General features: G+C 72.5%; 52 protein-coding genes and 1 riboswitch (1 of these 53 cut by a window edge). Of the genes, 33 read left to right on the top strand and 19 right to left on the bottom strand.

The genetic code is table 11. The features are described 5' to 3' along the window. Positions 1-508, top strand: partial view of an ROK family glucokinase gene (locus OHS33_RS09905; RefSeq protein WP_330330013.1) — the 3' portion only. The gene continues 434 nt to the left of window position 1, outside the view; only the last 508 of its 942 coding nucleotides appear in the window; its start codon lies off the left edge, out of view; it ends in the stop codon at positions 506-508. A 72-nt stretch (positions 509-580) separates the two neighbouring features. Beyond that, entirely contained in the window at positions 581-1,333 is a 753-nt protein-coding gene (locus tag OHS33_RS09900; RefSeq protein WP_330330012.1) for an endonuclease/exonuclease/phosphatase family protein, read from the top strand. 741 nt (positions 1,334-2,074) lie between these two features. Here the strand turns inward: OHS33_RS09900 and OHS33_RS09895 are convergent. Beyond that, a complete protein-coding gene (locus OHS33_RS09895) occupies positions 2,075-2,644 on the bottom strand; it encodes a hypothetical protein (RefSeq protein ID WP_330330011.1) in 570 nt (189 codons plus the stop codon). Beyond that, on the bottom strand, positions 2,637-3,416 hold the full coding sequence (locus tag OHS33_RS09890) for an alpha/beta hydrolase (protein ID WP_330330010.1): 780 nt from the start codon (positions 3,414-3,416) through the stop codon (positions 2,637-2,639). Before OHS33_RS09890 ends, OHS33_RS09895 begins: the two co-directional genes overlap by 8 nt. Positions 3,417-3,581: 165 nt before the next feature. Here OHS33_RS09890 and OHS33_RS09885 point away from each other — a divergent pair, with 165 nt between their 5' ends. From OHS33_RS09885 to OHS33_RS09865, 5 genes are all read left to right on the top strand, one after another. Next, positions 3,582-4,325, top strand: coding sequence for a lysophospholipid acyltransferase family protein (locus OHS33_RS09885; protein WP_330334981.1), 744 nt, complete (start codon positions 3,582-3,584; stop codon positions 4,323-4,325). A 77-nt stretch (positions 4,326-4,402) separates the two neighbouring features. After that, positions 4,403-5,617 (top strand): MacS family sensor histidine kinase, encoded by a 1,215-nt coding sequence (gene macS / locus OHS33_RS09880; protein WP_330330009.1) that lies wholly within the window; start codon positions 4,403-4,405, stop codon positions 5,615-5,617. Beyond that, a complete protein-coding gene (locus OHS33_RS09875) occupies positions 5,617-6,300 on the top strand; it encodes a response regulator transcription factor (protein ID WP_330330008.1) in 684 nt (227 codons plus the stop codon). Before macS ends, OHS33_RS09875 begins: the two co-directional genes overlap by 1 nt. Positions 6,301-6,487: 187 nt before the next feature. Beyond that, positions 6,488-7,516, top strand: a complete 1,029-nt coding sequence (locus tag OHS33_RS09870; protein ID WP_330330007.1) for a 6-phosphofructokinase — start codon at positions 6,488-6,490, stop codon at positions 7,514-7,516. Positions 7,517-7,604: 88 nt separating this feature from the next. After that, positions 7,605-8,600: a 2-hydroxyacid dehydrogenase gene (locus OHS33_RS09865; RefSeq protein ID WP_330330006.1), complete on the top strand. Its 996-nt coding sequence runs from the start codon at positions 7,605-7,607 to the stop codon at positions 8,598-8,600. 54 nt (positions 8,601-8,654) lie between these two features. Here OHS33_RS09865 and OHS33_RS09860 read toward each other — a convergent pair whose 3' ends face one another. Continuing rightward, positions 8,655-10,610 (bottom strand): chorismate-binding protein, encoded by a 1,956-nt coding sequence (locus tag OHS33_RS09860; RefSeq protein WP_330330005.1) that lies wholly within the window; start codon positions 10,608-10,610, stop codon positions 8,655-8,657. 262 nt (positions 10,611-10,872) lie between these two features. On the opposite strand from OHS33_RS09860, the gene OHS33_RS09855 reads away from it, so the two are divergent. Both OHS33_RS09855 and OHS33_RS09850 read left to right on the top strand, forming a co-directional pair. Further along, on the top strand, positions 10,873-12,228 hold the full coding sequence (locus OHS33_RS09855) for a class II 3-deoxy-7-phosphoheptulonate synthase (protein WP_330330004.1): 1,356 nt from the start codon (positions 10,873-10,875) through the stop codon (positions 12,226-12,228). A gap of 153 nt (positions 12,229-12,381) precedes the next feature. Then, positions 12,382-12,654 (top strand): (2Fe-2S)-binding protein, encoded by a 273-nt coding sequence (locus OHS33_RS09850; protein ID WP_330330003.1) that lies wholly within the window; start codon positions 12,382-12,384, stop codon positions 12,652-12,654. Positions 12,655-12,676: 22 nt separating this feature from the next. Here OHS33_RS09850 and bfr read toward each other — a convergent pair whose 3' ends face one another. Continuing rightward, positions 12,677-13,156 (bottom strand): bacterioferritin, encoded by a 480-nt coding sequence (gene bfr, locus OHS33_RS09845; protein WP_330330002.1) that lies wholly within the window; start codon positions 13,154-13,156, stop codon positions 12,677-12,679. A 166-nt stretch (positions 13,157-13,322) separates the two neighbouring features. Here bfr and OHS33_RS09840 point away from each other — a divergent pair, with 166 nt between their 5' ends. Next, positions 13,323-13,955, top strand: coding sequence for a sulfite oxidase-like oxidoreductase (locus tag OHS33_RS09840; RefSeq protein WP_330330001.1), 633 nt, complete (start codon positions 13,323-13,325; stop codon positions 13,953-13,955). A 28-nt stretch (positions 13,956-13,983) separates the two neighbouring features. On the opposite strand, the gene OHS33_RS09835 is transcribed toward OHS33_RS09840, so the two are convergent. The 3 genes from OHS33_RS09835 to OHS33_RS09825 form a co-directional block, all read right to left on the bottom strand. Then, positions 13,984-14,892: a deoxyribonuclease IV gene (locus OHS33_RS09835; protein ID WP_330330000.1), complete on the bottom strand. Its 909-nt coding sequence runs from the start codon at positions 14,890-14,892 to the stop codon at positions 13,984-13,986. Then, a complete protein-coding gene (pknB, locus tag OHS33_RS09830) occupies positions 14,892-16,817 on the bottom strand; it encodes a Stk1 family PASTA domain-containing Ser/Thr kinase (protein ID WP_330329999.1) in 1,926 nt (641 codons plus the stop codon). The genes OHS33_RS09835 and pknB overlap by 1 nt, the downstream gene beginning before the upstream one ends. A 463-nt stretch (positions 16,818-17,280) precedes the next feature. After that, on the bottom strand, positions 17,281-17,502 hold the full coding sequence (locus OHS33_RS09825) for a hypothetical protein (RefSeq protein ID WP_330329998.1): 222 nt from the start codon (positions 17,500-17,502) through the stop codon (positions 17,281-17,283). A gap of 323 nt (positions 17,503-17,825) precedes the next feature. Between OHS33_RS09825 and OHS33_RS09820 the strand changes: the two genes are divergently transcribed. Together OHS33_RS09820 and OHS33_RS09815 are read left to right on the top strand one after the other, a co-directional pair. Then, on the top strand, positions 17,826-18,146 hold the full coding sequence (locus tag OHS33_RS09820) for a putative quinol monooxygenase (protein WP_330329997.1): 321 nt from the start codon (positions 17,826-17,828) through the stop codon (positions 18,144-18,146). Next, on the top strand, positions 18,143-19,381 hold the full coding sequence (locus OHS33_RS09815) for a helix-turn-helix domain-containing protein (RefSeq protein ID WP_330329996.1): 1,239 nt from the start codon (positions 18,143-18,145) through the stop codon (positions 19,379-19,381). Before OHS33_RS09820 ends, OHS33_RS09815 begins: the two co-directional genes overlap by 4 nt. A gap of 568 nt (positions 19,382-19,949) precedes the next feature. Here the strand turns inward: OHS33_RS09815 and OHS33_RS09810 are convergent. The 3 genes from OHS33_RS09810 to thiO form a co-directional block, all read right to left on the bottom strand. Beyond that, on the bottom strand, positions 19,950-20,753 hold the full coding sequence (locus tag OHS33_RS09810) for a thiazole synthase (protein WP_330329995.1): 804 nt from the start codon (positions 20,751-20,753) through the stop codon (positions 19,950-19,952). 4 nt (positions 20,754-20,757) lie between these two features. Next, positions 20,758-20,985: a sulfur carrier protein ThiS gene (thiS, locus tag OHS33_RS09805; RefSeq protein WP_330329994.1), complete on the bottom strand. Its 228-nt coding sequence runs from the start codon at positions 20,983-20,985 to the stop codon at positions 20,758-20,760. Further along, positions 20,982-22,160 (bottom strand): glycine oxidase ThiO, encoded by a 1,179-nt coding sequence (gene thiO / locus OHS33_RS09800; protein WP_330329993.1) that lies wholly within the window; start codon positions 22,158-22,160, stop codon positions 20,982-20,984. The genes thiS and thiO overlap by 4 nt, the downstream gene beginning before the upstream one ends. Next, a riboswitch (TPP riboswitch) is annotated at positions 22,158-22,269 on the bottom strand. It overlaps the preceding gene by 3 nt. A 93-nt stretch (positions 22,270-22,362) precedes the next feature. Between thiO and OHS33_RS09795 the strand changes: the two genes are divergently transcribed. The 5 genes from OHS33_RS09795 (at position 22,363) to OHS33_RS09775 (ending at position 26,869) form a co-directional block, all read left to right on the top strand. Next, the gene (locus OHS33_RS09795) at positions 22,363-23,658 is read left to right on the top strand and encodes an NAD(P)/FAD-dependent oxidoreductase (protein ID WP_443065277.1); all 1,296 of its coding nucleotides are present in this window, start codon (positions 22,363-22,365) and stop codon (positions 23,656-23,658) included. Between the two features lie 80 nt (positions 23,659-23,738). Further along, positions 23,739-24,104: an Rv2175c family DNA-binding protein gene (locus tag OHS33_RS09790; protein ID WP_330329992.1), complete on the top strand. Its 366-nt coding sequence runs from the start codon at positions 23,739-23,741 to the stop codon at positions 24,102-24,104. Between the two features lie 71 nt (positions 24,105-24,175). Then, entirely contained in the window at positions 24,176-24,832 is a 657-nt protein-coding gene (gene thiE / locus OHS33_RS09785; protein ID WP_330329991.1) for a thiamine phosphate synthase, read from the top strand. A 139-nt stretch (positions 24,833-24,971) separates the two neighbouring features. Further along, positions 24,972-25,886, top strand: coding sequence for a methylenetetrahydrofolate reductase [NAD(P)H] (metF, locus tag OHS33_RS09780; protein WP_330329990.1), 915 nt, complete (start codon positions 24,972-24,974; stop codon positions 25,884-25,886). Positions 25,887-25,927: 41 nt separating this feature from the next. Next, positions 25,928-26,869, top strand: a complete 942-nt coding sequence (locus tag OHS33_RS09775; RefSeq protein WP_330329989.1) for a hypothetical protein — start codon at positions 25,928-25,930, stop codon at positions 26,867-26,869. A gap of 19 nt (positions 26,870-26,888) precedes the next feature. Here the strand turns inward: OHS33_RS09775 and OHS33_RS09770 are convergent, their stop codons facing one another. The 5 genes from OHS33_RS09770 to OHS33_RS09750 form a co-directional block, all read right to left on the bottom strand. Next, positions 26,889-28,313 carry a phytoene desaturase family protein gene (locus OHS33_RS09770; RefSeq protein ID WP_330329988.1) on the bottom strand — a complete coding sequence of 475 codons (1,425 nt, stop codon included), beginning with the start codon at positions 28,311-28,313 and terminating at the stop codon, positions 26,889-26,891. Positions 28,314-28,331: 18 nt separating this feature from the next. Next, positions 28,332-28,949: a DUF4126 domain-containing protein gene (locus tag OHS33_RS09765; RefSeq protein WP_330329987.1), complete on the bottom strand. Its 618-nt coding sequence runs from the start codon at positions 28,947-28,949 to the stop codon at positions 28,332-28,334. 151 nt (positions 28,950-29,100) lie between these two features. After that, complete coding sequence (locus OHS33_RS09760; protein WP_330329986.1) at positions 29,101-29,502, bottom strand: DUF3040 domain-containing protein; 402 nt, start codon at positions 29,500-29,502, stop codon at positions 29,101-29,103. A 251-nt stretch (positions 29,503-29,753) separates the two neighbouring features. Then, positions 29,754-30,512 (bottom strand): class I SAM-dependent methyltransferase, encoded by a 759-nt coding sequence (locus tag OHS33_RS09755; RefSeq protein WP_330329985.1) that lies wholly within the window; start codon positions 30,510-30,512, stop codon positions 29,754-29,756. Positions 30,513-30,623: 111 nt separating this feature from the next. Continuing rightward, positions 30,624-31,088 (bottom strand): SAV_6107 family HEPN domain-containing protein, encoded by a 465-nt coding sequence (locus OHS33_RS09750; protein ID WP_330329984.1) that lies wholly within the window; start codon positions 31,086-31,088, stop codon positions 30,624-30,626. A gap of 228 nt (positions 31,089-31,316) precedes the next feature. On the opposite strand from OHS33_RS09750, the gene OHS33_RS09745 reads away from it, so the two are divergent. The 3 genes from OHS33_RS09745 to OHS33_RS09735 are packed head-to-tail and all read left to right on the top strand — an operon-like array spanning position 31,317 to position 34,922. Beyond that, positions 31,317-32,210, top strand: coding sequence for an ATP-binding cassette domain-containing protein (locus OHS33_RS09745; RefSeq protein ID WP_330329983.1), 894 nt, complete (start codon positions 31,317-31,319; stop codon positions 32,208-32,210). Then, positions 32,182-34,266, top strand: a complete 2,085-nt coding sequence (locus OHS33_RS09740; RefSeq protein WP_330329982.1) for a YhgE/Pip domain-containing protein — start codon at positions 32,182-32,184, stop codon at positions 34,264-34,266. Before OHS33_RS09745 ends, OHS33_RS09740 begins: the two co-directional genes overlap by 29 nt. 29 nt (positions 34,267-34,295) lie before the next feature. After that, positions 34,296-34,922, top strand: coding sequence for a TetR/AcrR family transcriptional regulator (locus tag OHS33_RS09735; RefSeq protein WP_330329981.1), 627 nt, complete (start codon positions 34,296-34,298; stop codon positions 34,920-34,922). A 588-nt stretch (positions 34,923-35,510) separates the two neighbouring features. Here the strand turns inward: OHS33_RS09735 and OHS33_RS09730 are convergent. From OHS33_RS09730 to OHS33_RS09715, 4 genes are all read right to left on the bottom strand, one after another. Further along, positions 35,511-37,904, bottom strand: coding sequence for a transglutaminase family protein (locus tag OHS33_RS09730; RefSeq protein WP_330329980.1), 2,394 nt, complete (start codon positions 37,902-37,904; stop codon positions 35,511-35,513). After that, entirely contained in the window at positions 37,901-39,253 is a 1,353-nt protein-coding gene (locus tag OHS33_RS09725; protein ID WP_330329979.1) for a DUF58 domain-containing protein, read from the bottom strand. The genes OHS33_RS09730 and OHS33_RS09725 overlap by 4 nt, the downstream gene beginning before the upstream one ends. Beyond that, entirely contained in the window at positions 39,253-40,263 is a 1,011-nt protein-coding gene (locus tag OHS33_RS09720) for an AAA family ATPase (protein ID WP_330329978.1), read from the bottom strand. The genes OHS33_RS09725 and OHS33_RS09720 overlap by 1 nt, the downstream gene beginning before the upstream one ends. A 98-nt stretch (positions 40,264-40,361) precedes the next feature. Further along, a complete protein-coding gene (locus OHS33_RS09715) occupies positions 40,362-40,913 on the bottom strand; it encodes a beta-class carbonic anhydrase (RefSeq protein WP_330329977.1) in 552 nt (183 codons plus the stop codon). Between the two features lie 385 nt (positions 40,914-41,298). Between OHS33_RS09715 and rsmH the strand changes: the two genes are divergently transcribed. The 13 genes from rsmH (at position 41,299) to OHS33_RS09650 (ending at position 56,819) form a co-directional block, all read left to right on the top strand. Then, positions 41,299-42,228 carry a 16S rRNA (cytosine(1402)-N(4))-methyltransferase RsmH gene (rsmH, locus tag OHS33_RS09710; protein WP_443065428.1) on the top strand — a complete coding sequence of 310 codons (930 nt, stop codon included), beginning with the start codon at positions 41,299-41,301 and terminating at the stop codon, positions 42,226-42,228. Positions 42,229-42,295: 67 nt separating this feature from the next. Then, complete coding sequence (locus OHS33_RS09705) at positions 42,296-42,784, top strand: FtsB family cell division protein (RefSeq protein WP_330329975.1); 489 nt, start codon at positions 42,296-42,298, stop codon at positions 42,782-42,784. 4 nt (positions 42,785-42,788) lie between these two features. Further along, positions 42,789-44,753, top strand: a complete 1,965-nt coding sequence (locus OHS33_RS09700) for a peptidoglycan D,D-transpeptidase FtsI family protein (protein WP_330329974.1) — start codon at positions 42,789-42,791, stop codon at positions 44,751-44,753. Between the two features lie 37 nt (positions 44,754-44,790). Beyond that, positions 44,791-46,566 carry a UDP-N-acetylmuramoyl-L-alanyl-D-glutamate--2,6-diaminopimelate ligase gene (locus OHS33_RS09695; RefSeq protein ID WP_330329973.1) on the top strand — a complete coding sequence of 592 codons (1,776 nt, stop codon included), beginning with the start codon at positions 44,791-44,793 and terminating at the stop codon, positions 46,564-46,566. Continuing rightward, a complete protein-coding gene (locus tag OHS33_RS09690; protein WP_330329972.1) occupies positions 46,563-47,987 on the top strand; it encodes a UDP-N-acetylmuramoyl-tripeptide--D-alanyl-D-alanine ligase in 1,425 nt (474 codons plus the stop codon). The genes OHS33_RS09695 and OHS33_RS09690 overlap by 4 nt, the downstream gene beginning before the upstream one ends. Then, a complete protein-coding gene (gene mraY / locus OHS33_RS09685; RefSeq protein WP_330329971.1) occupies positions 47,984-49,054 on the top strand; it encodes a phospho-N-acetylmuramoyl-pentapeptide-transferase in 1,071 nt (356 codons plus the stop codon). The genes OHS33_RS09690 and mraY overlap by 4 nt, the downstream gene beginning before the upstream one ends. Then, complete coding sequence (murD, locus tag OHS33_RS09680) at positions 49,036-50,463, top strand: UDP-N-acetylmuramoyl-L-alanine--D-glutamate ligase (RefSeq protein ID WP_330329970.1); 1,428 nt, start codon at positions 49,036-49,038, stop codon at positions 50,461-50,463. Before mraY ends, murD begins: the two co-directional genes overlap by 19 nt. A 60-nt stretch (positions 50,464-50,523) precedes the next feature. Next, positions 50,524-51,891: a putative lipid II flippase FtsW gene (gene ftsW / locus OHS33_RS09675; RefSeq protein ID WP_330329969.1), complete on the top strand. Its 1,368-nt coding sequence runs from the start codon at positions 50,524-50,526 to the stop codon at positions 51,889-51,891. A gap of 6 nt (positions 51,892-51,897) precedes the next feature. Continuing rightward, positions 51,898-52,992 carry an undecaprenyldiphospho-muramoylpentapeptide beta-N-acetylglucosaminyltransferase gene (murG, locus tag OHS33_RS09670; RefSeq protein WP_330329968.1) on the top strand — a complete coding sequence of 365 codons (1,095 nt, stop codon included), beginning with the start codon at positions 51,898-51,900 and terminating at the stop codon, positions 52,990-52,992. A gap of 32 nt (positions 52,993-53,024) precedes the next feature. Next, positions 53,025-53,885: a cell division protein FtsQ/DivIB gene (locus OHS33_RS09665; protein WP_443065276.1), complete on the top strand. Its 861-nt coding sequence runs from the start codon at positions 53,025-53,027 to the stop codon at positions 53,883-53,885. Positions 53,886-54,162: 277 nt separating this feature from the next. Beyond that, positions 54,163-55,368: a cell division protein FtsZ gene (gene ftsZ, locus OHS33_RS09660; RefSeq protein WP_330329967.1), complete on the top strand. Its 1,206-nt coding sequence runs from the start codon at positions 54,163-54,165 to the stop codon at positions 55,366-55,368. Positions 55,369-55,385: 17 nt separating this feature from the next. Then, the gene (gene pgeF, locus OHS33_RS09655) at positions 55,386-56,096 is read left to right on the top strand and encodes a peptidoglycan editing factor PgeF (protein WP_443065427.1); all 711 of its coding nucleotides are present in this window, start codon (positions 55,386-55,388) and stop codon (positions 56,094-56,096) included. A 3-nt stretch (positions 56,097-56,099) separates the two neighbouring features. After that, positions 56,100-56,819 (top strand): YggS family pyridoxal phosphate-dependent enzyme, encoded by a 720-nt coding sequence (locus OHS33_RS09650; protein WP_330329965.1) that lies wholly within the window; start codon positions 56,100-56,102, stop codon positions 56,817-56,819. Positions 56,820-56,976: the final 157 nt, after the last annotated feature.

The following is a 56,976-nucleotide window of genomic DNA, read 5'->3' as shown; positions in this document are numbered from 1 at the left end:
CCGCGGACGCTTCGGCGTCGCCGCCGAATTCGGGCACATCCGGGTCGTCCCCGACGGCCTGCTGTGCGGCTGCGGCAGCCAGGGCTGCTGGGAGCAGTACGCCTCCGGGCGCGCGCTCGTCCGGTACGCCCGGCAGCGGGCCAACGCCACCCCCGAGAACGCGGTGACCCTGCTCGCGCTCGGCGACGGCACCCCCGAGGGCATCGAGGGCAAGCACATCAGCGAGGCCGCGCGCGCGGGCGACCTGGTGGCCATCGACTCCTTCCGCGAACTGGCCCGCTGGGCCGGTGCGGGCCTGGCCGACCTGGCCTCGCTCTTCGACCCGTCGGCGTTCATCGTCGGCGGCGGGGTCTCCGACGAGGGCGACCTCGTCCTCGACCCGATCCGCAAGTCCTTCAAGCGCTGGCTGATCGGCGGCGCGTGGCGGCCGCACGCGCAGGTCCTCGCCGCGCAGCTCGGCGGCAAGGCCGGGCTCGTCGGCGCGGCCGACCTGGCCCGCCAGGGCTGAGTCCGCGCCCTCTCGCACCCTGCCCGTCGCGCCCCTTGGGGGAGCGGCGGGCGGCTGCGTAGGTTGGCCCGTATGGACCTGCCACCGCTGCCGCCCTCGCTCACCGAGCCCGATGGTTCCGCCGTGATCCGGGTGCTGAGCTACAACGTGCGCTCCCTGCGCGACGACGAGGAAGCCCTGGTCCGGGTCATCCGGGCCTGCGCCCCCGACCTGGTGTTCATCCAGGAAGCCCCGCGGTTCTTCCGCTGGCGCAAACACGCGGCGCGGCTCGCGTCGAAGACGGACCTCGTGGTGCTGAGCGGCGGTGCGACGGCCGCCGGGCCGCTGCTGCTGTGCTCGCTGCGGGCCTTCGTGGAACGCACCGAGGACGTGCTGCTGCCGCTGACCCCCGGGGAGCACCGGCGGGGCTTCGCGACGGCGGTGGTCCGGATCGGCGGGGTCCGGCTCGGGGTGCTCAGCGCGCACCTGTCGCTGCGGGCGGCGGAGCGGTACGAGCAGGCGGGCATGCTGCTGGAACGGCTGGCCGGGATGGACGTCCCGTACGTGGTGGCCGCCGGTGACATCAACGAACGGCCCGAGGGGCCCGCGTTCCGGCGGCTTGCGGCCGAGCTGCAGGACGGCTGGGCGGTGGCGCCGTGGGGGGCCGAGCACACCTCGGAACACACGGATCCCGCGCAGCGGATCGATGCCGTGTTCGCTTCTCGGGGGGTGGAGGTGCTGGCCTGCGGGGTCCCCGTGGGACTTCCGGGGGTCTCCGCGGCCGACCTCCGCGCGGCGACCGACCACTACCCGGTCCTGGCCGCCCTCCGCCTTCCGCTCCCGTAGGGGCCGGGCTTGACGGTGCCGGGCCGGGGTAGCCGGGATAGCCGGGGTGCCGTGTCCGTCCGCGGGCCGGTGGCGCCTCCGGCGGGCCCTCAAACGCCGGGCGGGCTGGAAGTGCCCCCTGGCGGGGGCTGGCCCTGCGGGCAGAGTGCGCCTCTCGGCGGGGCTGGCCCTGGGGCCGGTGCGAGGGGTGCGGCCGCGGGCCGGTGGTGCCTCCGGCGGGCCCTCAATCGCCGGGCGGGCTGGGAGTGCCCCCTGGAGGGGGCTGGCCCTGCGGGCAGAGTGCGCCTCTCGGCGGGGCTGGCCCTGGGGCCGGTGCGAGGGGTGCGCCCGCGGGCCGGTGGTGCCTCCGGCGGGCCCTCAATCGCCGGGCGGGCTGGGAGTGCCCCCTGGAGGGGCTGGCCTTGGGTGGTACGGGTGGGCCGGTGGGGGCCGATTTAGCCTCGCCGGCGTTTGAGGCGCCCCCGGAGGGTCGAGCCGCGCGGCGCTTGAGCGGGCGCCGGGGCAGGGCCGGGGTGCCGGAGGTCCGGGCGCCGACGGGGCCGCGGCGGCTTCCAGCCCGCCCGGCGTTTGAGGGCCCGCCGGAGGCGAAGGGGGCGGGGGCGGACGACCGCGCCGCGGCCCGGGTCAGGCGAAGGGGGCCGGGCCGGAGGTCAGGAGGAGATGGCCGGGCTGCGGCCCGGGGGCCGGGCCGGTTCAGCCCGCCCGGCGTTTGAGGGGCCGCCGGGGGCTAAAGGGGGCGGGTCAGACGACCGCGCCGCGGCCCGGGTGGTCGTCTTCGTCGTCGTCGCCACGCGTCATACGGGCCACCAGCGTCGCGAACCCGCCCAGGAAGCCGCCGATGCCCAGCGTCGTCAGCCACCAGGTCATCTCCCACTGGAGCAGCACCGCCACCAGCAGCAGCAGCGGCCCGCCCACCACCGCCAGCCAGGCGAAGCGCGACGTGACGTCGCCGGAGGGGAGCGGCGGGGGCTCCGGCGGGACGAAGTGTCCTTCGTCCGAGGAGTCCCCGGAGTTGGCGGGGTCCGAAGACGGGTCCGCCGGCGCGTGGTCGCGCGGGCCGACGCCGACGCCCGGGGCGAAGACCACCGAGCTGCCCAGGACCGGCGGCCCGGCCGGCCCCGCCTTCTCCGGCGGCACGCCCGGCTCCGGCTGGACGTCCTCCTCCGGCAGCATCAGGTTCTCGATGGGTCTGAAGGGCCGCGCACCCGGCGGGTCCGCCGGCTCCTGCCCGTACCCGGCGACGATCGCCGCCCACGCCGCTTCCTCGTCCAGCGGCGGTACGCCTCCTGACGACTCCTCGTGCTCAGCCACCGCTGGCCGCCCCCTCCCTGCCGATGCTCTCCGCGAGCCGCCCGATGAACGCATAGCTGTCCGCGAAGATCCGCTCCGCGTCATGGTCCAACGTCGCGACGTGGTAGCTCTGTTCCAGCAGGGTCTCGGTGACATCGGTGGACGACACCCGGGCGAGCACCCGCGCCGAGTCCACGGGCGGGACGACGTGGTCCTGCGGGCTGTGCAGGAGCAGCAGCGGCTGGGTCACCTGGGGCAGCTCGGTGTCCACGATCCGCAGGAACTGGCGCAGCGAGTGCGCGGCCCGGGTCGGGACCCGGTCGTACCCGACCTCCGCCGAGCCGCCCTTGGCGATGTCGCTGGCGATGCCCGGGGTGGAGCGGATGAAGTGCCGGGCGACGGGCAGGGCGAAGGCCAGCGGGTCGTGCACCTTGTTGGCCGGGTTGACGAGGACCACACCGCTGATCGCGTCCCCGTGCTTGGCGGCGAGGCGCAGCGTGAGCGCACCGCCCATCGACAGCCCGAACACGAAGACCTGTTCGCACCGCTCCAGCAGCTCCCGCAGCGCCCGGTCGACCTCGGCGTACCAGTCCTGCCAGCCGGTGAGCTGCATGTCCTGCCACCGCGTCCCGTGCCCGGGGAGCAGCGGCAGCGACACCGTCAGCCCGCGCTCGGCCAGATAGTCGGCCCAGGGGCGCATCGACTGCGGGGAACCGGTGAAGCCGTGGCAGAGAAGGACACCGACCTCTCCGCCCTCGTGGCGGAACGGCTCGGCTCCAGGGAGGACGGGCACCTGAGTCTCCTTGATCATCACGTTCTGGGGGCGGGTGCGCTGTGTGACTTCACCGTACGCGACCGGGCTGACACCGACCAGGGTCGTCGGGCCGTCACGGGGCCGGTCACGGGTTAAGGTCTGTTCGACAGACAAAGGAAGGCTTTCGAGTTGATCTACGGCGCAATGAAGTTCTCGATCGGCGGTTCCCTGAAGCTCGCCTTCAGGCCGTGGGTGGAGGGCCTCGAAAACATTCCCGCCGAGGGGCCGGCGATCCTCGCGAGCAACCATTTGTCCTTCTCCGATTCCTTCTTCCTGCCCGCGGTGCTGGACCGGAAGGTCACCTTCATCGCCAAGGCGGAGTACTTCACTTCGCCCGGCGTCAAGGGCAAGCTGACGGCCGCCTTCTTCAAGGGCGTCGGCCAGCTCCCGGTGGACCGCTCCGGCGCGCGCGGCGCGGGCGAGGCCGCGATCAAGAGCGGCATCGATGTCATCGAACGCGGGGAGCTGTTCGGTATTTACCCCGAGGGGACGCGTTCACCCGACGGCCGTCTGTACCGGGGCAAGCCCGGCGGGCTGGCCCGGGTCGCGCTGGCCACCGGCGCCCCGGTGATCCCCGTCGCGATGATCGACACGGAGAAGATCCAGCCGCCCGGCAAGGTCATGCCGAAGCTGATGCGCCCGGGCATCCGGATCGGCAAGCCGCTGGACTTCAGCCGCTACCACGGCATGGACGGCGACCGCTTCATCCTGCGCTCGGTGACCGACGAGGTCATGTACGAGATCATGAAGCTCTCCGGCCAGGAGTACGTCGACATCTACGCGACCGCCGCCAAGCGGCAGATCGCCGACGCCGAGAAGGCCGCCAAGGCGGACCTCGCGGCGGAGGCCAAGGCGGACGCCAAGGAAACGGACGCCGAGCCGAAGTAGGGCTCCGGGCGGGGCGGGGCGGGGCACGAGCGGGCGGGCGGATCAGGCGTGGCCGCCGCCCGTAGGGGGTGGGGGAGATGGCGAAGCGCGAACGCGTCGTACGCATGTCGGTCGAGCAGCCGCTGTGGCGGGCGCTGACCGCCTACCGGCTGCTCACCGCCGTCTACGCGGTGCTGCTCTTCGCCTTCGCGCACCGCGAGTTCGACCGCCCGTGGGTGGCCGCCTGCTACCTCGGCTTCCTCGTGCTGTGGACCCTGGTCACCTTCTCCAGGGTGGCGACCGCGGCGAGTTGTACGAAGCCCTTCCTCTGCGCCGACCTCACCGTCGCGGTCGTCGGGATCCTGCTGACCCCGCTCGCCGACACCCAGGCGCGGATCGCCGCGGGCGGTCCGACCCTCCCGTCGATATGGAGCGCGGGCGCGGTCCTCGCCTTCGCCATCAAGGGCGGCTGGCGCTGGGCGGGTTTCGCCTCCTCCTTCGTGGCCGTCGCCAACATCGTGATCCAGCGCGGCGAGCCGACCCGGGACACCTTCCACAACGTGCTGCTGGTGTGGGTCGCCTCCATCGCCATCGGGTACGTCGTCGAGGTCGCCCGGGCCAGTGAGGCGACGCTCGCCCGCGCCCTGGAGATCGAGGCGGCGACCCGCGAACGCGAGCGCCTCGCCCGGGACATCCACGACGGGGTCCTCCAGGTCCTCGCCATGGTCCAGCGGCGGGGCGCGGAAGTCGGCGGCGAGGCCGCCGAGCTGGGCCGGATGGCGGGCGAGCAGGAGGTGGCGCTGCGCACCCTGGTCTCCAGCGGTCTCGTGCCGCCCTCCCGGATCTCCCGCGACGAGTCGCGGGGCGCGTTCGTGGACAGCGTGGACGTGGAGGAACCCGGCGCCGACGACGGGGAGCTGGACCTGCGTTCCCTGCTCGCCCCGCACGCCGGATCGCTGGTGAGCTTCGCGGAACCGGGCGCCCCGGTCCCGCTCCCGGCGCCCGCCGCGCGGGAACTGGCGGCCGCCGTCGGCGCCGCCCTCGACAACGTGCGCAAGCACGCGGGGGAGAAGGCCCGGGCCTGGATCCTGGTGGAGGACTGGGGCGACGAGGTGATCGTCACGGTCCGGGACGACGGGCCGGGCATCGCGGCGGGCCGGCTCGACCAGGCCGCGGGCGAGGGCCGGCTGGGCGTGGCCCAGTCGATCCGGGGGCGGCTGCGGGACCTGGGCGGCACGGCCGAGCTGGTCTCCGTACCGGGGCAGGGCACCGAAGTGGAACTGAAAGTACCGAGGGGGAGGACGGGTTCGTGATGAACACCGAACGCACTGGAGCGGCTGACATCAAGGTGATGGTCGTCGACGACCACCCGATGTGGCGGGACGCGGTCGCCCGCGACCTCGCCGCCGCGGGCTTCGACGTGGTCGCCACGGCGGGCGACGGCCCCGAGGCGGTCCGCCGGGCCCGCGCCGCCGCGCCCCACGTCCTGGTCCTCGACCTCAACCTGCCGGGCATGCCCGGCGTGCAGGTCTGCAAGGAACTGGTCGGCGCCGATCCCGCCCTGCGGGTGCTGGTCCTGTCGGCCAGCGGGGAGCACGCCGACGTGCTGGAGGCGGTCAAGTCCGGCGCCACCGGCTACCTGCTGAAGTCCGCGGGCGCCGGTGAACTCATCGACGCCGTGCACCGCACCGCGGTCGGCGACCCGGTCTTCACCCCGGGCCTGGCCGGTCTGGTCCTCGGCGAGTACCGCCGCCTCGCCGGTGACTCCGCCCCGGCCGCCGCCCACGAACCGAAGGCGCCGCAGCTGACCGACCGGGAGACCGAGGTGCTGCGCCTGGTGGCCAAGGGGCTGTCGTACAAACAGATCGCGGAACGCCTGGTCATCTCGCACCGCACGGTGCAGAACCACGTCCAGAACACCCTGGGCAAGCTCCAGTTGCACAACCGGGTGGAGCTGGTCCGGTACGCGATCGAGCGCGGCCTCGACGACGCCTAGGGCCGCGTGCCCGGCGCGCTCCCGGCCGCGTGTAGATCGTACGAATTCCCGTACGAGTGAACGGGAGTGCGCAACCACCCTTGAATTCACCGGAATTGACCCTTCAGGCGCGGGGCGGGTGACCTGCGTCACCACTAGCGTGGCCGCCGTGCGGGCTCAGCGGGCCCCTTGGCGAAGGGAAGATTCCATGAAGGTCGGAGTGCTGACCGGCGGCGGCGACTGCCCCGGGCTCAACGCGGTGATCCGCGCGGCGGTGCGCAAGGGCGTCCAGGAGTACGCGTACGACTTCATCGGGTTCAAGGACGGCTGGCGCGGCGCGGTCGAGGGCGACACCGTACCGCTCGGCATCCGTGAGGTCCGCGGGATCCTCCCCCGCGGCGGCACGATCCTCGGCTCCTCGCGCACCAACCCCTTCAAGGTGGAGCACGGGGTGCGCCGGATCAAGGAGAACCTCGCCAAGTACGAGGTCGACGCGCTGATCGCGATCGGCGGCGAGGACACCCTCGGGGTCGCGGCGAAGCTGTACGAGGAGTTCGGCATCCCCTGCGTCGGCGTCCCGAAGACCATCGACAACGACCTGTCGGCGACCGACTACACCTTCGGCTTCGACACCGCCGTCGGCATCGCCACCGAGGCCATCGACCGGCTGCACACCACCGCCGAATCGCACATGCGGGTGCTGGTCGTCGAGGTCATGGGACGGCACGCGGGCTGGATCGCCCTGCACTCGGGGCTGGCCGGCGGCGCCAACGTCATCCTCATCCCGGAGCAGCGCTTCGACGTGGACCAGGTCTGCGCGTGGGTGACCTCCCGGTTCAAGGCGAGCTACGCGCCGATCGTGGTCATCGCCGAGGGCGCCATGCCCAAGGACGGCGAGATGGTGCTCAAGGACGCCACGAAGGACTCCTTCGGACACGTCCGGCTGTCGGGCGTCGGCGAGTGGCTCGGGCGGGAGATCGAGGCGCGGACCGGCAAGGAGGCCCGTACGACGGTACTGGGCCACGTGCAGCGCGGCGGCACGCCGAGCGCCTTCGACCGCTGGCTCGCCACCCGCTTCGGGCTGCACGCGATCGACGCGGTGCGGGAGCGGGACTTCGGGAAGATGGTCGCGCTCCAGGGGACGGACATCGTCCGGGTGCCGATCGCCGAGGCCACGGCGAAGCTGAAGACGGTGGACCCGGCGCTGTACGCGGAGGCCGGGGTCTTCTTCGGCTGAGCCGACGGGCGTGGCCCCACCATGGGCCGTATCGTGACGAACGGTGCGCATACGGCCCATGGCCCATGGTCTACGGACGGGAGCAGGCGTGGAGATCCTGGCATTCGGTGTGACGGCCGACGAGAAGCCGCTCCTGGAGCGGGCCTTCGCGGGACAGCACGAGGTCCGCTGTCTGGACGTCTTCCTGAGCGAGGACACCGCGCCGATCGCGGCGGGCTACGAGATCGTGTCCTCCAGCGTGAACGCCGATCTGAACGGGCGGGTGCTGCGGACCCTGGCCGCGGGCGGGACGAAGATGATCGCCCAGCGCTCCACCGGCTTCAACAACATCGACCTGGAGATCGCGGGCCAACTGGGCCTCACCGTCGGCCGCGTCTCCTACTACTCGCCGTACTCGGTGGCCGAATTCGCCTGGACCCTGGCGATGGCGGTCAACCGGCGGATCGTGCGGGCCTCCAACCGCACCCGCGACTTCGACTTCCGGCTGAACGGCCTGATGGGCCGGGACCTGCGGGGCCGCACGGCGGGCGTGCTGGGCACCGGGAAGATCGGCGAGGCGTTCACCCGGATCGCCCACGGGTTCGGCATGAACCTGCTGGGCTGGGACGTCGCGCAGAACCCGGCGTGCGTGGACCTGGGCATGAAGTACGTCGAGAAGGAGGAGCTGTTCGCGGCGGCGGACCTGATCAGCCTGCACGTGCCGCTGCTGGACTCGACGCACCACATCATCGACTCGGCGGCGCTGCGGACGATGAAGGACGACGCGATGCTCGTGAACACCAGCCGGGGCGGGCTGGTGGACACCGACGCCCTCGTCAGCGAGCTGCGGGCCGGGCGGTTCTCGGGCGTGGGGCTGGACGTGTACGAGGCGGAGGCCGGGGTGTTCTTCCTGGACAAGTCGCTGGACGCGGTCGAGGACGACACGCTGGCGCGGCTGGTGACCTTCCCGCACGTGGTGGTGACCTCGCACCAGGCGTACTACACGCGGGACGCGGTGGAGCAGATCATCGCCACGACCGTCTCCAACGTGACGGACTATCTGGCGGGCCGCCGCTCGGAGAACACCCTGGTCCCGCCCGCCTGACCGGGCCGGCCCCCGGGGAAGGTGTGTCCCCGGGGGCCGGATCCGGCCGTACGGTCAGTGCCCGGGCCCGGTCGGCACCGGCCGCATGCTCGCCAGCAGGCCGCGGACCAGGTCCGCGCCCCGCAGGGTCAGCACCGACTCCGGGTGGAACTGGACCCCCGCGAACCCGCCGGTGCTGCCGGTCGTGCCGGTCGCGCCCGCCGTCGAGCGCAGCGCGTGCACCTCGTACGTCGCCGGGTCCCGGGAGACCTCGACGCCCGCCGCGGCCAGCCGGGCCGCCGCCGCGTCGTCGCAGCGCGCGGTGTAGGTGTTGTAGAAGCCCACGACCTCCCGCGCCCCGAACAGGTCGACCGGGACCTGCGCCCCCTGCGCGGGCTCGGCCTTGCGGACCAGCGGCAGGCCCAGCTCGGCGGCCAGCAGTTCGTGGCCCAGGCAGACGCCCAGGATCCCGCCCCGGTGCGTGGCCAGCAGGTCCCGGGCCAGCGCGCGCAGCAGCCGCATCCGGGGATCGGCGGGGTCCGCCGGGTTCCCCGGGCCGGGGCCCAGCACGACCGGGCCCGTCCACGCGAGGGCGGCCGCGCGCAGCCCCGGATCGTCGTAGCGGCGTACGGTCACGTCCAGCCCGCACACCCGCAGCACATGGGCCAGCATCGCGGTGAAGGTGTCCTCCGCGTCGATGACCAGGGCGTGCCCCTCGGCCGCGGCGGGCCGGTCCTGCATCCGCAGCCAGAACGGCGCCAGGTCCCGGCGGCGGTCCGCCAGGGCCGCCTGCACCCGGGGATCGTCACCGAGCCGGGCCGTCCCCGCGGCGGGCCGGGGCGCGGCCGGGCGGACCCCCAGGGCGGCCAGCACCCCGGCGGCCTTGGCGTGCGTCTCGGCGACCTCGCCCGCCGGGTCGGAGTGCCGCACCAGCGTCGCGCCGACCGGAACGCGCAGCGTCCCGTCGGGGGAGATGTCGGCGGTGCGGATCAGGATGGGGGAGTCCAGGGTCTGGGCGCCCTCGGCGTCCCGGCCGAGCAGGGCGAGCGCCCCCGCGTAGTAGCCGCGGCCACCGGATTCGTACCGCTCGATGACCCGGCAGGCGTTCTGCACCGGGGAGCCGGTGACGGTCGCCGCGAACATCGTCTCGCGCAGCACCTCCCGCGCGTCCAGCGTCGAGCGTCCGCGCAGCTCGTACTCGGTGTGCGCGAGGTGGGACATCTCCTTCAGCCGCGGTCCGACGACGACCCCGCCCCGGTCGGCGACCGTGCACATCATCTTGAGTTCCTCGTCGACGACCATCGACAGCTCCTCGGTCTCCTTGCGGTCGCCGAGGAAGGCGAGGAGGGACTCGGCCGTGGGGCCCCCGGCGGGATAGCGGTAGGTGCCGCTGATCGGGTTCATCACGACCGTGCCGCCGGTCATCCGGACGTGCACCTCGGGGCTCGCGCCGACCAGCGTCCTCTCGCCCGTGTGCACGACGTACGTCCAGTACGCGCCCCGCTCGGCCACCAGCAGCCGCCGGAACAGGGCGAGCGCGTCGGCCCGGCCGAAGCCCGGGATGCTGCCCTCGTAGGTGCGCCGGATGACGAAGTTCGCGCCCTCGCCGCGGCCGATCTCGTCCTCGATGACCCGCTCCACGGTCGCCGCGTACTGCTCGTCGGGGACGTCGAAGCCGCCGCCCTCGACCCGCACCGCGTGGTCCGGGAGCGCCGCCAGGGCTTCGGCGAGCGGGACGGCGTACGCCCGCTCGGCGGCCAGCACGCTCAGCGGGGTGCCGTCGTCGCGCACGTCGAAACCGCGCTCGCGGATCTGCCGGAACGGGACCAGGGCGAGCGTGGGCAGGTCCCCGAGCGGCAGGTCGGCCAGCCGCTGCGCCTCGTGGACCGGACCGGTCAGCACCTCGACGGTGTCGTGGTCCAGGCCGGGGGTGCGCCGGCGCAGCAGGGCAAAGGGCGGCGCGCTGTCGTCGAGCAGTGCGGCGACGTCCAGGGAGTGCTTCGTGTGCTTCGTGTGCTTCGTGTGCTTCATGGGACGGGCTGTCCTTCCAAGTGGGGTGCGTGGAGAGGAGCGGCCCGGAAACACCGAAGGCCGCCCCCGGGGGCGGCCTTCGCGTCTGTTCGGTGGGTACGCGAGTCAGTGGGCCGCCAACGGAGCGGTCCACCACCAGTTCTGGTTCGAGTGCGCGTACATGCCGGGAACCCTAGCCCATACGCGATCACGGCCGCGGACACCTGTCTCACGATTTGATCGCCGGGCTGGACGGGGCGTGTGACGACGTAATGTGTACGAGGTGACCGTGAACGCTGAAAACCAAGCCCCCGCCGCCAAGGCGACCTGGCGCGACCTTCCCGCGGCGCAGCAGCCTTCGTACCCCGATGCCGAGGCTCTGCGCGCTGTCGTCGCGGACCTCGAGTCGTATCCTCCGCTCGTCTTCGCGGGCGAGTGCGACCAGCTGCGCGCCCGACTGGGAGCCGTCGCCAAGGGCGAGGCGTTCCTGCTCCAGGGCGGCGACTGCGCCGAGGCATTCGACGGTGTCTCCGCCGACCACATCCGGGCCAAGCTGAAGACGCTGCTCCAGATGAGCGCCGTACTGACCTACGCGGCCTCCGTGCCCGTGGTGAAGATCGGCCGCATCGCGGGCCAGTACTCCAAGCCGCGCTCCAAGGACACCGAGACCCGCGACGGCATCACCCTGCCGACCTACCGCGGCGACTCGGTCAACGGCTTCGCCTTCACCGAAGAGGCCCGGATCCCGGACCCCGAGCGGCTGAAGCGGATGTACCACGCCTCCGCGTCGACCCTGAACCTGGTGCGCGCCTTCACCACCGGTGGTTACGCGGACCTGCGCCAGGTGCACGCCTGGAACCAGGACTTCGTGAAGGCCTCCCCCTCCGGGCAGCGCTACGAGCAGCTCGCGCGGGAGATCGACAACGCGCTGAACTTCATGAAGGCCTGTGGCACCGACCCGGCCGAGTTCAAGGCCGTGGAGTTCTACGCCTCCCACGAGGCGCTGCTCCTCGACTACGAAGGCGCGCTGACCCGCACCGACTCGCGCACCGGCAAGCTCTACGACACCTCGGGCCACATGGTCTGGGTCGGCGAGCGCACCCGCCAGCTCGACCACGCGCACATCGAGTTCTGCTCGCAGATCTCCAACCCGCTCGGCATCAAGCTCGGCCCCACGACCACCGTGGACGAGGCGCTGACGTACATCGACCGCCTCGACCCCGACCGCGAGCCGGGCCGGCTGACCTTCATCGTCCGCATGGGCGCCGACAAGGTCCGCGACAGGCTCCCCGAGCTGGTCGAGAAGGTCACCGCTTCGGGCGCGACCGTCGCGTGGATCACCGACCCGATGCACGGCAACACCTTCGAGGCGGCTTCCGGCCACAAGACGCGGCGTTTCGACGACGTGCTCGACGAGGTCAAGGGCTTCTTCGAGGTGCACAAGGCGCTCGGCACCCACCCGGGCGGCATCCACGTCGAGCTGACCGGTGACGACGTCACCGAGTGCGTCGGCGGCGGCGACGAGATCTTCGTCGACGACCTGCACCAGCGCTACGAGACGGCCTGCGACCCGCGGCTCAACCGCAGCCAGTCGCTGGACCTGGCGTTCCTGGTCGCCGAGATGTACCGCGACCAGTAAGTGGCTTTGCGTGACGGCGTGTGACGGTGGGGCGCGGATCGATGTGATCCGCGCCCCACCGTCGTATCCAGGCCTTTTAGGGAACCCTAAGTTTGGGTAGGGTTAGGTAAGCCTCACCAAGCGGGGGGCGGTCCGGTCCGGGAGGTGAACCGCGTGTACGTCTGCTCTTGCTTCGGCATCACGGACAAGCAGGTCAAGGCACACGCGGACGCGGGAGCGTGCACGCCGCGCCAGATCGCCTCGGCCACCAAGGCCGGCACCGACTGCGGCTCGTGCGTACGGACCATCCAGGGCATCCTCGGCCGGGGCGCGTGCCCCCGCCGCGAGCTGCTGGAGAAGGGCGACGCCGCCGCCGTGCTGGCCGCCGACCCGGTGCTCGCCGTCGCCGTCGCCGTCCCCGACGAAGCGCTCGCCCCGGCCGCGTAAGCCGCGCAACCACCCGTTCGGGCTAGCTCTCCGGCTGCTCCAGCAGCTGCGCGATGTACAGCGGCTCACCGATCTGCTTGATGATCTCCAGCTGGGTGTCGAGGTAGTCGATGTGGTGCTCCTCGTCCTCCAGGATCTCCTCGAACAGCCGCGCCGAGGTGACGTCACCCTTGCCGCGCATCACCTCGATGCCGCGCTTGAGGCGGTCGATCGCCTCGACCTCGACCTGGCGGTCCGCCTGGAACATCTCCGTCAGGGTCTGGCCGACCCGGACGTGGAAGAGTCGCTGGTAGTTCGGCAGACCGTCGAGCATCAGGATGCGCTCGGTGATCTTGTCCGCGTGCTTCATCTCGTCGATGGACTCGGCACGGGTGTACTTGGCGAGCTTGGTCCAGCCCTTGTTGTCCTGGATGCGGTAGTGCAGCCAGTACTGGTTGATCGCGGTCAGTTCGCCGGTCAGCTGCTCGTTGAGAAATTCAAGAACCTCGGGGTCGCCCTGCATGGCAGCGGGCTCCTTCCAAGTGGTGTGACGGGGCAGGTGCGCGCATCCTTGCACCGCCGCTCAGAGGCGTCCAGTAAGTGCCTCCTTAGTGGGAGTTACCCGGACTTGCCCGAATCGGCCCCGGGCCTGGTCATGACCACCCCGGTCCGTCTGTCACCATGGAGTCATGGGTCAGCCGGAAAGCCGCGAAACTGCGGAAGCAGCGCAGCCGGAGCTTCCTCCGGGACAGCGCTTGCAGCGGGGCTGGCCGGTCACCCACTACGGTCCCGTGCCCAAGTTCAAGCCGGACCGCTGGGAGTTCAGGGTCTTCGGCGCCACCGCCGACGGTGACAAGCACTGCTGGAACCACGAGGAGTTCTCGGCGCTGCCGTTCTCCACCGTGACCGCGGACCTGCACTGCGTGACGAAATTCAGCATGGCGGGGGCCGAATGGGGTGGTGTCCTCACCCGCGGCCTGCTGGAGCTGGCCCCGCCCGCGCCGACGGTCACCCACGTCATGGTCTGGGCCGAGTACGGCTTCAGCTCGAACCTGCGGCTCGCCGACTTCGCCTCGGAACGGGCCGTCTTCGCCACCCACCAGGGCGGTGAACCCCTGACCGCCGAACACGGCTTCCCGCTGCGGCTGGTGGTCCCGCACCTGTACGCCTGGAAGGGCCCCAAGTGGGTCCGCGGCATCGAGTACATGACCGCCGACCGGCGCGGGTTCTGGGAAGAGCGCGGCTACCACAACATCGGCGACCCCTGGCGCGAACAGCGCTACTCCTACCAGGAGGAACCGGGCGACGGCCCGGAACTCTGACCCGTCGCGGCCCCCTTTTCGCCGCCGGTCAGTGCAGTTCGCGCAGCTCCTTGAGCAGGGCCACGTCCGCCGCGTGCCCCTCCTTGCCGCCCGGCGTCTCGATGATCAGCGGTACGCCGTCCATCGCCGGGTGCGAGAACAGCTCGGCGAAGGCGTCGCGCCCGATGTGGCCCTGCCCGATGTTGGCGTGCCGGTCCTTGTGGGCGCCCACGCCCTCCTTGGAGTCGTTCGCGTGGACCAGCTTGAGGCGTCCCTCGCCCACCGTGTCCACCAGCAGGTCCAGCGTCTGCTTCGTCCCGCCCGGCTCCGCCAGATCGTGCCCCGCCGCGAAGATGTGGCAGGTGTCGAGGCAGATCCCGAGCTTGGGATGGGAGTCGAGGGCCTCGAAGTAGGGGCCGAAGTCCCAGGTCCGCGAGCACAGCGAGAAGCCCTGCCCGGCCGTCGACTCCAGCAGCAGGAACGGGTCGTCGTCATGCGTCAGTTCATCCAGCAGCGGCAGCATGTGCTCCCTGACCTGCGCGTACGCCAGCTCGCGCGGGCGGCCGCCGGTCGCCGAACCGGTGTGGACGACCACCCCGCGCGCGCCGATCTCACGGCCCCGGCGCAGCGAGTGGCGCAGTGACTCCACCGACTTCTCCACCGTCGCCTCGGTGTGCGAGCCGAAGTTGATCAAGTACGGGGCGTGCACGTAGACCGGAATCGACTCCTGCGCGCACTGCTCGCGGAACAGCTCGTCCTGCGCCGGGTTGCCCACCGGGGTCGCCCAGCCGCGCGGATTGGCGACGAAGACCTGTACGGCCTCGGCGCCCATCTCCCGGGCGTACGTCAGCCCCACCGAGGCGAGCCCGCCCGCGACGGGCACGTGCCCGCCCACCGGATTGCGCACCGGATTGCCCACGGGACCGCCCACCGGATTGCGCTTCACAGCCGCTTGCATCACAGCCCCCTGGTCTTGAGGGTGATCGTGCTGCCCTCCGGGGCGCTCTGGCCGGCCGGCACCGACTGGGTGTCGACGGTGTTGCTGAAGGAGAGGAACGGCCGTTCCACCTTCACCTTGAAGCCCGCGCCCTCCAGCGCCCGCTTCGCGGCGTCCACGTCCTGGCCCGCGACGTTCGGCACCGGGATCTGGCGCGGCCCCTTGGAGACCGTCAGCGTCACCGTGTCACCCGCCGCCGCCTGGGCGCCCGCGCTCAGCGACTGATTGGCGACCGAGCCCGCCGGGCTCGCCGAATTGACCTGCTCGGGCGCGACCTCGACCTTCAGGCCGAGCCCTTCCAGGCCCGCCCGGGCCTGCTCGACGCCCGCGCCGACCACGCTCGGCACCTGTACCGGGCGGCCCTTGCTGACCACCAGCGCCACGGCTGCGTCGGGGGCCCGCTGGGCGCCGCCCTCGGGGTCGGTCCTGACCACCGCGCCCTGGGGGAGGTCCTGGCTGAACTCCTGGGTGACGATGCCGGGCGCGAGCCCCGCCTTTGTCAGTTCGCCCTTGGCGGCGTCCAGCGGCTTGCCCTTGAGATTGGGCACGAGGACGACCTGCGGGCCGCGCGAGATGACGAGCGTCACCGCGCCGTTGCCGCGGATCCGCTTGCCGCTCTCCGGGTCGCTGTTCATCACGGTGCCGCGCTCGAAGGTGTCACTGAACTTCCGGTCGACCCCCTTCACCCCGAGGCCCGCCGCCGACAGCTGGTCGCGGGCCTGCTCCTCGGTCTTGCCGAGCAGGTGCGGGACCTGGGTGAACTGCCCCGAGCTTATGTACCAGACCCCGGTGCCGAGGCCCAGGGCGAGCAGGATCCCGGCGATGGTCAGGTACGTGCCGCGCCGGGGGCGGGGGCGGCGTACCGCGCGCGAGCGCTCCGGCCGGTCCGCCGGACCGGGGGGCGGGCCGGGGTGCGCCAGCCGGGAAGTGTGCTCCACCGGAGGCGCCGCGGGGGCCGTGCGCGGGATCACGCTCGTGCGGTCCTCGGCCGCCGTCCGCTCCTCGGCGCGCGCCTGCGGCGGTACGGCGTCCAGCTCGCCGTCGGTCAGCGCGGCGCGGGCCTCGCGGGCCAGCGCCAGCAGGGCCACCGCGTCGTACGGGCGCAGCTCCGGGTTGCGGGCGGCGGCCGCGGCGACCAGCCCGTCCAGCGCGGAGGGCAGCCCGGGGACGGCGGCCGACGGAGGCGGCACGTCCTCGTTGAGGTGCCGGTAGATCACCTGGGCGGGCGTGCCGCCGGTGTGCGGCTTGGAGCCGGTGAGCATCTCGTACAGCACCACACCACAGGCGTAGACATCGACACGGGTGTCGGTGAGACCGTTCTCGATCTGCTCGGGGGCGAGGTAGGAGACCGTGCCGAGGACGGAGCCGGTGGTGTCCGTGACGGAGTCGACACTGCGCACGAGGCCGAAGTCGGCGACCTTCACCCGGCCGTCGTCGCCGATCAGTACGTTCTCGGGCTTCATGTCCCGGTGCACGAACCCGGCACGGTGCGCGGCGCCGAGCGCGGCGAGCATCGGCTCCAGGATGTCGAGCGCGGCCCGCGGCCGCAGGGCGCCGCGCTCGCGGAGCACGTCGCGCAGGGTGCAGCCGGAGACGTACTCCATGGCGAGGAAGACGAAGGGGCCGTCCGTGCCCTGGTCGAAGACGCCGACGACATTGGGGTGCGCGAGCCGGGCCACGGACTTGGCCTCGCGGATGAACCGCTCGACGAAGGCGCCGTCGGCGGCGAGCGCCGGGTGCATCACCTTGAGCGCGAGCACACGGTCGAGGCGGGTGTCGACGGCCCGGTAGACCGTGGCCATCCCGCCGACCGCGATACGGGCGTCGATGCGGTAGCGGCCGTCGAGCACGCGCCCGACGAGGGGGTCGTCCAGGGTCGTATCCACCCGGCGATTCTACGAGTGCCGGGCGAGGTGCGGTCCCGGGGCCCCGGGGGTTGCAGCGCAGCTGTGACGCGGCGGCGGTACGGGCTCCCGCGCACCCGGCGCTTCCACCCCCTCGGGCCCCTGCCTCCGGCCCGGCGGCTGCCCACCCACCCCCTCGTCGCGCGCCCGGGGTCGGGGGGCGGCGGGGTCCGGGCGGGCCGCATCGGAGAGGGTTTGGGGATTCCCCGGCAGTCCCATCGTCCTTCCGTGGCGGGACGGCCTGTCAAGAGCGCTCCCTGCGGTCGCGTCGCTCCGCGATTTCGCTGCGCTCAACCCTTGACAGACCGCCCCGCCACGGAAAAACGAAGACCACCGGGAAACCCCCAAAGAACGGGCCGGACAGAAGGACACAGACGGGCCCGTCAGAGATGCGAGCCCACTCGGGAAGAGGCAACCCCAAAGGCCTCCTGGGAGCGGATGAGGATCACGTCATCCGGCTGACCGTTTCGATGTTGTGGATCGCGGTGGTGAACTCGCGGCCGGACGCGCCGCGGATGTAGGCCAACTCCATCCAACGCGCGTAGGTGGCGGAATCTGAGACGTTCTCGTTGATCACGGCCATCAACTCCCCTTCGGCGCCGGATGCGATGTCGCGGACTCGGCGACGCAGAAGCGGGTGGGGCACGTACTCGTAGCGCTCACTCATCGGACCCACCCTCGAAGGTGCCAAGGAAGCGCTCCCAGCCGACCAACGCCCGGTCGAGCAGGTCCGCACTGGGTTCGACCGCTGCAGTCACCCGATCCGAGGGTGTGTCCGAGGTGCTTGCTGTCTCGGTGGCTGAGGTGCCTACGGGGATCTGACGCATGTCCGCGTCTCCTTCGCGCAGCAGGGGAGCAGCAGCCCCCGATCACACCGGGTAGTAGCTCGACTACGAAGCCACTCGCAGCATTTCTGCGAGTCAAGAAGATCTGCTACTCGTAGAAACTCTGCGCATCAGAGAGACTGGCCGCGACTCGAAAGGAGCACTTATGAGCGAGGGATTCGGCCTGGTCGTGCGCTTCTCGTTGCGCGACGAGGAAGCCGCGACGGCATTCGACGAGCTGTGTGCAACCACCCTGGAGGGCATCAAGAGTGCAGAGCCGGGCACGCTGGCCTATGTGGTGCACGTACCGGAGGGCGAGCCGCTGGTGCGGGTGTTCTACGAGCTGTACGCGGACCGTGCGGCGTTCGGCGTCCATGAGGCGCAGCCGCACACGAAGTACTTCCTTGCTGAGCGGGAGCAGTACCTTGCCGGTGTCGAGGTCACGTTCCTCGATGTGACCGGCGGGAAGGTGGCAGCGCAGCAGTGAGTTCCGAGGAGCGGCGCGCCTTTGGCGCGCGAGTGGCCGGTCTGCGCAAGCAGAAGGGCATGACGCAGGGGGAACTCGCCACGGCCATCGGCCGTACGGCGAGCTGGCTGTCCCAGGTCGAGCGGGGCATCCAGCCGGTGAACCGCCTGGACGTGCTGCGGCTGCTCGCTGACGGCCTTGGCGTGCCGCTCCAGGTGCTGCAGCCCGATGCTCCCGCCCCGGCAGAGGTCGAGACGGCGTCCGAACCGGACACGAACGATCTCGATCAGGCTCGTCTTGTGCTCTCCGGGCACTCCGCGCTCGATGTCCTCCTGAGTCCCCGCCAGGACTTCAGTCCGGATTCCCTTACCGAACTTCGAGCATCGGTCGACAGGATCTGGGAGCTCACGCACGGCGGTCGGTTCGCCGAACTGAGCGCGGTCGTGAGCTCGTCTGTTCCGCTGCTGGAACGGGCCGTACGAACGGCTCCGGCTGCATACCTACCCAAACTGCACGATCTGCTGGCCAGGGTGTACCAAGCCCTGTCTGCGGCTTTCGTTCGCCAGAACGAGGCGGATGCCGCATGGGTTGCGGCGGACCGGGCGATCCGCGAGGCGGAGCTTTCCGGTAGTGCCCTCGGCGTCTTCGCCGGGATCTACCGCCTCTGCCACGCCTTCGTTCGGCTGAAGCGCCTCGACCAGGCCGAGCACACTGCCGCCCAGGCGGTCGGCGTCCTCCTGCAGCATGTCGAGACCAACGAGCCCACACCTGAGCACCTCTCCGTGCTGGGATCGCTGCACCTGATGCTGGCGCTCGTGCACGCCCGAGCGGGCGAGAGGACGTCGGCACGGCAGCAGATCGACGCCGCGCGAAGCGTCGCCAGTCTGCTGGGCGAGAACCGCAACGACTTCAATCTTGAATTCGGTCCCACGAACGTGGAGATCCAGGCCGTCTCGACCGCAGTCGAGCTCGGCGATGCCGGCGAGGCGCTCGACATCGCCAAGGGACTCCGCACGGACGGCCTTTCGTCCGAGCGGCAGGCGCGCCTGCTGATGGACCTGGGCCGAGCCCATGCGCAACGCCGCCAGTACGCCGACTCGCTGGACTGCCTTCTGCGCGCCGAGGAACTGGCACCCGAGGTGATCCACACCCATGCGGCGGCCCGGGCAGTCGTGCGAGACCTCGTACTCATCTCGGGCCGGTCCGCGTCAGACGAACTCCGCGCACTAGCCGAGCGCACGGACAGCCTCGCGTGAGCGCCACGACGCGGCGGAGCTGCCGGGCGGAGTGCCGGTAGCCGGCAGGGGCACCGGAGGACGGGCACAGGCGGTCGCCGGACGCTGAGGGGTGAGGAGCGTGTAGCGATCTGATGCGCCCGTCGTCCGCCCGCGCCGGATCCATGCCCTGGGAGGGTCCAGGGCATGGGGTTGGCCCTCCCGGAGCAGGGGCGCGGATCGCTGATGTGCCCGTCTGTGTCCTTCTGTCCGGCCCGTTCTTTGGGGGTTTCCCGGTGGTCTTCGTTTTTCCGTGGCGGGGCGGTCTGTCAAGGGTTGAGCGCAGCGAAATCGCGGAGCGACGCGACCGCAGGGAGCGCTCTTGACAGGCCGTCCCGCCACGGAAGGACGATGGGACTGCCGGGAAACCCCCGAACCCTCTCCGATGCTGGCCGGCCCGGACCCCGCCATCCCCCCGCCCCGGACCCCGCCGCGCAGAGCCGTCCGGGCCCGCCCCGGTCCCGAAGGGGGTGGGTGGGCAACCGCCGGGCCCGGGGCAGGGGGCCGCGGGGGTGGGGGCGCCGGGCGCGCGGGAACCCGTACCGCCCCCTCAGAACGCCGGGCGTTCCGGGTCCAGGGTGGCTCGGCCTTCCGCCGGGGAGGAGGCTTCCGCGAAGTGGCGGCGGGGGATGCGGCCGGCGCGGTGGGCGAGGCGGCCCGCTGATACCGCGTCTCGCATGGCTGCCGCCATCAGGACCGGGACCTGTGCACGGGTCACCGCCGAGGCCAGCATCACCGCGGCGCAGCCGAGTTCCATGGCCAGGGCCGCGTCGGAGGCGGTTCCGGCTCCCGCGTCGAGGATCACCGGCACCCCGGCCCGCTCCACGATGAGTTCGAAGTTGTGCGGGTTGCGGATGCCGAGCCCGGACCCGATCGGTGACCCGAGCGGCATGATCGCCGCGCAGCCCACGTCCTCCAGCTTCCGCGCGAGCACCGGGTCGTCGTTCGTGTACGGGAGGACGGTGAAGCCCTCGTCGACCAGGGTCTCGGCGGCGTCGAGCAGTTCGACCCCGTCGGGCAGGAGGGTCCGCTCGTCGGCGACCACCTCCAGCTTGATCCAGTCCGTGCCCAGCGCCTCCCGTGCGAGCCGCGCGGTCAGCACGGCCTCGCCCGCGGTGAAGCAGCCCGCGGTGTTCGGCAGGACGGCGATGCCGAGCCGGTTCAGGACGGAGAGGACGGATCCCTGGACGGTGGGGTCCAGGCGCCGCATGGCCACGGTGGTGAGCTGGGTGCCGGAGGCGGTCAGCGCCCGTTCCAGGACGTCGAGGCTGGGCGCGCCGCCCGTACCCATGATCAGGCGGGAGGAGAAGGTCCGGCCGCCGAGGGTGAACAGGTCGTTGGGGTCGTTGGCCATGCTGTCAGCCTCCCTGGACCGCGGTGAGGACTTCGACGCGGTCGCCGTGGGCCACCGCGGTGGCGGGCCACTGGCCGCGCGGGACCACGGTTTCGTTGAGTGCGGCGGCGACCCCCTTGGGCGCGGCGGTCAGCGTGGCGACGACCGCGTCCAGGGTGGTGCCCGCGGGGATCTCGCGCGGTTCGCCGTTGACGGAGATGACGGAGGTGTCGGAGGTGTCGGAGACGGTCATGCGGGGGACTCCTCGCGTACGGCGGAGAAACGGCGCGGGCTGAAGGGGCGGGCCACCTCGGGCAGCTCGCCGCTGGTCAGGACGTCGGCCAGCACCTCGCCGGTGACCGGGGTCAGCAGGACGCCGTTGCGGTAGTGCCCGGTGGCCAGGTGCAGCCCGGGCAGTTCGGTCGGGCCGAGCAGCGGGGCGTTGTCGGGGGAGGCGGGGCGCAGGCCCGCGCGGGTCTCGGTGAGCGGCAGCTCGGTGATCCCGGGCACCAGTTCGTGGGCGTCGCGCAGCAGCTCGTACACCCCGCCCGCGGTGACGGTGGTGTCCCAGCCGAGTTCCTCGCTGGTGGCGCCGACGACGAGTTCGCCGTTCTCGCGCGGAACCAGGTAGACGTGGCTGCCGCGGACCACCGCACGGACGGTCCTGGACAGGAACGGCGCGTACGCGGGCGGCACGGTGAGCCGCAGCACCTGCCCCTTGACCGGCCGTACGGGCGGCAGCGCGCGCGGCGGTACGCCGGCCAGCCTGCCGCTGAGGCTGCCCGCGGCCAGGACCACCTGATCGGCGGCCTGCTCGGTGCCGTCGTCGAGCAGTGCTCCGGCGGCCCGGTCGGCGGTGACGGTGAGCCGGGCCGCGTTCGCCCGGCGGATGACCACCCCGGCCCGTTCGCAGGCGGCCAGCAGGGCGGCGGCGAGCCGCCGGGGGTCGACCTGGTGGTCGCCGTCCACGCGCAGCCCGCCGCGTACGCCGGGGGCCAGCATCGGCTCCAGGCGGCGGCATTCGCGGCCGGTCAGCCACTCGGACTCCAGGCCGCAGCGGCGCTGGAGGGCGTGCAGTTCGCGCAGGTGGACCCGGTCGTCGGCGTCGAGGGCGACGGCGAGGGTGCCGCAGGCGCGGTAGCCGATGTCCAGGCCGCCGCTCGCTTCGGCGAGGTCCGCGGCGAAGGCGGGGTAGCGCTCGGCGGAGGCGAGGTTCAGGCCCAGCAGGGTCTCCTCGCCGTAGTGCAGCTCGGTGACGGCGGCGAGCATGCCGGCCGCGACCTGGGCCGCGCCGCCGCCGGGGGCGGGGTCGGCCAGTACGGTGCGCAGTCCGCGCCGGGCGGCCTGCCAGGCGGTGACCAGGCCGATGATGCCGCCCCCGATGACGAGGACATCACATCCCCGGCCGGAGTTTCCGGAAGAATGCATGGGCGTCCAGCCCCTCCCTTCGCCGGCATGACCCGGATCAGGTTCGTACGGTCGGAGGCCGTCCAGCCTCCCTCTCAGCCCGGTCCGCCGGACTCCCGCGATAGGTACGGTGGCCAGACTAACCCCGCCGCCGGGGCCGGGTAAGGCTGCCTCCCCCGCCTCCCTATTCCTGACGGATCGTCAGATGATTAGGGTGGGTGCCGTGAACGAGCAGACCGAGCAGACGGCCGAGCAGCCGCACGGGCAGACGCCCACGACACCGCCCGCCGCGACCCCGCCCGCCGTGGTGATCGTCGGCGCCGGAATGGCCGGGGTGCAGACCGCGGTGGCCCTGCGGGAACAGGGCTTCACCGGCCCCGTGATCCTGCTGGGCGCCGAACCCCACCAGCCCTACGACCGGCCCCCGCTCTCCAAGGCCGTCCTCCTCGGCAAGGCCGAGGGCGCCGCCTTCGACGTGGACTTCGCCGGCCTGGACATCGACCTGCGGCTCGGCGTCGAGGTCACCGCGCTCCGCGCCGCCGACCACGCGCTCGACACCACCTCGGGCCCGGTCGCCTACGGGGTCCTGGTCCTGGCCACCGGAGCCGAACCGCTCACCCTGCCCGGCACCGAGGGCGTCCCCGGCGTCCACCTGCTGCGCACCCTCGACGACGCCGAACGGCTGCGGCCGGTGCTGGCCACCGCCCCCGAGGCCGTGGTGGTCGGCGCGGGCTGGATCGGCGCCGAGTTCGCCACCGCCGCCCGCGAGGCGGGCTGCGCCGTCACCGTGGTCGAGGCCGCCGACCGGGTCCTCGCGGGCGCCCTGCCCGCCGAGGTCGCCGCCCCCATGGCCGACTGGTACGCCCAGGCCGGGGCCCGCCTGATCACCGGGGCCAGGGTCGCCGGGATCGAAGCGGCCCGGGACGGGGCCCCGGGCCGGGTGCTGCTCGCCGACGGCAGCGCGCTGCCCGCCGGCGCCGTGGTCGTCGGGATCGGCGCCCGCCCCGCCACCGGCTGGCTCGCCGGGACCGGGGTGGCGCGCGGGAGCGACGGCTCGGTCACCGCCGACGCCCACCTGCTGACCTCGCTGCCCGACGTGTACGCGGTCGGCGACTGCGCGTCCTTCCCGTCCGCGCGCTACGGCGCCCGGCTCCTCGTCCACCACTGGGACAACGCCCTCCAGGGCCCGCGCACGGTCGCCGCCAACATCCTGGCGGCCCTCGCCGGGGAGCCCGCCACCGTCTACGACCCCGTCCCGTACTTCTGGTCCGAGCAGTTCGGCCGCTTCGTCCAGTACGCCGGGCACCACGCCGGGGCCGACACCCTGCTGTGGCGCGGCGACCCGGCCGACGCCACCTGGTCCGTGTGCTGGCTGCGCGCCGGGGCGCTGGTGGCGGTGCTCGCCGTGGGCCGCCCGCGCGACCTCGCGCAGGGCCGCAAGCTGATCGAGTCCGGCGCGGCGGTGGATCCCGCGAAGGTCACGGACCCGTCCGTTCCACTGAAATCCACCACCCTGTAGCCGGGCTTCGGCCGGGTGGGGGACCCCCGCCCGGACGGCCCGACTACCGGCTGTCAGTCCCGGATGGCACGCTTGTCCTCGTGACCGAGATTGACGCAAAGATCGAAACCCTCGTCCCTGCCTGGCTCTACCTCCCCGACATCGCGGAGATGCTCGGCATCGAGGTGACCAAAGTCCGGCAGATGGTGAAGGAAGGCCAGCTCATCGCGGTGCGCCGCGGCGAGAACCGCTCCCTCCAGGTGCCGGCCGCCTTCATCGACGGCGACAAGGTGGTCAAGGGCCTCGTCGGCCTGCTGACCGTGCTGCGGGACGACCGCTTCTCCGACGACGAGATCCTGGAGTGGCTGTTCACCGCCGACCCCACCCTGCCGGGCACCCCCGTGCAGGCCCTGAGCGAGAATCGCGGCACGGAGGTGAAGCGTCGCGCTCAGGCGCTCGCCGTCTGACCTGATCCGCTCCACGTGGTGTGCGGGCCCCCAGTGGCCCGTACACCACGACCACCACGGGGGTTCTCCCAATGCGGCCCACGCAGCCCATGCAGCAGCTGTCCGACGCCCGGCTCTACCTGTGCACGGACGCCCGCAAGCGACAGGGAGACCTCCCCGAGTTCCTCGATGCCGTCCTCGCGGGCGGGGTCGACATCGTCCAGCTGCGCGACAAGGGCATGGAAGCGGGCGAGGAACTGGAACACCTCCAGGTCTTCGCCGAGGCCGCCCGGCGCCACGGCAAGCTCCTCGCCGTCAATGACCGCGCCGATGTGGCCCACGCCATCGGCTCCGACGTCCTGCACCTGGGCCAGGGCGACATCCCCGTGCCCGCCGCCCGCGCCATCCTCGGCGCGGGGGTGCTGATCGGCCGCTCCTGCCACGCCGAGTCCGAGGTGGACGCCGCCGTCGCCGAACCGGGCGTCGACTACTTCTGCACCGGCCCCTGCTGGCCCACCCCGACCAAGCCCGGCCGCTTCGCCCCCGGGCTCGGCCTGGTCCGCCACACCGCCTCGCTCGCCCAGGACCGCCCCTGGTTCGCCATCGGCGGGATCGACGCCGGGAACCTGGACGAGGTGCTGGACGCGGGCGCCGAGCGGGTGGTGGTCGTCCGCGCGATCACCGCGGCCACGGACCCGGGCGCGGCCGCCGCGGACCTCGCCAAGCGGGTCCGCGAGCGCCTGGGCTGACCAGCCCGCCGACCTGACCGGCGCCGACCGGTGCCGCCGTTCGCATGCGCTGCCGGGTGTCCGGCCGACTCTGTCCAAAAACGTGTCCAATCCATGGACAACACTTCGGTCAGCGGGAGGCCGCGTCTAACCTGCGCCTATGGCCCTTGGTACCGCTTCCACCCGCCCGGACCGCGCTCGCACCGTCCGCGACATCCTCGCGTCCGGCAAGGCGTCGTACTCCTTCGAGTTCTACGCGCCCCGGACCGAGCAGGGTGAGCGCAGCCTCTGGAACGCCCTGCGCCGGATCGAGGCCGTCGCGCCGAGCTTCGTCTCCGTGACCTACGGAGCGGGCGGTTCCACCCGCGGCGGCACGGTCAAGGCCACCGAGCGGATCGCCGCCGACACCACCCTCACCCCGGTCGCGCACCTCACGGCCGTCGACCACTCGGTCGCCGAGCTGCGCAACGTGCTGGGCCAGTACGCCGACGCCGGGATCCGGAACATGCTCGCGCTGCGCGGCGACCCGCCCGGCGACCCGCTGGGCGAGTGGATCGAGCACCCCGAGGGCGTGCTCTACGCCGCGGACCTGGTCCGGCTGATCAAGGAGTCCGGCGACTTCTGCGTCGGCGTCGCGGCCTTCCCCGAGATGCACCCGCGCTCCCTCGACTGGGACACGGACATCCGGCACTTCGTGGACAAGTGCCGTGCGGGCGCCGACTATGCGATCACACAGATGTTCTTCGATCCGGAGAACTACCTGCGGCTGCGCGACCGGGTCGAGAAGGCGGGCTGCGAGACCCCGATCATCCCTGAAGTCATGCCTGTTGTGAATGTGAAGACCCTGGACCGGTTGCCGGAACTGAGCAACGCAGTCTTCCCCGCGGAGTTGAAAGAGCGCATGCTCGCCGTCAAGGACGATCGCGCCGCTGTACGCTCCATGGGCATCGAGTTCGCCACGGAGTTCTGCGCGAGGCTGCTGTCCGAGGGTGTCCCGGGACTGCACTTCATCACGCACAACTCCACGGCGACACTGGAGATCTACGAGAACCTGGGCCTGCATCAGCGGGCCTGAACGGCCGTACCCGTGGGCGGCCTACCCGAGAGGGGCCATGCATGGGAATGACGGTCCTCTACATCGCGTTCGGCTTCGTCGCGCTGTGGCTGCTTGCCGAGGTACTGCTCCAGTACAAGGCCAGGCTGCGCTGGAGGCTGCTCGCCTTCACCGGCTTCGTGGGCGTGGTCGTCGGCGTGGTGCTGCCGTCGGTGCTGGTCATCGCGGCCGGCGCGGCCGCCTTCGCGGTCGGCCAGGCCCTGGTGACGCTGTCCTTCCGCAAGGGCTTCGTGGCCGGCTGGGCGCTGCGCCGGGGCGGGGCGCCCGTACGGACCGCCTCCAAGCGGCGCCGGGGGGCGGGCGGCGCACAGCGCGAGCCCGCGCTCCGGGTGAGCGGGCTGGAGTACGGCTCCGAGGACGCGGCCGAGGCCGCGGCCGGTCCGCACGGTGGCGCGGACACCGCCACGGACCATGACCAGGTCGGCGGCGCGCAGCGGGACCCCGCGGGTCCGGCAGCGGACGAGATGGCGCCGTACGGCTCCGAGCAGGCCCAGCCGACCCAGGCCTTCGCCTCCCCGTTCGGGGCGGCCGAGCAGGACGGCCACCAGTACGCGGCCTACTACGACCCGCAGTTCCCCCAGGCGCAGCCCCAGGGTGACGGGTACGACTACCACACCGGCTATGCGGTGCCGGGGGAGCAGCAGGTGTACGCGGCCTACTCCGACCCCTACATCGGCACGGGCGGCACCGCCCAGCCCGCGTCGTACGGGGACTACGCGGCCTACGCCGACCCGTACGCCGCGCAGCACCAGGCGGCGCAGCAGCAGTACTCCATGGACACCCCGCCCGGCGGCGTGTGGGTACCGCAGCAGCGCTACACGGACCAGGACGCCCAGCAGCCCCCGCAGCAGCCCCAGCCGCAGCCGGGCGACCCGGCGAACCCGCAGCAGCCCTACCCGTACCCCTATCAGGGCACGGGGGACTACGAGCCGTACCGCTACTGAGGCCTCAGGCGCCCGCGGCCTACTGGGAGCCGCGGAAGCCGGCCCCCTCCACGATCAGGCCCGCCACCAGGGCCCCCGTCATCCCGGCGTGCGCCAGTCCGCCGCCGGGGTGGGCCCAGCCGCCCGCCAGGTACAGGCCCGGCAGGGCGGTCGCGTTCGCGGGATAGAGCAGCCGCCCGCCGCCGCCCGCCAGGGCGGGCGGCGGAACCGCGCCGTCCACCGCGCCCGTGTCCCGCGCGATGTCCGCCGGGGTGCGCGCCTCCTGCCACAGCAGCCGCTCCCGCAGCCCCGGAACCGCCCGCTCGGCCGCCGCCAGCAGCTCCCCCTCCCGGGCCCCGTCGGTCCCGCACACGGCGCTCACGGTGACCGCCTCGTGCTCCGCGTCGGGGCGGGTGGCCGGGTCGTCGGGGCGCAGCACCGTGACGGGCCCGGCCCCGGGGGAGTGCACCACGGTGCGGTGGACGGTGGCCTCGGGACGCGGGCCGCGCAGCGCGAGGAAGAGGGTGGTGCGGCTCAGCGCCCCGGTGCGCGGGGGCACCGCGTCCGCGGGCCAGGGCAGGGCGCCCGGCAGCAGCGGGACGAGCAGGCTCCGGGGATCGGCCCCGCAGACCACCGCGTCGGCCTCGGCCCGGGTCCCGTCGTCCAGCAGCACCCCGGCCGCCCGGCCGTCCCGCTCCAGCACCTCCCGTACGGGGGCGCCGAAACAGAACTCCACCTTCCGCTCCCGGCAGCGCTCGTACACGGCGGTGGCCAGCTCGCGCAGGCCGCCGCGGACGTACCAGCTGCCGAAGGTCTGCTCCATGTACGGGAGCGCCACGGCGGCGGCGGGGGCGGTGCGCGGGTCGATCCCGTGCCCGAGCACCATGGCCTCCAGCAGGGCCGCCAGCGGCCCGCCCAGCTCCCGCCCGGCCATCTCGGCCAGGGTCGGCGGGCGGCGGCGCAGCAGGCCGCTGCCGCGCAGCGTGGGGTAGGGGTCGCGGCCCAGCACCTGCCAGTCGGGCCACAGGGGCTCCTCCAGCAGGGGGCGGCGGGTGGCGTTCCAGGCGTCGCGGGCCCGGCCGAGCACCCCGTTCCAGCGGTCCCCGGAGCCCGCGCCGAAGGCCTCGTCGAGGACGGCGGCGACGCCGCCGCGCGAGGCATTGGGCAGGGTGACCTCGGCGCCGTCGGCCATCAGGTGGCGGGCCGCCGGATCCACCTGGGTCAGCTCGGCGCACTCCTCCAGGGGGCGCTTGCCGGTCTTGACGAAGAGGTCGCGGTAGACGGCGGGCAGGTGCAGCAGACCCGGTCCGGTGTCGAAGGCGAAACCGTCGCGCTCGAAGCGCCCCACGGCTCCGCCGTAGGTCGCCGAGCGCTCGTACACCGTCACCCGGTGGCCCGCCACCGCCAGCCGGGCGGCCGTCGCCATCGCGCCCATCCCGGCGCCGATCACCGCAATTCGTGCCATGGGCCCGACCCTACCGAGTCACCCCGGCGGCCCCGTCGCCGAGGCCTGGGCCAGGCGCTTCTCCTCGCGGCGCTGGGCGCGGCGGCGCAGGAAGCGGCGGATCCGGGTCCACAGGTAGAGCAGCAGGGCCAGCCCGATCAGCAGCAGCACCCCCGCGATGACGGCGGCGGCCTGCGGATTGAACATGGCGAAGGTGACGATCCCGCCGACCCCGAGGTCCTCGGCCGTGCTCATCGCGATGTTCGTGAAGGGCTCGGGGGAGGTGTTGATCGCCATCCGGGTGCCGGCCTTGACGAAATGGCTGGCCAGCGCGGTGGAACCGCCGACGGCCCCGGCGGTGATGTCGGACAGCGAACCGCTCTGCCCGGCCAGCAGTGCCCCGATGACGGCCCCGGAGACGGGCCGGATGACGGTGTGCACGGTGTCCCAGAGCGAGTCCACGTACGGGATCTTGTCGGCGACGGCCTCGCAGAGGAACAGGATGCCCGCGACCACGAGGACGTCGGTGCGCTGGAGCGAAGCGGGCACCTCGTCGGTGAGCCCGGTCGCGCCGAAGATGCCGAGCAGCAGGACCACGGCGTACGCGTTGATCCCGCTGGCCCAGCCGCTGGTGAAGACCAGGGGGAGGACACTCACCCGGTCATCATGCAGCACGCCCGCCGGTCAGGCGGGCAAACCCGCAGGGCGGGGCGCAGGGCGGGCGGCAAGGGGCGGGCGCGACGGCGGGACGAGTGAGGGGACGGACATCGGCCGATGTCCGTCCCCTCACCACAGGTCCTGCGGGGGCCTACTGCCCCTGCTCGTCGCGGCGGCGCTGCCAGCGCTGCTCGATCCGGTTCATCATGGTCCGGCGCTGCCGGCTCTGGCCGTGGCCCGCGGCACCGGCACGGCCGGTCACGGACTGCTCGCCAGGTTTGGGTGCTTTGCGCCATCCGGTGACCGCGAGAACCGCACAGCCCAGCATGACGAGGAATCCCACCACACTGACCCAGATCAGGTTCTGCGCGACCATTCCGGTCATGAGGAGCGCGATACCCACCAGAAAGCCTGCGACCGCCTGGTAGACCCGTCGCCGGGTGTACGTACGCAGCCCGCTTCCCTCAAGCGCTGTCGCGAACTTGGGATCTTCGGCGTACAGCGCTCGCTCCATCTGCTCGAGCATTCGCTGCTCGTGCTCCGAGAGCGGCACGGGAGTCCTCCTCATCCGTCGGTCGCGCGGGGTAGCGACCGGGGGTCCCCTCCAGGATAGGCAGGGAATCGCCCCCGTGAAACCCGCCCCTCTACGCCATTTCGCCAAACCGTACCGTCGTAAGGCCGGTCGTTGAGGCGCTTATTCCCCAATGGCCCGTCCACCATGCCCGCCGGTGTCCCCCGATCATACGGGGCCGACCGGCTGAACGGGGTGTCCGCACGCTACTCCGTTCACGACAGCGTCGCAGTTCAGACCCGCTTCTCGCCCAGGACGTGCAGCTGCGTGGCGACCGCGTGGAAGGCGGGCAGCTCGGCCGCCGCCTCCTCCAGGCGCAGCAGTGCTTCGACGGCCCCCGGCTCGGTGTCCACCAGGACTCCGGGCACGAGATCGGCGAAGATCCGCACCCCGTGCACGGAGCCGACTTCGAGGCCCGCTCCACCGACCAGCTCGGCGAGCTGCTCGGCGGTGAACCGGCGCGGCACCGGGTCCCCGGCGCCCCAGCGGCCCGCGGGGTCCGTCAGGGCCGTCCGGGCCTCGGTGAAGTGCCCGGCCAGCGCGCGGGCCAGGACGGCTCCGCCCAGACCGGCGCCGAGCAGGCTGAGGATGCCGCCGGGGCGCAGCGCGGCGACCGCGTTGGCCACGCCCTCGGCCGGGTCGTCGACGTACTCCAGCACGCCGTGGCACAGCACCACGTCATAGGCCTCGCGGTCGACGACGTCGAGCAGGCCCTGGGCGTCGCCCTGGACCCCGCGCACCAGATCGGCGACCCCCTCTTCGGCGACCCGGCGCTCCAGCCCGAACAGCGCGTTCGGGCTGGGGTCGACGACGGTCACGCGGTGGCCGAGCCGGGCCACCGGGACGGCGAACTTGCCGGTGCCGCCGCCGGTGTCCAGTACGTCGAGGACGTCCCGCCCGGTCGCCTTGACCCGGCGCTCCAGCGCGTCCTTGAGGACCTCCCACACCACAGCGGTGCGAAGGGAGGCGCGGGGGCGGGAAGTGTCCGACACGGCTGATGACTCCTCGGCACGGAACGGGTGAGCGGTCAGTGCCCCACCCTATTGCCTCCGTAGCGCGTTGCCCTCGCCGGTCGGCCGGGTCATCCCCGCCGGTGCGGTGACCTAGGGACGGTCCGGCCGGGGTGCGGGCAGGGTCGGCTGGAGCGCCAGCATCCGGTCCACCAGGCGCAGGAACATCGCCGTGGCACGCACCAGGTCGTCCGCGTCGCGGTTGCTCGCCGCGTCCGCTATGCCCGCCTCGGCCCGGGCCCGGCGGGCGGCGCCCGAGGCGAAGAGGGCGCTCCACTCGGTCAGTTCCGGGGCGACCTGGGGGAGCACCTCCCAGGCGCTGCGTATCCGGGGCCGACGGCGCGGGTGCACGGGCTCGGGCCGTCCGCGCGCGGCGAGCACGGCCGCGGCGGCGCGCAGGGCGGCGAGGTGGGCGGTGGCGTACCGCTCATTGGCCCGCGGCAGCAGGGCCGCCTCCGCGAGCCCGCGCCGGGCCTTGTCGAGCAGCTCGACGGCGGCCGGAGGGGCAGCCGACTTGCGCGGGACGGGGTGGACAGGGGACGGGGACGGTGTGGCCATGACGAACCTCCTGTCGTTGCGTGGAGCGTTGCGTGGTGCGTGGTGCGTGGTGCGTGTCCGTGTGCGTGGTGCTTGGTTCTGCTCCCCATCGTGAAGGCACCCACTGACAATCGCTCTGACCAGCAGTTTTCCTACCAACACGTGCATAACGCCCCCCGGGTGTGCGGTCGGTGGGGCGATGCTGCTAGTTTTTGAACTGACCAGTCAGTTCAAAAAGAGGGGGGCGGTGTGGACAGCCCGCACGGAGCGGCCGTCACGGCCGGGAACTTCGGACTCAAGGGCCCGCGCGGCTGGGTCTTCCGAGGGGTGTCGCTCGACGCCCCGGCCGGATCGCTGATCGCCGTCGAGGGGCCCTCCGGCAGCGGCCGGACCTGCCTGCTCCTGGCGCTCACCGGCCGGATGAAGCCCACCGAGGGAACCGCCGAGGTCGCCCGCCACCAGCTGCCGAAGAAGATGGCCGCGGTCCGCCGCATCACCGCCCTCGGCCCGGTCCCCGGGGTCACCGACCTCGACCCCGCGCTCACCGTGGCCGAGCAGCTGCGCGAAGGCGCCCTGCTCCAGCGCCGCTACGACGGCCCGGTCCGCGCCCTGCTGCGCCCCCGCGCCCAGCGCACCTCGGGCACCGAGGCCCGGATCGAGGCCGCCCTGGCCGCGGTCGGGCTCCGCCTGGACACCCTGCCCAAGGGTCCGCGCACCTCCGTCCGCGACCTGGAACGGCTGGAGGCCCTGCGCCTCTCCGTGGCCATCGCCCTGCTCGGCGGCCCCCGGCTGCTCGCGGTCGACGACACCGACCTCAAGCTCTCCGCCGCCGAACGGGCCGAGGCCTGGACGCTGCTGCGGCACATCGCCGACTCCGGCACCACGGTCCTCGCGGTGTGCAGCGAGGCGCCCGCCGACGCGGTGGTCCTGCGCACGGGCCCCGCCGCCCGCACCCAGGCCCCCGGCGCGGAAGCGGAACCGGCGCCGGTGGCGGAACCGGAACCGGAACCGGAAGCCAGGAACACCGAAGCCAAGAACACCGAAGCCGAAGCCGACACCGACACCGACAGCGGCACCGAAGCCGAAGACGGCACCGACACGAAGGGAGCGGCGGATGCGCTCGCCGAAGCTCGCCGCGCTTGAGCTGAAGCGGTTCGGCCGGGGGAAGCTGCCCGCCGCCGCGCTCGTGGCCCTCCTCCTGCTCCCGCTGCTCTACGGCGCGCTCTACCTCTGCTCGTTCTGGGACCCGTACAGCCGCCTCGACAAGATCCCGGTCGCGCTCGTCAACGCCGACAAGGGCGCCGACGCGGCGGGCAAGCACATCGCCGCGGGCGACCAGATCAGCAAGAAGCTGCGCGACAGCAAGACCTTCCAGTGGCACGAGGTGGACGCCGACGAGGCGGCCAAGGGCCTGGAGAAGGGGAAGTACTACCTCTCCCTCACCATGCCCGCCGACTTCAGCCAGAAGATCGCCTCCAGCTCCGGTGAGGACCCCACCACCAGCGCGCTGCAGGTCCGCACCAACGACGCGAACAACTACATCGTCGGGTCGATCTCGCGCACCGTCTTCGCCGAGGTCCGTTCCGCCGCGTCCACCAATGCCTCCCGCGGTTTCCTCGACAAGATCTTCGTCTCCTTCTCCGACCTGCACGACAAGACGGCCGAGGCCGCCGACGGCGCCCAGAAGCTCAAGGACGGCGCCGGCAAGGCCAAGCAGGGCGCCCAGGACCTCGCCGACGGTCTCGACACCGCCAAGGAGAAGACCGGCGAGCTGGCGGGAGGGATCAAGAAGCTCGACACCGCCGCCGGACAGCTGGAGAGCGGTACGAAGGACATCGCGTCCGGCACCCAGACCCTCGCGGACAAGGTGCACGGCGCCGCCGACACGGCGCGCCCGCTGATCAAGGACCCCAAGACGCTCTCGGACACGGCCGTACTGGTCGCCGACACCGCGCAGACGGTCAACAAGCACCTCGACACCTTCACCAAGAAGGCGCCGGACGCCCTGCGCGTCAGCCAGCGGGTCTCCACCGGCGCGGCCTCCGTCTACGAGGACATGTGCACCAAGGCCACCGGCCCGCAGCCCGCCTCCTGCCCCACGCTCAAGCGGGTCAAGGACGACGCGGCCGAGGCCGTCGGGCTGACCTCCGACGTCAACACCCTGGTCAAGGATTCGAGCGGTGACCTCGGCAAGCTCAAGGGCCAGCTGTCCACCCTGGAGACGCAGGCCCGTGACCTCGCCGCGAAGGCCCCGGCGCTCTCTTCCGACCTCGACGCGGCCGTGGCCAAGGTCGACGCCCTGAACGGCGGGGCCCACAAGGTCGCCAAGGGCATGGCCCAGCTGCACACCGGCCTCGGCACCGCCGCCACCGGCTCCTCCGGCCTGGAGAGCGGCGTCGGCAAGCTCGGCGACGGCGCCCACAGCCTCGACGGCGGCATGTTCAAGCTGGTCGACGGCACGGGCGACCTCGCCACCGGCCTGCACGACGGCGTGAGCAAGATCCCCGACTACGACCAGCCGCAGCGCGACGCCCGCACCGAGGTCATGGCCGACCCGGTCAAGCTCGCCAACCAGTCCCTGCACAAGGCGCCCAACTACGGCACCGGTTTCGCCCCGTACTTCATCCCGCTCTCCCTCTGGGTCGGCGCGATGGTCGCGTACATGCTGATCGCCCCGCTCAACAAGCGGGCGCTGGCCGCGGGCGCCTCGCCCTGGCGGATCGCCCTCGCGGGCTGGCTGCCGGTGGCCGGGCTCGGCATCCTGCAGGTGGGCGCGCTGATGTCCGTACTGCACTGGGGACTCGGCCTGGAGATGGCCCGGCCGGCCCTCACCATCGGTTTCCTCGCCGTCGTCACCGGCTGCTTCGCGGCGATGGTGCAGTGGCTGAACGCCAAGTTCGGGGCGGCCGGGCGGATCCTCGTCCTCGTCGTCCTGATGCTCCAGCTGACCTCGGCGGGCGGCACCTACCCCGTCCAGACCAGCCCCGGGTTCTTCAACTGGATCCACCCCTACCTGCCGATGTCCTACGTCGTCGAGGGCCTGCGCCGCCTCATCACCGGCGGCGACCTCACCCCGGTGTGGACGGGCCTCGGCGTCCTGGCCGCCTTCACCGCGGGCGCCCTCGCCCTCACCGCGCTCGCGGCCCGCGGCAAGCAGGTGTGGTCGATGTCCCGGCTGCACCCCGACCTGAGCCTTTAGGGGGCAGGGGACCTGTGAGAATCAGCGCCATGGACAGCAGCAGCACCGGTACCGGCACGGGCCGACGCCAGGCCACGCGGCAGAAGCTCTACGAAGCGGCCGTCACGCTCATCGCCGAACAGGGTTTCTCCGCGACCACGGTCGACGAGATCGCCGAACGGGCGGGAGTCGCGAAGGGCACCGTCTACTACAACTTCGCGAGCAAGACCGACCTCTTCGAGGAGCTGCTGCGGCACGGCGTGGGGCTGCTGACCGTCTCCCTGCGGACCGCCGCCGAGGAGACCGAAGCGCGCGGCGGCACCCGGGTCGAGGCGCTCGACCAGATGATTCGGGCCGGGCTCGTCTTCATCGACCGCTACCCGGCCTTCACCCAGCTCTACGTCGCCGAACTCTGGCGCACCAACCGGGCCTGGCAGTCCACCCTCATGGTGGTCCGCCGGGAGGCGGTGGCCGTGGTCGAGACCGTGCTGCGGGAAGGGGTCGAGCGGGGGGAACTCAGCGAGGAGATCGATGTGCCGCTGACGGCGGCCGCGCTCGTGGGGATGGTGCTGGTGGCCGCGCTGGACTGGCAGTCGTTCCAGAGCGAGCGGTCGATCGACGACGTGCACTCGGCGCTGTCGCTGCTGCTGCGGGGGCGGGTGAGCGGGTCCCGGTGACCCCGTCGGTGACCCGGTCGGCGGTGTCCGTGGGCCGGACCGGCCGCGTAGAACTGAGTATCCGTACCTAGGCGTGGAAATGAGTACGCGCACGGATGGGCCCCCACCTGCGGTGACAGCAGAATGGGGGACGACGGACGGGCCCTCGGCCCGCACCGCGGACACGGGGCCGCGGAGCGGGCCGGGCATCCCGCGCCGCCGAGTGCGGGGCGGGGGGCCCAGCAGTCGGAACGGAACGCCGGTGGGGTGGGCTCGGGGGGATCGAGCCGGACCGCACCGGCGTTCCGCGTTTCCCCGCCCTGGCCCCGGCCCTGGCGGGCCGCCGCCTCCGGCGGGTCCTCAATCGCCGGACGGGCTTGATGCGGGCATGTTCAGCCTGCCCGGCGTTTGAGGGCCCCCGCTGGAGGCGTCGACGGGGGACGGGGTTCCGGGTTGCTCAGCCCCTGCCGGGTGCGTGTTGCCTCCGGCGGGTCCTCAAACGCCGGACGGGCTGGATGTGGCCGGGGTCGGCTGTCGGCTCGGCATCCCGCCTGCCCGGGCACATTTAGCCCGCCCGGCGATTGAGGGCGGACCCCCCCCGCCAGGGGGCTAGCCGCGGCGGGGGATGAGGCGGTGGGTGAGGGTGGTGGCGCGCTGGGTCAGGGTGGACCAGCGGGCCGCGGCCGTCCAGCGGACGCGGGCCGCCGAGCGGGGGGCCAGCAGGGCCCGTAGGCGGGTCGGGCGGGAGGCCGTCGAGAGGAGGGCGGCGCGCGCCGCCAGGACGTCCGGGGAGAGGGCGGGCGCGGCGGGCGTCGCGGACGGGGGCGCGTACAGGGCGCGTTCCACCGCCCCCGCGACCCGCCGCACGGCCTCGGCGGGATCCCCTTCCAGACGGCCCCGCGCCACGATCCGTGCCGCCGCCGCCCGCGGCGACAGCGCCTCGTCGGGGGTGATGCCGACGTCCCACGCCGCGTCCCCCAGCTCCCGCCAGGCCTCCAGCGGATCCCCGGAGCGCAGCCGCCGGGAACGAACCCGGCGCCGCCACAGGAGCGGGACGAGGGGGAGGAGGGCCACAGCGACCGCCGGCGCGGTCCAGGCGAGGATCGCGCCGACCGGGACGCCGCCGCTCCCGCCGCCCGCGCTCGCCGCCGCGGCCCCGCATTCGCCGAGCCGCCGCTGCTCCTGCGGGCAGTCCTGGGACTGGGAGGGGGCGGGGGCCGGATCGGTGGCCGAGGCCGAGGGGAGCACCGGGGCCGAGGCGGACGGCTGCGCGACCGGGGTGTCCGGCCGGGTGTACGAGGGCGCCGAGCCCCGCTGCGGGGTCGGTTCGAAGCGGGTCCAGCCCACGCCCTCGAAGTACAGCTCGGGCCAGGCGTGCGCGTCCCGCATGGTCACGACCACGCTGCCGTCGCCCTGCTTGGTGCCCGGCGCGAAGCCGACGGCGACCCGGGCCGGGATCCCGAGCGAGCGGGCCATCGTCGCCATCGAGAAGGAGAAGTGGATGCAGAAGCCCCGCTTGTCCGCGAGGAACTTCGCGATGGCCTGCGAGCCGCTGCCCGAGGCGACCTTGGTGTCGTAGGTGAAGCCGCCGTTGACGGCGAAGTAGTCCTGGAGCTTGACCGCCTTCGCGTAGTCGCCCCGCGTGCCCTGGGTGACCTTGCGGGCCGTGTCCGCGACCACCGACGGCAGGTTGTCCGGCAGCCGGGTGTTCTCGCCGAGGACCTCGGGCGCGGCGGGCGGGGCCGCCGCGAGCTGGTCGGCCGTGGGCCGCAGCTCGACGCTGCGCACGGTGTACTGCGCGCCCTGGGCGTTCTGGTACTTGTCCTTGCCCAGCTGCTCGCCGACCAGGGTCCGCCCGACCGGCTCGAACCGCCAGCGCCCGCGGACGTCCACGGTGGTCGCCGGATAGGGCATCGGCAGGTAGCGCTGGGCGTAGGTGCCCGACGCCGAGATGCTGGTGCGGATCTCGGCGGAGCCCGCCAGGAGGTCCCGGCTCAGCCCGGGCGGGTTCGGCAGCCGCTGCGGGACGTCGCTCAGCGGGCGCGCGGAGGCCTCCCACTTGACCCCGTCGAACTGGTCGAGGGAGAGGATCCGCAGGTACTGGTCGGAGAGTTCCTTGCTGTCCGTGCGGTACTTCAGCACCTCGCGGTTGTCCTGCGTGTTGAGGCTGTCCTGGAGGGCCACCAGCGGGTTGACCGCCTGCGCGACCCCGGTGCCCAGGCCCCCGCCGCCGCCGGAGCCGCCCTGGGAGTCCAGCAGTCCGCTGCTGAGCGCGGGCAGGGCCGCCGGGACCGCGAGGGCGAGCCCGAGGGCGACCGCGCCGATCCGCCGGCCGGTGCGGACGGGGGCCAGCGGACGGCTTCCGGCGCTCAGGCCCGTACGCGCCGGGCGCCCGCCCGGGGCCGCGCCGCCGAAGACCCGGCCCCACTGGGTGAGGCGGTCCCGGCTCTCGGCCAGGAGCAGCAGCAGGTAGCCGCAGCCGGACAGGACGAACCACAGCCAGGACGCGCCCCCGCCGCCGCCCAGTCCGGCGGCCACCGAGTACAGCGCGAGCAGCGGCAGCCCGGCCGCCGCGGCGGCCCGTACGGTCACCGCCAGCATGTCCACGAGCAGCCCGATCAGCAGCACCCCGGAGATCAGCAGCAGCCGGATGCCGTCGGTCAGCGGCGCGGGCATCGCGAACTCGCCGACGTCCCGCATCCCCTGCCCGTACAGCCCGCCGAAGTCCGTCACCAGGTACGACAGCGGCCCCGAGCCCGTGGAGGCGCCCTTTCCGGCGAAGAGCAGCATGAGCAGGAGCAGCGTCACCACCAGCTGCGCGGCCACCGTCAGCGGGCGCGCCAGCGGTATCCGCCGGGCGCCGGCGCCGACCGCGCTCTGTACGGCGGCCAGCGCCGCCGCCTGCACGATCCAGGTCGCCGGATGCACCAGGGGCAGCAGGGCGCCCGAGGTGAGCAGGGTCGCCAGCAGCGCGAAGAGGGTCAGTCTCGCCCGGCCGCTCATGGCCTGCCTCCGGAGGTGTTCACAGCATGGTCCTGGCCCTGGCCGGCGCCCGCCTGCCGCCACAGATCGGCGAAGGAGGTCCCGGGCGGTACGGCGACCGCGGTCCAGCCCGCGTCGCGCAGCTGCCGCAGCCGCTCGGCCAGCGCGGACGGCGGCCCGCTCGGGACCACCGCCGGGTCGGCCCAGGCGTCGGTGTCCACCACGAAGGCGACCGCCCCGCCGGACCGGCCGCGCATCTTCGCGGCCATCGAGGTCTGTACGTCGTCCAGCTCGCCGAAGAAGGCGACGAGCAGCCCGTCGTGGCCGCCGCGCACCGCGTCGTGGGCCCGGGAGAGCCCGGCCCCGTCGGAGTGCCCGACGATCGCGAGGGTGTCCATCATCAGCCCGGCCGCCTCGGCGGACTCCTGGCCGCCGGAGGAGAAGCCGCCCGCGCCCTCGCTGGGCACCGAGTTCCCGGTGTCGGTCAGCAGCCGGACGGAGAAGCCCCGCTCCAGCAGGTGGACCAGGGTGGAGGCGGCGCCGGAGACGGCCCATTCGAAGGCCGAGTCGGGCCCCGCGCCCTCGTAGGCGAGGCGCCGGGTGTCCAGGAGCACGGTCGCCCGGCTGCGCTGCGGCTGTTCCTCGCGGCGCACCATCAGTTCGCCGTAGCGGGCGGTGGAGCGCCAGTGGACGCGGCGCAGGTCGTCGCCCTGCCGGTAGCCGCGCGGGATCACGTCGTCGTCCCCGGCGAGGGCGAGCGCGCGCAGGCTGCCGTCGCCGTAGCCGGAGGACTCCCCGGCCAGGCGCACGGGCGGCAGCGGTTCGGTGCGGGGGATCACGGTGAGGGTGTCGTAGGTGCTGAACGAGCGGGTCAGCTCGACCAGCCCGAAGGGGTCGGCCAGGCGCAGCTGGAGCGGGCCGAGCGGGTAGCGCCCGCGCAGGTCGGAGCGGACCCGGTAGGACACCTCGCGGCGGCCGCCCGGCTCCACCCGGTCCAGCACGAAGCGGGGCCGGGGCCCGAGCACGTAGGGCACCCGGTCCTGGAGCATCAGCAGGCCGGTGGGCAGCCGCGAGACGTTGTCCATCCGCAGCTGTACGCGGGCCTCGGCGCCCGCGGGCACCCGCATCGGGGTCAGCCGACGGCTGCCGGAGACCCGGTAGCGGGTCCGGTGGAGGGCGTAGACGCAGATCAGCGGCAGGACGGTGAGCAGCAGTCCGACGCGCAGCAGCTCGGCCTGGCCCAGCACGTAGGCGCAGAGGGCGGCGGCGACCCCCGCGGCCAGGAAGGACCGGCCGCGGGTGGTGAGACCGGAGAGCGCCGCGCGCACTCCGGCGCCCTCGCCGGCACCGCCAGGGGTACCGGCGCTCATCAGAAGCTCCGGACGCCCGCGCCGGGCGGCTGCTCGCCGCGGGCGCCGGCGGCCGGGACCGGGGTGCGCTGGAGGATCTCGGCGATCACCTGTTCGGAGGTCCGGCGGCTGAGCTGGGCCTGCGCGGTGGGCAGCAGCCGGTGCGCGAGCACCGGGGCGGCCAGGGCCTGGACGTCGTCGGGCAGGACGTAGTCGCGCCCGGACAGCGCGGCGGAGGCCTTGACGGCGCGCAGCAGGTGCAGGGTGGCCCGGGGCGAGGCGCCGAGGCGCAGCTCCGGGTGGCTGCGGGTGGCCGAGACGAGGTCCACGATGTAGCGCCGGACGGGCTGGGCGACGTACACCTCGCGGACGGCCTCGATCAGCTTGAGGATGTCGTGCGCGTGGGCGACGGCGGTGAGGTCGTCGAGCGGGGAGAGCCCGCCGTGGACGTCGAGCATCTCCAGCTCGGCCTCGGGGCTGGGGTAGCCGACGGAGACGCGGGCCATGAAGCGGTCGCGCTGGGCCTCGGGGAGGGGGTAGGTGCCCTCCATCTCCACCGGGTTCTGGGTGGCGACGACCATGAACGGCGAGGGCAGCCGGTAGGTCTGCCCGTCGCTGGTGACCTGGCGTTCCTCCATGGACTCCAGCAGGGCCGACTGCGTCTTGGGCGAGGCGCGGTTGATCTCGTCGCCGATGACGATCTGCGCGAAGATCGCGCCGGGCTTGAACTCGAACTCGTGGCGCTGCTGGTCGTAGATGCTCACGCCAGTGATGTCGGAGGGCAGCAGGTCCGGGGTGAACTGGATCCGCTGCACCGAGCAGTCGATGGACTTGGCGAGGGTCTTGGCGAGCATGGTCTTGCCGACGCCGGGCACGTCCTCGATGAGGAGGTGCCCCTCCGCGAGCAGGACGGTCAGCGCGAGGCGGACGACCTCGGGCTTGCCCTCGATCACGCTCTCGACCGAACGGCGGATGCGTTCCGCCGTCGTCGTCAGATCAGCGAGGTTCGCTCGGTCGTCATACGTGGTCACCTGGTTCTCCTGGCCCTTTTTCCCGGGCCGACGCCCATTGCGCGTGTCCGGCCCACCCCGAAAGACACATTGTTGACGGCGTTACGGCCTTGTGTCACTCAAGAGGCGGGATTGATCTCGCGCAGGAGCCCGGTGTGCACGTCGAAGACGAACCCTCGCACATCGTCGCGGTGCGGCAGGAAGGGGTTGGTCCGCACGCGCTGCATGGACTGGCGGACGTCCTGGTCCACGTCGCGGAAGGCCTCGACGGCCCACGCGGGGCGCTGTCCGACCTCGTCCTCCAGCTCGTGCCGGAAGTCCTCGGTCAGGTTTTCGAGGCCACAGCCGGTGTGGTGGATGAGTATCACGCTGCGGGTGCCCAGGGCGCGCTGGCTGATCGTGAGCGAGCGGATGGTGTCGTCGGTGACCACGCCGCCGGCGTTGCGGATGGTGTGGCAGTCGCCCAGCTCCAGGCCCAGGGCGGCGTGCAGGTCGAGACGGGCGTCCATGCAGGCCACCACGGCGACCTTCAGGACGGGACGGGCGTCCATGCCCGGATCGGTGAATTCCGCGGCGTAGCGGGCGTTCGCGAGCACCAGGCGGTCGGTGACGGTCTCGCGCTCCGGGGACGCGGGCGCGGACTCGGCGGGCAGGTGTGCGGAGGTCGTCATAGCTACGACGTTAAGGGGCACCGCTGGTATGAGCAGGGAGTGAGGATGGACAAAGAACGTCAATGGACCTTGTTGTGAGCTAACCCACAAGGGTGGGGTGGGGGCGGCCGACCGGGTGATTCGGGGCATTTGCCGGTTCACCGGGAGAGGGGCGCACGGCGCGCGGGGCGGTTCGTTGACCGCGGCGACCGTTGGACTAAAGTGGCGCGAACCGGCCGGGGCCCGGCCCTCACCGGCCTCCCGGCCCCCGATGAAACTCCGCGTGCGCGGCGCGTACGCACGGCCCGGCCTCCTCCGGCTCTCCGGCCGGCCCGGTGGTGCGTGCGCCTGCCGCGCCGTTAACTGAGAGGGCGCTTTGACTAGCGAGTCCCGACACGTCCCGGTGATGCTCCAGCGGTGCCTGGACCTGTTGGCCCCGGCGCTGGAGAGGCCCGGGGCCGTCGTCGTCGACTGCACCCTCGGTCTCGGCGGCCACAGCGAGGCCCTGCTGACCCGGTTCCCCGAAGCGCGCCTGATCGCGCTCGACCGCGACAAGGAGGCGCTGCGGCTCTCCGCGGAGCGGCTCGCGCCGTTCGGCGACCGCGCGACCCTCGTGCACGCGATCTACGCCGACCTCGCCGAGGTGCTCGACAGCCTCGGCACGCCCACCGTCCAGGGCATCCTCTTCGACCTCGGCGTCTCCTCCATGCAGCTCGACGAGGCCGACCGCGGCTTCGCCTACGCGCAGGACGCGCCCCTGGACATGCGGATGGACCAGACGACCGGCATGAGCGCCGCCGAGGTCCTCAACACCTACCCGCCGGGCGAGCTGGTGCGGATCCTGCGCCAGTACGGCGAGGAGAAGCAGGCCAAGCGGATTGTCTCCGCGGTGGTGCGCGAGCGCGTGAAGGAACCCTTCAGCAACAGCGCCCGGCTGGTCGAACTGATCCGCGACGCGCTGCCCCAGGCCGCCAAGCGGACCGGCGGCAACCCGGCCAAGCGGACCTTCCAGGCCCTGCGCATCGAGGTCAACGGAGAGCTGTCGGGGCTGGAGCGGGCGATCCCGGCGGCCGTGGAACGGATCGCGGTCGGCGGCCGGATCGCCGTGCTCTCCTACCACTCGCTGGAGGACCGGCTGGTCAAGCAGGTGTTCGCGGCGGGCGCCGCGAACACCGCGCCGCCCGGACTGCCCGTCGTACCGGAGAAGTACCAGCCCAAGCTGAAACTGCTCACCCGCGGCGCGGAACTGCCGACGGAGGAGGAGATCGCGGAGAACCGCCGCGCGGCCCCCGCCCGCTGCCGGGGCGTCGAGCGGATCCGGGCGGAGAACCTGTGACCGGCGGGGGTGGAGCGCCCGCGGCCCGCGGCGCGCGGGCTCCGCGGGCGCACCGGGAGGAGACCGGGTGAGCAAGGCCGGGCGGACGCCCTTCGTGCTGCTGGTCGTCGTACTGCTCGGCGGCGGGCTGATCAGCCTGCTGCTGCTGAACTCGGCGCTCAACCAGGGCTCCTTCCAGCTCAGCAAGCTGAAGAAGGAGACCACCTCGCTCACCGACGAGCAGCAGGCCCTCCAGCGCGACGTGGACGCCCAGTCGGCGCCCGACGCGCTGGAGCGCCGGGCCCGCGAACTGGGGCTGGTGCCCGGCGGCAGCCCGGTCTTCCTCGGGCCCGACGGCAAGGTCAGCGGCACACCGACCGCCGCCGAGGTCCCCGCCCCGCCCTCCCCGCCGCCCGCGGCCCCGCCGGGCGCGCAGCCGCCCGCGCAGCAGCCCGGCCCGGCCTCCCCGGCCGCCCCGGCCCCCGCCGGCCCGGCGGGCGCACCGCCCGCCGCGGCCCCGGGCGCCGTCCCGCCCCCGCCCCCCGCGGGCAAGCCCACCCCGACCCCCGGCAGGTGACCGAGTGAGCCCCAAGGAACCTCCGCGGCGGCGGATCCCCGGGCCGCCCAGGCCCCGTACGACCGCGCGGCCCGCCACCCGGCCGGCGTCCCGCCCCGCCACCCGCCGCCCCACCGCGCCCCGGCCGCCGCACACGATCCGGCTCGGCGCGCCCAAGCCCCGGCTGCGCCTGGTCGGCCTCGGCCTGACGCTGGTCATGGCGGCCTTCGTCATCCGGCTGCTCCAGGTCCAGGCGGTCGACGCCTCCGCCTTCTCCGCCGTGGCCTCCAAGAACCGTTTCGCCAGCTACACCCTGGCCGCCGAACGCGGGAACATCACCGACCGCAAGGGCGTGGCTCTGGCCACCAGCGTCGACGCGCACGACATCACCGCCGACCCCTCGATGTTCACCCCGCAGGAGAGCAAGGCCCCGGATGCCCCGGCGCAGGCCGCCGCCCTCCTCGCCCCCATCCTCGGCAAGGACGCCAAGGAGCTGACCGAGCGGCTCGCGACGAAGAACACCCGCTACGTCGTGCTCGCCCGCCGCCAGACCCCCCAGGTCTGGAACCAGATCAAGGACCTCAAGCGGGTCTTCGCCGAGAAGGCCGCGGCCGACAAGAAGAACAACGGCCCCGGCGCGAACGTCCTCGCGGGCGTCTTCCAGGAGCCCAGCAGCAAGCGGGTGTACCCCAACGGGGACCTGGCCGCCGGGATACTGGGTTACGTCAACGCCGAGGGCAAGGGCGCGGGCGGACTGGAGTCCTCCCTCGACAAGAAGCTCTCCGGCAAGGACGGCGAACTGACCTACGCCCAGTCCGGCGGACGGCGCGTCCCCACCGCCGGATCCAGCGAGAAGCCCGCCGTGCCCGGCGCTGACATCGAACTGACCATCGACCGCGACATCCAGTGGGCGGCCCAGAGCGCCATCACCGAGCAGGTCCAGAAGTCCGAGGCGGACCGCGGGTACGTCATCGTCCAGGACACCCGCACCGGCGAGGTCCTGGCCATGGCCAACGCCCCCGGCTTCGACCCCAACGACCTCACCAAGGCCCGTTCCGCCGCCATGGGCAACGCGGCCCTCCAGGACGTCTACGAGCCCGGCTCCACCGCCAAGGTGATGTCGATGGCCGCCGTCCTGGAGGAGAAGAAGGCCACCCCCGCCACCCACGTCACCGTCCCCAACCGGCTGCACCGCGGCGACCGGCTCTTCAAGGACGACATCGACCACCCGACCTGGAACCTGACCCTGAACGGGGTCCTCGCCAAGTCCAGCAACATCGGCACCATCCTGGCCACCGGCCAGCTCGGCGCCACCCAGCCCGAGGCCAACAAGGTCCTGTACTCCTACCTGGACAAATTCGGCATCGGGCAGCCCACCGGGCTCGGCTACCCGGGCGAGTCCCGCGGCATCCTCGCCAAGCCCGAGGCCTGGTCCACCTCCCAGCAGTACACGATCCCCTTCGGCCAGGGCCTCTCCCTCAACGCCATGCAGGCGGCCTCCGTGTACTCGACGATCGCCAACGGCGGTGTCCGGATCACGCCCACCCTGGTCCGCGGCACCAAGGGCCCCGACGGCCGGTTCACCCCGTCCGCCGCGCCCGCGAAGAGCCGCGTGGTGAGCGCCGAGACCGCCAAGACCCTCGCCGAAATGCTCGAATCGGTCGTCGACGACCAGGAGGGCACCGGCACCAAGGCCCGCATCCCGGGCTACCGGGTCGGCGGCAAGACCGGAACGTCCAACCGGGTGGATCCCGCCACGGGCCACTACAAGGGCTACACCGCGTCGTTCGCGGGTTTCGCCCCCGCGGACGCTCCGCGCGTCACCGTGTACTGCGCCATCCAGAACCCCACCAAGGGCAGCTACTTCGGCGGACAGATCTGCGGGCCCATCTACAAGAAGGTCATGGAGTTCGCCCTCAAGACCCTCCAAGTCGCCCCCAGCGGCACCGCCCCCGCCGGACTGCCGGTCACCTTCGAACCCGGCCAGTGAGCAGACCGCCGAGCCACCAGACCGTGAGGCACCATCAGTGACAACGATCACCCCGAAACCCGGGAACCGGCCCGTCGAAGGCCCCACGACCGGGCCCTCGCTTCGCAACCGGCCCACTGCGCCCGGTACGCTCACCGCCGTGCCCCACGCTGATCAGCCCAGAACCACCCAGAAAGACGCCCCGGCAGCGCTGCCAGGAGCGCCCCGGCCGCTGGCCGTCCGACCGACCCCGCTCGGCGATCTGGCCGCGCTGCTCGGCATCGAGACGCCCGTGCCCGCCGAGGTGCCCGACAGCCCAGGCCAGCACGGCCGTCACGGCCGTCCCACGGGCATCACCGGCATCACGCACGACTCGCGCGCGGTCCGCCCGGGCGATGTCTACGCGGCCCTGCCCGGAGCGCGCCTGCACGGCGCCGACTTCGCGCCGCAGGCCGCCGAGCTGGGCGCCGCCGCGGTCCTGACGGACCCGGCGGGCGCCGCGCGCGCCGCCGCCACCGGACTGCCCGTCCTCACGGTCGACGACCCGCGCGGACGGATGGGCGAGCTGGCCGCCGCGATCTACGGACGCCCCGGCGAGGACCTGCTCCAGATCGGCATCACCGGGACCTCCGGCAAGACCACCACCGCCTACCTCATCGAGGGCGGGCTGCGGCAGGCCGGGCGGATGACCGGACTCGTCGGCACCGTCGAGATGCGGATCGGCGACCAGGCCGTCAAGTCGGAGCGCACCACCCCCGAGGCCACCGACCTCCAGGCGCTCTTCGCGGTCATGCGCGAACGCGGCGTCCAGGCCGTCGCCATGGAGGTCTCCAGCCACGCCCTGATGCTCGGCCGGGTGGACGGCTGCGTCTTCGACGTCGCCGTCTTCAACAACCTGAGCCCCGAGCACATGGAGTTCCACTCCGACATGGAGGACTACTTCCAGGCCAAGGCGCGGCTCTTCACCGAGCGCCGCAGCCGCCTGGGCGTGGTCAACCTCGACGACGAGTACGGGCGCCGGCTCGCGAAGGAGGCCACGATCCCGCTGGTGACCTTCTCGGCCACCGGCGACCCGGCCGCCGACTGGCGCGCCGAGGACGTCGTCTCCGGCCCCGTCGGCTCCACCCTGACCCTGGTGGGCCCGGACGGGGAGCGGGTCTCGGCCACCGCCCCGCTGCCCGGCCCGTTCAACGTGGCCAACACGGTCGCCGCGGTCGTCACCCTGGCCGCCGCCGGGATCGACCCGCAGACCGCCGCCGACGGCGTCGCCGCCGTCCCCGGGGTCCCGGGCCGCCTGGAGCGCGTGGACGCGGGCCAGCCGTACCTCGCCGTCGTCGACTACGCGCACAAGACCGACGCCGTCGAATCGGTGCTGCGGGCGCTGCGCGAGGTCACCGAGGGCAAGCTGCACATCGTGCTCGGCTGCGGCGGCGACCGCGACACCACCAAGCGGGCCCCGATGGGCGCCGCGGCCGCCCGGTTCGCCGACACCGCGCTGCTGACCTCCGACAACCCGCGCTCCGAGGACCCGCTCGCGATCCTCGCCGCGATGCTCGGGGGCGCCGTGTCCGTACCGGCCGCCGAGCGGGCCACCGTCCTCGTCGACGCCGACCGGGCGGCGGCCATCGCCGCCGCCGTCGCGCGCGCCGAACCCGGTGACACCGTCCTCGTCGCGGGCAAGGGCCACGAACAGGGCCAGGACACGGGGGGCGTCGTACGGCCCTTCGACGACCGCGCCGTGCTCCGCGCCGCCATCGAGGCGCACCGCGGCGCACCGGACCGGACCCAGCCGGACCAGACCACGCCCGCCCGACAGGCCGAGGTGAACCAGTGATCGACCTCTCCCTCGCCGAGATCGCCGGCATCACCGGCGGGCTTGCGCACGACATACCGGATCCGTCCGTACGCGTCACCGGGCCCGTCGTCATCGACTCCCGCCAGGTCGAGCCGGGCAGCCTGTTCGCCGCCTTCGACGGCGAGCACGTCGACGGCCACGACTACGCGGAGCGCGCGGTCGCCGCGGGCGCCGCGGCCGTCCTGGCCGCCCGGCCCGTCGGCGTACCCGCGATCGTCGTCCCCGACGTCGAGAAGGCGCTCGGCGCCCTCGCCCGGGCCGTCGTCGAGCGCCTGGGCACCGACGTGGTGGCGCTGACCGGCTCCGCCGGGAAGACCTCCACCAAGGACCTCATCGCCCAGGTGCTCCAGCACCACGCGCCCACCGTGTGGACGCCCGGCTCCCTCAACAACGAGATCGGCCTGCCGCTCACCGCGCTCAAGGCCACCGCCGACACCCGGCACCTGGTCCTGGAGATGGGCGCCCGCGGCATCGGCCACATCGCCTACCTCACCGGCCTCACCCCGCCGCGGATCGGCCTGGTCCTCAACGTCGGCACCGCCCACATCGGCGAGTTCGGCGGCCGCGAGCAGATCGCGCGGGCCAAGGGCGAGCTGGTCGAGGCCCTGCCGGAAGAGGCCGCGGGCGGAGTCGCCGTCCTCAACGCCGACGACCCCCTCGTGCGCGCCATGACGGCCCGTACGAAGGCCCGTACGGTCCTCTTCGGAGAGGCCGAGGACGCCGACGTACGCGCCACCGAGGTGCGGATGACACCGGCGGGACAGCCCTCCTTCACACTCCACACACCCACCGGGTGCGGCGAAGTGACCTTGCGGCTGTACGGTGAGCACCACGTGTCGAACGCGCTCGCCGCGGCCGCCGTCGCCCATGTACTGGGCATGTCCGTCGCCGAGATCGCCACCGCGCTCTCCGGGGCGGGCACGCTGTCCCGGTGGCGGATGGAGGTCACCGAGCGGGCGGACGGCGTGACAGTCGTCAACGACGCCTACAACGCGAACCCGGAGTCCATGCGGGCCGCCCTGCGCGCACTTGCCGCGATGGGCGGCGGCGCGCGGGCGAACGGGGGCCGCACGTGGGCGGTGCTCGGTCCCATGGCCGAGCTGGGCGACGAGTCGCTCGCCGAGCACGACGCGATCGGACGGCTCGCCGTCCGGCTCAACGTGAGCAAGCTCATCGCAGTCGGGGGCAGGGAAGCGTCCTGGCTGCAACTGGGCGCATATAACGAGGGTTCGTGGGGTGAGGAGTCGGTGCTCGTGTCCGACGCGCAGGCGGCGGTCGACCTGTTGCGCAGTGAACTGCGCCCGGGAGACGTCGTGCTGGTGAAGGCTTCCAGGTCCATCGGCCTGGAGCGGGTCGCGCTGGCGCTCCTTGAGCGCGAGGGCGAGGTCACCGGCCGATGAGGCAGATCCTGTTCGCGGGAGTCATCGGGCTCTTCCTGACTCTCGTCGGCACCCCGCTGCTGATCAAGGGGCTGGCCCGCAAGGGTTACGGCCAGTTCATCCGGGACGACGGGCCGCGCGGCCACGCCGGGAAGAAGGGCACGCCCACCATGGGCGGCATCTCCTTCATCCTGGCCACGCTGGTCGCGTACGCCCTGACGAAGGTGATCACCTCCAGCCAGCCGACCTTCTCCGGTCTGCTGGTGCTCTTCCTGATGGCGGGGATGGGCGTGGTCGGCTTCCTGGACGACTACATCAAGATCGTCAAGCAGCGTTCGCTGGGTCTGCGGGCCAAGGCCAAGATGGCCGGCCAGCTGATCGTCGGCATCGCCTTCGCGGTCCTCGCCCTGCAGTTCTCGGACGGGCGCGGGCTCACGCCCGCCTCCAAGAGGCTCTCCTTCGTGACCGACTTCGGCTGGTCCATCGGGCCGGTGCTGTTCGTGGTCTGGGCGCTGTTCATGATCCTGGCGATGTCGAACGGCGTGAACCTCACCGACGGCCTCGACGGACTGGCCACCGGCGCGGCCGTGATGGTCTTCGGCGCCTACACCTTCATCGGTGTCTGGCAGTACCAGGAGTCCTGCGCCAACGCGCAGACCCTGCCGAACCCGTCCGCCTGCTTCGAGGTCCGAGACCCGCTCGACCTCGCGGTCGTCGCCTCCGCCCTCATGGGCGCCTGCTTCGGCTTCCTGTGGTGGAACACCTCGCCCGCCAAGATCTTCATGGGTGACACCGGTTCGCTGGCCCTCGGCGGCGCGCTCGCCGGTCTCGCGATCTGCTCCCGCACGGAGTTCCTGATCGCCCTGCTCGGCGGCCTCTTCGTCCTGATCACCATGTCCGTGGTGATCCAGGTCGGTTCCTTCAAGATGACCGGCAAGCGGGTCTTCCGGATGGCGCCGCTCCAGCACCACTTCGAACTCAAGGGGTGGTCCGAAGTCCTTGTGGTGGTCCGCTTCTGGATCATCCAGGGCGTGTGCGTGATCGTCGGCCTCGGACTCTTCTACGCGGGATGGGCAGCGGACAAGTGACCGCCTGGAACGGCAAGAACATCACCGTCGCCGGTCTCGGCGTGAGCGGCATCAGCGCCGCCCGCGCCCTGGCCGGCCTCGGTGCGGTGGTGACCGTCGTCGACGGCGGCGACAGCGAGGGCCACCGCGCGCGGGCCGCCGAACTCGGCGAACTGGGCATCTCCGTACGCCTCGGCGACGCGGAGACCCTCCCCGAGGGCACCGACCTCGTCGTGACCTCGCCCGGCTGGAAGCCCGACAGCCCGCTGTTCGCCGCAGCCGCGGCGGCCGGTGTGGACGTCGTCGGCGACGTCGAGATCGCCTGGCAGCTGCGCGGCGAGAACGCCGCGCCCTGGCTGGCCATCACCGGGACCAACGGCAAGACCACCACCACCCAGATGCTCGCGTCGATCCTGCGCGCCGCCGGTCTGCGGACCGCCGCCGTCGGCAACATCGGCACCCCGATCATCGACGTGGTCACCGGCGCCGAACAGTACGACGTGCTCGCCGTCGAACTCTCCAGCTACCAGCTGCACTGGGCGCCCTCCGTACGCGCCCACTCGGCGGCCGTCCTGAACCTGGCCCCCGACCACCTCGACTGGCACGGCACCATGGAGGCGTACGCCGCCGACAAGGGCCGCATCTACGAGGGCAACACCGTCGCCTGCGTCTACAACGTCGGCGACAAGGCCACCGAGGACCTCGTCGTCGAAGCAGACGTCGAAGAGGGCTGCCGCGCCATCGGCTTCACCCTCGGCGCCCCCGGCCCCTCCATGCTCGGCGTCGTCGACGGCATCCTGATCGACCGCGCCTTCGTGGAGAACCGGCAGAAGAACGCCCAGGAGCTGGCCGAGGTCTCCGACGTGGACCCGCCGGCCCCGCACAACATCGCCAACGCCCTCGCGGCGGCGGCCCTGGCCCGCGCCTTCGGCGTCGAGCCGCGCGCCGTCCGCGACGGCCTGCGCAACTTCCGCCCCGACGCCCACCGGATCGCGTACGTCGCCGAGGTCGAGGGGGTCACCTACATCGACGACTCCAAGGCGACCAACACGCACGCCGCGGAAGCCTCCCTGGCGGCCTACGAGCCGGTCGTGTGGATCGCGGGCGGCCTGGCCAAGGGCGCGACCTTCGACGAGCTGGTGACCCGCTCCGCGAAGCGGCTGCGCGGCGCCGTCCTGATCGGCGCCGACCGGGCCCTGATCCGCGACGCGCTGGCGCGACACGCGCCCGAGGTCCCGGTGGTCGAGCTGGAACGGACCGACACTGGGGCGATGCTCGCGGCGGTCCGGGAAGCGGCCCGGCTGGCCGAGCCCGGCGACACGGTCCTGCTGGCACCCGCGTGTGCCTCGATGGACATGTTCGCGAACTACAACAAGCGCGGGGACGCGTTCGCCGACGCCGTCCGCGAACTCGCCGCGGCGGGCGCCTAGCGAGGCAGGGGTCGGACCCCTCCGGTCGGCTGCTCGTACGAGTGGAGGGGAAGATCACACATGCCGGCCAAGCAACTGCTCCCGGGGCGGCGGCCGTCCGCCCCGAAGCCGAAGGCGCAGGGCCGCAAACGGCCCGCGCCGAGCGCCAAGCGGACCCCCGGGCGCGGTTCGCTGGACGGGCTGCGGCGCACGCAGCGGCAGGTGCGCCGGGCCTGGGACCGTCCGCTCACCGCGTATTACCTGATCTTCGGCAGCGCCCTGCTGCTCACCGGGCTCGGTCTGGTGATGGTCTACTCGGCCTCCATGATCAAGGGCCTCCAGCTGGGCCTGGGCGCCTCGTACTTCTTCAAGAAGCAGTTCCTGGCCGCCTCCATCGGTGCCGTCCTGCTGCTGGCCGCCTCGCGGATGCCCGTCAAACTGCACCGGGCGCTGTCCTACCCGGTCCTCGCCGGAACCCTCTTCCTGATGGCCCTGGTCCAGATCCCGGGGATGGGCGTGTCGATCAACGGGAACCAGAATTGGATTTCCCTTGGTGGTCCGTTCATGCTCCAGCCCAGTGAGTTCGGCAAGCTGGCACTGATCCTGTGGGGCGCCGACCTGCTGGCCCGCAAGGGCGACAAGGAGCTGCTGAGCCAGTGGAAGCACCTCCTGGTGCCGCTGGTGCCGGTGACCTTCCTGCTGCTCGGGCTGATCATGCTGGGCGGGGACATGGGCACCGCGATGATCCTGGGCGCGATCCTCTTCGGCCTGTTGTGGCTGGCCGGGGCTCCGACCAGGATGTTCGCCGGCGTACTCGCCTTCGCGGGTGTGATCGTCGCCGTACTGATCAAGACCAGCCCGCACCGGATGGACCGCCTCGAGTGCCTGGGGGCGACAGATCCGGGCAAGAACGACTTGTGCTGGCAGGCCGTCCACGGAATCTACGCCCTGGCGTCCGGTGGATGGTTCGGTTCCGGACTCGGTGCGAGCGTGGAAAAATGGGGGCAACTGCCCGAAGCCCACACGGACTTCATCTTTGCCATCACCGGTGAGGAACTGGGGCTGGCGGGGACGCTGTCGGTACTCGCCCTGTTCGCGGCTCTAGGCTATGCGGGTATCCGCGTGGCCGGACGTACGGAGGACTCCTTCGTCAGGTTTGCCGCGGGAGGCGTGACCACCTGGATCACGGCGCAAGCCGTGATCAACATCGGTGCGGTGCTCGGTCTGCTGCCGATCGCCGGGGTCCCGCTCCCGCTGTTCTCCTACGGGGGGTCCGCCCTGCTGCCGACGATGTTCGCCGTGGGACTGCTCATCGCGTTCGCGCGGGAGGAGCCCGGGGCGCGCGCGGCGCTCGCGATGCGACAGCCGAAGTTCGGCTGGAAGCGGGCCGGGCTGAGATGGAAGACGATGAGACGGCGCGTCAAGAAGCGTCCGTCCGGAGAGCGGTGAATTTCGGTGCATGTCGTACTCGCCGGTGGGGGGACCGCCGGCCACATCGAGCCGGCGCTCGCCCTCGCGGACGCCCTGCGCAGGCAGGACCCCTCCGTGGGCATCACCGCCCTCGGAACGGAACGGGGCCTTGAGACCCGCCTGGTGCCGGAGCGCGGCTACGAGCTGGGACTGATCCCCGCCGTACCGCTGCCCCGCAAGCCCACCCCGGAGCTGATCACCGTCCCGGGACGGCTGCGCGGCACCATCAAGGCGGCCGAGCAGATCCTGGAGCGCACCAAGGCCGACTGTGTCGTCGGCTTCGGCGGCTACGTGGCGCTGCCCGGCTACCTGGCCGCCAAGCGGCTCGGGGTCCCGATCATCGTCCACGAGGCCAATGCCCGGCCGGGCCTCGCCAACAAGATCGGTTCGCGCTACGCGGCCGCCGTCGCGGTCTCCACGCCCGACAGCAAGCTCCGTAACGCCCGCTACATCGGGATCCCGCTGCGGCGTTCCATCTCGACCCTGGACCGGGCCATGGTCCGGCCCGAGGCGCGGGCCGCCTTCGGGCTCGACCCCAACCTGCCGACGCTGCTGGTCTCCGGCGGCTCGCAGGGCGCGCGCCGGCTCAACGAGGTCGTCCAGGCGGTCGCGCCGACCCTCCAGCGCTCCGGGATCCAGATCCTGCACGCGGTCGGCCCGAAGAACGAACTGCCGCGCGTCGACAACATGCCCGGGATGCCGCCGTACGTACCGGTACCGTACGTGGACCGGATGGATCTCGCGTACGCCGCCGCCGACATGATGCTGTGCCGCGCGGGTGCGATGACCGTCGCCGAACTGTCCGCCGTCGGGCTGCCCGCCGCCTACGTCCCGTTGCCGATCGGCAACGGTGAACAGCGGCTCAACGCCCAGCCGGTGGTCAAGGCCGGCGGCGGCCTGCTCGTCGACGACGCGGAACTGACGCCCGAGTGGATCCTCAGCCAGGTCCTCCCGGTTCTCGCCGATCCGCACCGTCTGTACGAGATGTCGCGCGCCGCGGCCGAGTTCGGCCGCCGGGATGCGGATGATCTGCTGGTCGGCATGGTCTACGAGGCGATCGCCGCACACAGAGCCCGCTGAGCCGGGAAGGCACGGACGCAGGAGGCACCGCAGTGGCCGGAGCGACGACCGCACGCAAGGGCGGCGAACCACCGAAGCCCGCCAAGGCGTCCAGGCCACCCCGACCGCCCAAGCCGGGCAGGACGGCGAAAGCGGCGAAGAAAGCAGCGGCACCGGGCCCCCGCGGCCCCCGGCCCGGCCGGGGGCGCCTGCGCCGGGGCCCGGTGCTGCTCGCGGCCGCCCTCACCGCCGTCCTGCTCGGCGCGGGCGGCACGTGGGCCCTGTACGGGTCCGGCTGGCTGCGGGTCGAGAAGGTCACTGCGGGCGGCACCGAGGTGCTCACCCCGGCACAGGTGCTCGCGGCGGCGGCCGTTCCGGTCGGGGCCCCGCTCGTCACCGTGGACACCGGCGAGATCGAGAGCCGGGTCCGCGCGAAGCTGCCGCGGGTCGACACCGTCACGGCCACCCGGTCGTGGCCGCACGGAATCGGGCTGAAAGTGACGGAGCGCAAACCCGTCCTGCTCATCAAAAAGGGCACGGACTTCGTGGAAGTGGACGCTTCGGGTGTGCGATTCGACACGGTTCCGAAAGCACCCGCGGGCGTTCCGCTCCTCGAACTGGCCGCCGGACAGTCGCCGAGCGCCCGCCGCTTCGACGAGGAACGGCTGCTGCGCGAGGCGGTGGCGATCGCGGGCGACCTCCCCGCGCCCGTGGCCAGGGAGACCCTGACGGTCAAGGTGGGCTCGTACGACGCGGTCGTACTGGAGCTGACGCGGGGCCGGAAGGTCGTCTGGGGGAGCGGGGAGCAGGGTGAGGCGAAGGCCCGCGCGCTGACCGCGCTGCTCAAGGCCGTGCCCAAGGCTGACCACTTCGACGTGAGCGCCCCCACGGCCCCTGCGGTGTCCGGGAGTTGACGCCGGGTCGAACAGCGACGCACCCTGGTTGGCCAGCGATATGGGTGATCACATAGGGTGAAAAGAAAAACGGGAGGTTCGGCGTGTTCGTTGAACGCGCACCACTTGTCGACTTAGTGTCCTGTTCGGAGAGTCCAGGGAACAGACACACTCTTAACCCTAAACTTCAGGGTTAGGGTTCGGGTCGGCGTGTTGGACCGTCCCACTTTCGGCATCAGTCGTCGCACCGCAGGCCCGCGAGGCGGCGACACGTAACTCGAGGCGAGAGGCCTTCGACGTGGCAGCACCGCAGAACTACCTCGCAGTCATCAAGGTCATCGGTGTCGGCGGCGGTGGTGTCAATGCCATCAACCGAATGATCGAGGTCGGTCTCAAGGGCGTCGAGTTCATCGCCATCAACACCGACGCCCAGGCGCTGTTGATGAGCGACGCCGACGTCAAGCTCGACGTCGGTCGTGAACTCACCCGGGGCCTCGGCGCCGGAGCCAACCCGGCCGTCGGCCGCAAGGCGGCAGAGGACCACCGTGAGGAGATCGAGGAGGTCCTCAAGGGGGCCGACATGGTCTTCGTCACCGCCGGCGAAGGCGGTGGCACCGGAACCGGTGGCGCCCCCGTGGTCGCCAACATCGCGCGCTCGCTCGGCGCCCTGACGATCGGCGTGGTCACCCGGCCCTTCACCTTCGAAGGCCGCCGGCGCGCCAACCAGGCGGAGGACGGCATCGCCGAACTCCGCGAAGAGGTCGACACCCTCATCGTCATCCCCAACGACCGGCTGCTGTCCATCTCGGACCGCCAGGTCAGCGTGCTGGACGCCTTCAAGTCGGCGGACCAGGTCCTGCTGTCGGGCGTCCAGGGCATCACCGATCTCATCACCACCCCGGGTCTGATCAACCTCGACTTCGCGGACGTCAAGTCCGTGATGTCCGAGGCGGGCTCGGCGCTCATGGGCATCGGCTCCGCCCGCGGCGACGACCGCGCCGTGGCCGCCGCCGAGATGGCGATCTCCTCCCCGCTGCTGGAAGCGTCCATCGACGGAGCCCGCGGCGTGCTGCTCTCCATCTCCGGTGGATCCGACCTCGGTCTCTTCGAGATCAACGAGGCGGCCCAGCTGGTCAGCGAGGCCGCGCACCCCGAGGCGAACATCATCTTCGGCGCCGTGATCGACGACGCGCTCGGCGACGAGGTACGGGTCACCGTCATCGCGGCCGGGTTCGACGGCGGACAGCCCCCGGCCCGCCGGGACAACGTCGTCGGTGCCGCGTCCACCAAGCGCGAGGAGCCGGCCCCGCCGGTCCGCGCCGCGGAGCCGGTCCGTCCGGCCTTCGGCGGACTCGGCTCGGTCACCCCGCGCGAGGACGTCCAGATCCCGGTCGAGAAGGCTCCGGCCGAGGCCGCGATCCCGGCGGCCCCGCAGGTCCCGACGGCCCGGCCGTACCAGGACAGCCCGGCCGAAGAGCTGGATGTCCCGGATTTCTTGAAGTGACGATAGAGCAGCACACCGTGAGCGGCGCCCACTTCGCTTTCACCGACAGGTGGGGCGGGGGGAGCGCCGTTCCGTATGAGGAGCTGAACCTCGGCGGTGCGGTGGGGGACGACCCGGACGTCGTCCGCGCCAACCGGGCGACGGCCGCGCGGACCCTGGGCCTGGCCCCGGACCGGGTGGTCTGGATGAACCAGGTGCACGGGCGGGACGTCGCCGTGGTCGACGGCCCCTGGGCCGCGGACCAGGAGGTTCCCGCCGTGGACGCGGTGGTGACCGCCCGTCGGGGGCTCGCCCTCGCGGTCCTCACCGCAGACTGCACCCCCGTCCTGCTGGCCGACCCCGTCGCCGGGGTGGTGGCCGCCGCCCACGCCGGGCGGCCCGGACTGGTCGCCGGGGTGGTGCCCGCCGCCGTGGCGGCGATGGTCTCCCTCGGCGCGGAACCCGGGCGGATGGTGGCCCGTACCGGACCCGCCGTCTGCGGGCGGTGCTACGAAGTGCCCGCCGCGATGCGGGACGAGGTCGCGGCGGTCGTACCGGCCGCCTTCGCCGAGACCAGCTGGGGGACACCGGCCGTCGACGTGGTCGCCGGGGTGCACGCGCAGCTCGCCGCGGCGGGGGTGGTGGATCTCCACCGTTCCCCGGTCTGCACACTGGAGTCGCGGGACCACTTCTCGTACCGCCGCGACCGGGTGACCGGGCGGCTTGCCGGATACATCTGGTGGGATTGAAAGATGACTGACCGTAGCTCGGAGCTGGCCGCCAACCTGGAGCGGGTGGAGGAACGCATCTCCACCGCCTGTGCGGCGGCCGGGCGGGGGCGGGACGAGGTGACCCTCATCGTGGTCACCAAGACGTACCCCGCGAGCGACGTACGACTGCTGGCGGAGCTGGGTGTCCGTCATGTGGCGGAGAATCGCGACCAGGACGCCGCTCCCAAGGCCGCGGCCTGCGCGGATCTGCCGCTCAGCTGGCACTTCGTCGGTCAGTTGCAGACGAACAAAGTCCGTTCGGTGGCGGGTTACGCACACGTCGTGCAGTCCGTCGACCGGGCCCGGCTGGTGCCCGCGCTCTCGGCGGCCGCGGTCAAGGCCGGACGCGAACTCGGCTGCCTCGTACAGATCGCGCTCGACGCCGGGTCGGGGGAGCGCGGGGAGCGGGGCGGCGCGGCGCCGGACCTGCTGCCGGAACTGGCGGACCTCCTCGCCGCGGCGCCGGGACTGCGGATCGACGGTCTGATGACGGTCGCGCCGCTGGCCGGTCCCTACGCGGGACGCGAACAGGCCGCCTTCGAGCGGTTGCTGGAATTGTCATCCCAGCTGCGCGCGGACCATCCGGCTGCCACGATGGTCTCGGCCGGGATGAGCGCCGACCTGGAACAGGCCGTCATGGCCGGTGCGACACATGTACGCGTCGGCACTGCGGTACTCGGCGCGAGGGCCCGGCTCGGGTAACGTCGCGAAGAAAGTCGGACCACAGCAGAAAATATGGTCATTTCCGCAGATGAGCGGACAGACCACGTGGATCGCAGGCAGTTGGTGACTTTGGTGACAATGCGACACGACACCTGCGACACCTGCGACAGGGCGATCCACCACAGAGCGGAGGACT

The sequence above is a fragment of the Streptomyces sp. NBC_00536 genome (assembly GCF_036346295.1).
Lineage (GTDB): Bacteria > Actinomycetota > Actinomycetes > Streptomycetales > Streptomycetaceae > Streptomyces.
The sequence above is the reverse complement of the archived record's forward strand: the minus strand, read 5'-3'. Positions and strand labels throughout refer to the sequence as shown.

What these genes read in the sequence shown, in the direction of transcription:
- OHS33_RS09900 (WP_330330012.1), top strand. Translation starts at nt 581, where the DNA reads ATGGACCTGCCACCGCTGCCGCCCTCGCTCACCGAGCCCGATGGTTCC.
- OHS33_RS09885 (WP_330334981.1), top strand. Translation starts at nt 3,582, where the DNA reads ATGAAGTTCTCGATCGGCGGTTCCCTGAAGCTCGCCTTCAGGCCGTGG.
- macS (WP_330330009.1), top strand. Translation starts at nt 4,403, where the DNA reads ATGGCGAAGCGCGAACGCGTCGTACGCATGTCGGTCGAGCAGCCGCTG.
- OHS33_RS09875 (WP_330330008.1), top strand. Translation starts at nt 5,617, where the DNA reads ATGAACACCGAACGCACTGGAGCGGCTGACATCAAGGTGATGGTCGTC.
- OHS33_RS09870 (WP_330330007.1), top strand. Translation starts at nt 6,488, where the DNA reads ATGAAGGTCGGAGTGCTGACCGGCGGCGGCGACTGCCCCGGGCTCAAC.
- OHS33_RS09860 (WP_330330005.1), bottom strand. Translation starts at nt 10,610, where the DNA reads ATGAAGCACACGAAGCACACGAAGCACACGAAGCACTCCCTGGACGTC.
- bfr (WP_330330002.1), bottom strand. Translation starts at nt 13,156, where the DNA reads ATGCAGGGCGACCCCGAGGTTCTTGAATTTCTCAACGAGCAGCTGACC.
- OHS33_RS09840 (WP_330330001.1), top strand. Translation starts at nt 13,323, where the DNA reads ATGGGTCAGCCGGAAAGCCGCGAAACTGCGGAAGCAGCGCAGCCGGAG.
- OHS33_RS09835 (WP_330330000.1), bottom strand. Translation starts at nt 14,892, where the DNA reads ATGCAAGCGGCTGTGAAGCGCAATCCGGTGGGCGGTCCCGTGGGCAAT.
- OHS33_RS09825 (WP_330329998.1), bottom strand. Translation starts at nt 17,502, where the DNA reads ATGAGTGAGCGCTACGAGTACGTGCCCCACCCGCTTCTGCGTCGCCGA.
- OHS33_RS09820 (WP_330329997.1), top strand. Translation starts at nt 17,826, where the DNA reads ATGAGCGAGGGATTCGGCCTGGTCGTGCGCTTCTCGTTGCGCGACGAG.
- OHS33_RS09810 (WP_330329995.1), bottom strand. Translation starts at nt 20,753, where the DNA reads ATGGCCAACGACCCCAACGACCTGTTCACCCTCGGCGGCCGGACCTTC.
- thiS (WP_330329994.1), bottom strand. Translation starts at nt 20,985, where the DNA reads ATGACCGTCTCCGACACCTCCGACACCTCCGTCATCTCCGTCAACGGC.
- thiO (WP_330329993.1), bottom strand. Translation starts at nt 22,160, where the DNA reads ATGCATTCTTCCGGAAACTCCGGCCGGGGATGTGATGTCCTCGTCATC.
- thiE (WP_330329991.1), top strand. Translation starts at nt 24,176, where the DNA reads ATGCGGCCCACGCAGCCCATGCAGCAGCTGTCCGACGCCCGGCTCTAC.
- metF (WP_330329990.1), top strand. Translation starts at nt 24,972, where the DNA reads ATGGCCCTTGGTACCGCTTCCACCCGCCCGGACCGCGCTCGCACCGTC.
- OHS33_RS09775 (WP_330329989.1), top strand. Translation starts at nt 25,928, where the DNA reads ATGGGAATGACGGTCCTCTACATCGCGTTCGGCTTCGTCGCGCTGTGG.
- OHS33_RS09770 (WP_330329988.1), bottom strand. Translation starts at nt 28,313, where the DNA reads ATGGCACGAATTGCGGTGATCGGCGCCGGGATGGGCGCGATGGCGACG.
- OHS33_RS09750 (WP_330329984.1), bottom strand. Translation starts at nt 31,088, where the DNA reads ATGGCCACACCGTCCCCGTCCCCTGTCCACCCCGTCCCGCGCAAGTCG.
- OHS33_RS09740 (WP_330329982.1), top strand. Translation starts at nt 32,182, where the DNA reads ATGCGCTCGCCGAAGCTCGCCGCGCTTGAGCTGAAGCGGTTCGGCCGG.
- OHS33_RS09735 (WP_330329981.1), top strand. Translation starts at nt 34,296, where the DNA reads ATGGACAGCAGCAGCACCGGTACCGGCACGGGCCGACGCCAGGCCACG.
- OHS33_RS09730 (WP_330329980.1), bottom strand. Translation starts at nt 37,904, where the DNA reads ATGAGCGGCCGGGCGAGACTGACCCTCTTCGCGCTGCTGGCGACCCTG.
- OHS33_RS09725 (WP_330329979.1), bottom strand. Translation starts at nt 39,253, where the DNA reads ATGAGCGCCGGTACCCCTGGCGGTGCCGGCGAGGGCGCCGGAGTGCGC.
- OHS33_RS09715 (WP_330329977.1), bottom strand. Translation starts at nt 40,913, where the DNA reads ATGACGACCTCCGCACACCTGCCCGCCGAGTCCGCGCCCGCGTCCCCG.
- rsmH (WP_443065428.1), top strand. Translation starts at nt 41,299, where the DNA reads ATGCTCCAGCGGTGCCTGGACCTGTTGGCCCCGGCGCTGGAGAGGCCC.
- mraY (WP_330329971.1), top strand. Translation starts at nt 47,984, where the DNA reads ATGAGGCAGATCCTGTTCGCGGGAGTCATCGGGCTCTTCCTGACTCTC.
- murD (WP_330329970.1), top strand. Translation starts at nt 49,036, where the DNA reads ATGGGCAGCGGACAAGTGACCGCCTGGAACGGCAAGAACATCACCGTC.
- ftsW (WP_330329969.1), top strand. Translation starts at nt 50,524, where the DNA reads ATGCCGGCCAAGCAACTGCTCCCGGGGCGGCGGCCGTCCGCCCCGAAG.
- OHS33_RS09650 (WP_330329965.1), top strand. Translation starts at nt 56,100, where the DNA reads ATGACTGACCGTAGCTCGGAGCTGGCCGCCAACCTGGAGCGGGTGGAG.